55 protein-coding genes (1 of these 55 running past the window's edge) are annotated in these 57,671 nt (G+C 54.7%); 44 read left to right on the top strand and 11 right to left on the bottom strand.

Translation table 11 applies throughout. The features are described from left to right. The 7 genes from ACQ3G7_RS22930 to flgL form a co-directional block, all read left to right on the top strand. Positions 1–546, top strand: partial view of a flagellar basal body rod protein FlgF gene (locus tag ACQ3G7_RS22930; protein WP_263097146.1) — the 3' portion only. The gene continues 210 nt to the left of window position 1, outside the view; the window shows 546 of its 756 coding nt (coding positions 211–756); the start codon falls outside the window, past its left edge; its stop codon occupies positions 544–546. A gap of 15 nt (positions 547–561) precedes the next feature. Beyond that, positions 562–1,344, top strand: a complete 783-nt coding sequence (gene flgG / locus ACQ3G7_RS22925; protein WP_088236535.1) for a flagellar basal-body rod protein FlgG — start codon at positions 562–564, stop codon at positions 1,342–1,344. A gap of 60 nt (positions 1,345–1,404) precedes the next feature. Further along, a complete protein-coding gene (locus tag ACQ3G7_RS22920) occupies positions 1,405–2,103 on the top strand; it encodes a flagellar basal body L-ring protein FlgH (RefSeq protein WP_263097145.1) in 699 nt (232 codons plus the stop codon). Between the two features lie 12 nt (positions 2,104–2,115). Further along, the gene (locus ACQ3G7_RS22915; RefSeq protein WP_263097144.1) at positions 2,116–3,213 is read left to right on the top strand and encodes a flagellar basal body P-ring protein FlgI; all 1,098 of its coding nucleotides are present in this window, start codon (positions 2,116–2,118) and stop codon (positions 3,211–3,213) included. Further along, entirely contained in the window at positions 3,213–4,169 is a 957-nt protein-coding gene (gene flgJ, locus ACQ3G7_RS22910; RefSeq protein WP_430892399.1) for a flagellar assembly peptidoglycan hydrolase FlgJ, read from the top strand. The genes ACQ3G7_RS22915 and flgJ overlap by 1 nt, the downstream gene beginning before the upstream one ends. Before the next feature lie 75 nt (positions 4,170–4,244). Next, positions 4,245–5,888, top strand: a complete 1,644-nt coding sequence (gene flgK, locus ACQ3G7_RS22905) for a flagellar hook-associated protein FlgK (RefSeq protein ID WP_430892397.1) — start codon at positions 4,245–4,247, stop codon at positions 5,886–5,888. Between the two features lie 14 nt (positions 5,889–5,902). Further along, a complete protein-coding gene (gene flgL, locus ACQ3G7_RS22900; protein WP_263097140.1) occupies positions 5,903–6,874 on the top strand; it encodes a flagellar hook-associated protein FlgL in 972 nt (323 codons plus the stop codon). 82 nt (positions 6,875–6,956) lie between these two features. Here flgL and ACQ3G7_RS22895 read toward each other — a convergent pair whose 3' ends face one another. Next, positions 6,957–8,168: an MFS transporter gene (locus ACQ3G7_RS22895; RefSeq protein WP_430892394.1), complete on the bottom strand. Its 1,212-nt coding sequence runs from the start codon at positions 8,166–8,168 to the stop codon at positions 6,957–6,959. Positions 8,169–8,310: 142 nt separating this feature from the next. On the opposite strand from ACQ3G7_RS22895, the gene ACQ3G7_RS22890 reads away from it, so the two are divergent. Continuing rightward, on the top strand, positions 8,311–9,249 hold the full coding sequence (locus ACQ3G7_RS22890; protein WP_430892392.1) for a LysR family transcriptional regulator: 939 nt from the start codon (positions 8,311–8,313) through the stop codon (positions 9,247–9,249). 40 nt (positions 9,250–9,289) lie between these two features. Here the strand turns inward: ACQ3G7_RS22890 and rne are convergent, their stop codons facing one another. Next, positions 9,290–12,460: a ribonuclease E gene (gene rne / locus ACQ3G7_RS22885; protein ID WP_430892390.1), complete on the bottom strand. Its 3,171-nt coding sequence runs from the start codon at positions 12,458–12,460 to the stop codon at positions 9,290–9,292. 44 nt (positions 12,461–12,504) lie between these two features. Between rne and ACQ3G7_RS22880 the strand changes: the two genes are divergently transcribed. Further along, positions 12,505–12,924, top strand: coding sequence for a hypothetical protein (locus ACQ3G7_RS22880; RefSeq protein ID WP_263097136.1), 420 nt, complete (start codon positions 12,505–12,507; stop codon positions 12,922–12,924). A 108-nt stretch (positions 12,925–13,032) separates the two neighbouring features. Continuing rightward, a complete protein-coding gene (gene rluC, locus ACQ3G7_RS22875) occupies positions 13,033–13,986 on the top strand; it encodes a 23S rRNA pseudouridine(955/2504/2580) synthase RluC (RefSeq protein WP_430892388.1) in 954 nt (317 codons plus the stop codon). Between the two features lie 39 nt (positions 13,987–14,025). On the opposite strand, the gene ACQ3G7_RS22870 is transcribed toward rluC, so the two are convergent. Both ACQ3G7_RS22870 and ACQ3G7_RS22865 read right to left on the bottom strand, forming a co-directional pair. Next, positions 14,026–15,177 carry a dienelactone hydrolase family protein gene (locus ACQ3G7_RS22870; RefSeq protein WP_430892386.1) on the bottom strand — a complete coding sequence of 384 codons (1,152 nt, stop codon included), beginning with the start codon at positions 15,175–15,177 and terminating at the stop codon, positions 14,026–14,028. Positions 15,178–15,263: 86 nt separating this feature from the next. Continuing rightward, on the bottom strand, positions 15,264–15,848 hold the full coding sequence (locus tag ACQ3G7_RS22865; protein ID WP_430892384.1) for a Maf family protein: 585 nt from the start codon (positions 15,846–15,848) through the stop codon (positions 15,264–15,266). Positions 15,849–15,989: 141 nt separating this feature from the next. Between ACQ3G7_RS22865 and yceD the strand changes: the two genes are divergently transcribed. The 14 genes from yceD to ptsG all read left to right on the top strand — a co-directional run bounded on the left by yceD (position 15,990) and on the right by ptsG (position 28,362). After that, on the top strand, positions 15,990–16,511 hold the full coding sequence (gene yceD / locus ACQ3G7_RS22860; RefSeq protein ID WP_061494859.1) for a 23S rRNA accumulation protein YceD: 522 nt from the start codon (positions 15,990–15,992) through the stop codon (positions 16,509–16,511). 16 nt (positions 16,512–16,527) lie between these two features. Continuing rightward, positions 16,528–16,701 (top strand): 50S ribosomal protein L32, encoded by a 174-nt coding sequence (rpmF, locus tag ACQ3G7_RS22855; RefSeq protein ID WP_020457446.1) that lies wholly within the window; start codon positions 16,528–16,530, stop codon positions 16,699–16,701. Positions 16,702–16,780: 79 nt separating this feature from the next. Next, on the top strand, positions 16,781–17,869 hold the full coding sequence (gene plsX / locus ACQ3G7_RS22850) for a phosphate acyltransferase PlsX (RefSeq protein WP_430892381.1): 1,089 nt from the start codon (positions 16,781–16,783) through the stop codon (positions 17,867–17,869). 6 nt (positions 17,870–17,875) lie between these two features. Beyond that, positions 17,876–18,829, top strand: a complete 954-nt coding sequence (locus ACQ3G7_RS22845; RefSeq protein ID WP_263097130.1) for a beta-ketoacyl-ACP synthase III — start codon at positions 17,876–17,878, stop codon at positions 18,827–18,829. Between the two features lie 16 nt (positions 18,830–18,845). Beyond that, positions 18,846–19,775: an ACP S-malonyltransferase gene (gene fabD, locus ACQ3G7_RS22840; protein ID WP_430892379.1), complete on the top strand. Its 930-nt coding sequence runs from the start codon at positions 18,846–18,848 to the stop codon at positions 19,773–19,775. A 12-nt stretch (positions 19,776–19,787) separates the two neighbouring features. Continuing rightward, positions 19,788–20,522: a 3-oxoacyl-ACP reductase FabG gene (gene fabG, locus ACQ3G7_RS22835; RefSeq protein WP_061494863.1), complete on the top strand. Its 735-nt coding sequence runs from the start codon at positions 19,788–19,790 to the stop codon at positions 20,520–20,522. A 154-nt stretch (positions 20,523–20,676) separates the two neighbouring features. After that, positions 20,677–20,913, top strand: a complete 237-nt coding sequence (gene acpP / locus ACQ3G7_RS22830) for an acyl carrier protein (RefSeq protein WP_000103754.1) — start codon at positions 20,677–20,679, stop codon at positions 20,911–20,913. Positions 20,914–21,004: 91 nt separating this feature from the next. Then, a complete protein-coding gene (fabF, locus tag ACQ3G7_RS22825; protein ID WP_263097127.1) occupies positions 21,005–22,246 on the top strand; it encodes a beta-ketoacyl-ACP synthase II in 1,242 nt (413 codons plus the stop codon). Between the two features lie 111 nt (positions 22,247–22,357). Continuing rightward, positions 22,358–23,173 carry an aminodeoxychorismate lyase gene (pabC, locus tag ACQ3G7_RS22820; RefSeq protein ID WP_430892363.1) on the top strand — a complete coding sequence of 272 codons (816 nt, stop codon included), beginning with the start codon at positions 22,358–22,360 and terminating at the stop codon, positions 23,171–23,173. Further along, positions 23,170–24,192 carry a cell division protein YceG gene (gene yceG / locus ACQ3G7_RS22815; protein WP_430892361.1) on the top strand — a complete coding sequence of 341 codons (1,023 nt, stop codon included), beginning with the start codon at positions 23,170–23,172 and terminating at the stop codon, positions 24,190–24,192. Before pabC ends, yceG begins: the two co-directional genes overlap by 4 nt. Next, a complete protein-coding gene (gene tmk / locus ACQ3G7_RS22810) occupies positions 24,182–24,823 on the top strand; it encodes a dTMP kinase (protein WP_263097124.1) in 642 nt (213 codons plus the stop codon). Before yceG ends, tmk begins: the two co-directional genes overlap by 11 nt. After that, a complete protein-coding gene (gene holB / locus ACQ3G7_RS22805; RefSeq protein WP_430892359.1) occupies positions 24,820–25,824 on the top strand; it encodes a DNA polymerase III subunit delta' in 1,005 nt (334 codons plus the stop codon). Before tmk ends, holB begins: the two co-directional genes overlap by 4 nt. A 10-nt stretch (positions 25,825–25,834) precedes the next feature. Further along, the gene (locus ACQ3G7_RS22800; protein WP_430892357.1) at positions 25,835–26,629 is read left to right on the top strand and encodes a metal-dependent hydrolase; all 795 of its coding nucleotides are present in this window, start codon (positions 25,835–25,837) and stop codon (positions 26,627–26,629) included. 299 nt (positions 26,630–26,928) lie between these two features. Next, the gene (gene ptsG / locus ACQ3G7_RS22795) at positions 26,929–28,362 is read left to right on the top strand and encodes a PTS glucose transporter subunit IIBC (RefSeq protein ID WP_430892355.1); all 1,434 of its coding nucleotides are present in this window, start codon (positions 26,929–26,931) and stop codon (positions 28,360–28,362) included. A 115-nt stretch (positions 28,363–28,477) separates the two neighbouring features. Here the strand turns inward: ptsG and fhuE are convergent, their stop codons facing one another. Further along, positions 28,478–30,685 (bottom strand): ferric-rhodotorulic acid/ferric-coprogen receptor FhuE, encoded by a 2,208-nt coding sequence (fhuE, locus tag ACQ3G7_RS22790; RefSeq protein ID WP_430892353.1) that lies wholly within the window; start codon positions 30,683–30,685, stop codon positions 28,478–28,480. 339 nt (positions 30,686–31,024) lie between these two features. Between fhuE and hinT the strand changes: the two genes are divergently transcribed. The 8 genes from hinT to ACQ3G7_RS22750 all read left to right on the top strand — a co-directional run bounded on the left by hinT (position 31,025) and on the right by ACQ3G7_RS22750 (position 37,136). Further along, the gene (gene hinT, locus ACQ3G7_RS22785; RefSeq protein ID WP_061494873.1) at positions 31,025–31,384 is read left to right on the top strand and encodes a purine nucleoside phosphoramidase; all 360 of its coding nucleotides are present in this window, start codon (positions 31,025–31,027) and stop codon (positions 31,382–31,384) included. A 1-nt stretch (position 31,385) separates the two neighbouring features. Beyond that, positions 31,386–31,760: a YcfL family putative periplasmic lipoprotein gene (locus tag ACQ3G7_RS22780; protein ID WP_263097119.1), complete on the top strand. Its 375-nt coding sequence runs from the start codon at positions 31,386–31,388 to the stop codon at positions 31,758–31,760. Positions 31,761–31,770: 10 nt separating this feature from the next. Continuing rightward, positions 31,771–32,430, top strand: coding sequence for a penicillin-binding protein activator LpoB (gene lpoB / locus ACQ3G7_RS22775; RefSeq protein ID WP_430892350.1), 660 nt, complete (start codon positions 31,771–31,773; stop codon positions 32,428–32,430). After that, positions 32,411–33,226 (top strand): thiamine kinase, encoded by an 816-nt coding sequence (thiK, locus tag ACQ3G7_RS22770; RefSeq protein WP_430892348.1) that lies wholly within the window; start codon positions 32,411–32,413, stop codon positions 33,224–33,226. Before lpoB ends, thiK begins: the two co-directional genes overlap by 20 nt. Positions 33,227–33,237: 11 nt before the next feature. Beyond that, complete coding sequence (gene nagZ / locus ACQ3G7_RS22765; RefSeq protein ID WP_430892476.1) at positions 33,238–34,263, top strand: beta-N-acetylhexosaminidase; 1,026 nt, start codon at positions 33,238–33,240, stop codon at positions 34,261–34,263. 36 nt (positions 34,264–34,299) lie between these two features. Beyond that, positions 34,300–34,842 carry an alpha/beta hydrolase YcfP gene (gene ycfP / locus ACQ3G7_RS22760; RefSeq protein WP_430892346.1) on the top strand — a complete coding sequence of 181 codons (543 nt, stop codon included), beginning with the start codon at positions 34,300–34,302 and terminating at the stop codon, positions 34,840–34,842. A 255-nt stretch (positions 34,843–35,097) separates the two neighbouring features. Then, entirely contained in the window at positions 35,098–36,402 is a 1,305-nt protein-coding gene (locus ACQ3G7_RS22755) for an NAD(P)/FAD-dependent oxidoreductase (RefSeq protein WP_430892344.1), read from the top strand. Positions 36,403–36,596: 194 nt separating this feature from the next. Continuing rightward, positions 36,597–37,136, top strand: coding sequence for a glycine zipper 2TM domain-containing protein (locus ACQ3G7_RS22750; RefSeq protein ID WP_263097113.1), 540 nt, complete (start codon positions 36,597–36,599; stop codon positions 37,134–37,136). Positions 37,137–37,666: 530 nt separating this feature from the next. Here the strand turns inward: ACQ3G7_RS22750 and ACQ3G7_RS22745 are convergent. Then, entirely contained in the window at positions 37,667–38,302 is a 636-nt protein-coding gene (locus ACQ3G7_RS22745) for a TetR/AcrR family transcriptional regulator (protein WP_430892342.1), read from the bottom strand. Between the two features lie 243 nt (positions 38,303–38,545). Here ACQ3G7_RS22745 and bhsA point away from each other — a divergent pair, with 243 nt between their 5' ends. Beyond that, a complete protein-coding gene (gene bhsA, locus ACQ3G7_RS22740) occupies positions 38,546–38,803 on the top strand; it encodes a multiple stress resistance protein BhsA (RefSeq protein WP_430892340.1) in 258 nt (85 codons plus the stop codon). A 79-nt stretch (positions 38,804–38,882) separates the two neighbouring features. Here the strand turns inward: bhsA and ldtC are convergent, their stop codons facing one another. The 3 genes from ldtC to ACQ3G7_RS22725 form a co-directional block, all read right to left on the bottom strand. Next, positions 38,883–39,848 (bottom strand): L,D-transpeptidase LdtC, encoded by a 966-nt coding sequence (gene ldtC / locus ACQ3G7_RS22735; RefSeq protein ID WP_430892338.1) that lies wholly within the window; start codon positions 39,846–39,848, stop codon positions 38,883–38,885. 159 nt (positions 39,849–40,007) lie between these two features. Beyond that, positions 40,008–43,454, bottom strand: a complete 3,447-nt coding sequence (gene mfd / locus ACQ3G7_RS22730; protein WP_430892336.1) for a transcription-repair coupling factor — start codon at positions 43,452–43,454, stop codon at positions 40,008–40,010. Between the two features lie 112 nt (positions 43,455–43,566). Further along, on the bottom strand, positions 43,567–44,640 hold the full coding sequence (locus ACQ3G7_RS22725; protein WP_430892334.1) for an acyltransferase family protein: 1,074 nt from the start codon (positions 44,638–44,640) through the stop codon (positions 43,567–43,569). A gap of 289 nt (positions 44,641–44,929) precedes the next feature. Here ACQ3G7_RS22725 and lolC point away from each other — a divergent pair, with 289 nt between their 5' ends. The 5 genes from lolC to cobB are packed head-to-tail and all read left to right on the top strand — an operon-like array spanning position 44,930 to position 49,852. Further along, positions 44,930–46,129: a lipoprotein-releasing ABC transporter permease subunit LolC gene (gene lolC, locus ACQ3G7_RS22720; RefSeq protein ID WP_263097107.1), complete on the top strand. Its 1,200-nt coding sequence runs from the start codon at positions 44,930–44,932 to the stop codon at positions 46,127–46,129. Beyond that, entirely contained in the window at positions 46,122–46,823 is a 702-nt protein-coding gene (lolD, locus tag ACQ3G7_RS22715; protein ID WP_430892332.1) for a lipoprotein-releasing ABC transporter ATP-binding protein LolD, read from the top strand. The genes lolC and lolD overlap by 8 nt, the downstream gene beginning before the upstream one ends. After that, complete coding sequence (gene lolE, locus ACQ3G7_RS22710) at positions 46,823–48,067, top strand: lipoprotein-releasing ABC transporter permease subunit LolE (protein ID WP_430892330.1); 1,245 nt, start codon at positions 46,823–46,825, stop codon at positions 48,065–48,067. The genes lolD and lolE overlap by 1 nt, the downstream gene beginning before the upstream one ends. Positions 48,068–48,103: 36 nt before the next feature. Then, positions 48,104–49,021, top strand: a complete 918-nt coding sequence (gene nagK / locus ACQ3G7_RS22705) for an N-acetylglucosamine kinase (RefSeq protein WP_430892328.1) — start codon at positions 48,104–48,106, stop codon at positions 49,019–49,021. 9 nt (positions 49,022–49,030) lie between these two features. Beyond that, entirely contained in the window at positions 49,031–49,852 is an 822-nt protein-coding gene (cobB, locus tag ACQ3G7_RS22700; protein WP_263097103.1) for a Sir2 family NAD+-dependent deacetylase, read from the top strand. 39 nt (positions 49,853–49,891) lie between these two features. Here cobB and ACQ3G7_RS22695 read toward each other — a convergent pair whose 3' ends face one another. Further along, positions 49,892–50,854 (bottom strand): sugar-binding transcriptional regulator, encoded by a 963-nt coding sequence (locus ACQ3G7_RS22695; protein WP_430892326.1) that lies wholly within the window; start codon positions 50,852–50,854, stop codon positions 49,892–49,894. Between the two features lie 35 nt (positions 50,855–50,889). After that, positions 50,890–51,684, bottom strand: a complete 795-nt coding sequence (locus ACQ3G7_RS22690) for a triose-phosphate isomerase (RefSeq protein ID WP_430892324.1) — start codon at positions 51,682–51,684, stop codon at positions 50,890–50,892. 245 nt (positions 51,685–51,929) lie between these two features. On the opposite strand from ACQ3G7_RS22690, the gene pdxA reads away from it, so the two are divergent. The 6 genes from pdxA to tal all read left to right on the top strand — a co-directional run bounded on the left by pdxA (position 51,930) and on the right by tal (position 57,595). Next, the gene (gene pdxA, locus ACQ3G7_RS22685; protein WP_088236508.1) at positions 51,930–52,937 is read left to right on the top strand and encodes a 4-hydroxythreonine-4-phosphate dehydrogenase PdxA; all 1,008 of its coding nucleotides are present in this window, start codon (positions 51,930–51,932) and stop codon (positions 52,935–52,937) included. Between the two features lie 28 nt (positions 52,938–52,965). After that, on the top strand, positions 52,966–54,684 hold the full coding sequence (locus ACQ3G7_RS22680) for a four-carbon acid sugar kinase family protein (protein ID WP_430892322.1): 1,719 nt from the start codon (positions 52,966–52,968) through the stop codon (positions 54,682–54,684). An 86-nt stretch (positions 54,685–54,770) separates the two neighbouring features. Further along, positions 54,771–55,790, top strand: coding sequence for a 2-keto-3-deoxygluconate permease (locus ACQ3G7_RS22675; RefSeq protein ID WP_430892320.1), 1,020 nt, complete (start codon positions 54,771–54,773; stop codon positions 55,788–55,790). After that, positions 55,791–56,159, top strand: a complete 369-nt coding sequence (locus ACQ3G7_RS22670) for a PTS glucitol/sorbitol transporter subunit IIA (protein WP_430892318.1) — start codon at positions 55,791–55,793, stop codon at positions 56,157–56,159. Positions 56,160–56,174: 15 nt separating this feature from the next. Beyond that, complete coding sequence (rpiB, locus tag ACQ3G7_RS22665) at positions 56,175–56,633, top strand: ribose 5-phosphate isomerase B (protein WP_088236504.1); 459 nt, start codon at positions 56,175–56,177, stop codon at positions 56,631–56,633. 11 nt (positions 56,634–56,644) lie between these two features. After that, complete coding sequence (gene tal, locus ACQ3G7_RS22660; RefSeq protein WP_430892316.1) at positions 56,645–57,595, top strand: transaldolase; 951 nt, start codon at positions 56,645–56,647, stop codon at positions 57,593–57,595. Positions 57,596–57,671 lie beyond the last annotated feature (76 nt).

Raw genomic sequence — 57,671 nt, 5'->3', positions numbered from 1 at the left:
TTGGATTACACCTCGCGCCCGCTTGATGTGGCGTTACAGCAGGACGGTTGGCTGGCAGTACAGACGGCGAATGGTTCGGAAGGATATACCCGTAACGGTAATATCCAGGTCGGCCCGACCGGTCAGTTGACCATTCAGGGTCACCCGGTGATTGGTGAAGCGGGTCCGATTTCTGTACCGGAAGGCTCGCAGATCACGATTGCCGCCGACGGTACGATTTCTGCGCTCAATCCCGGCGATTCGGCGAATACCATTGCACCGGTAGGCAAGCTGAAGCTGGTTAAGGCGGAAGGCAAAGACGTGGTGCGTGGCGATGACGGCCTGTTCCGTGTGAGCCAGGCTGCGCAGGCCACGCGTGGCACGACGCTGCAAGCCGATGCCTCTATCCGTGTGATGTCGGGCGTACTCGAAGGCAGCAACGTTAAACCCGTTGAAGCAATGACCGACATGATTGCCAGCGCACGTCGCTTCGAAATGCAGATGAAGGTGATCGGCAGCGTTGATGAAAACGCGCAACGCGCCAATCAGTTGCTGTCACTGGGCTAATAAACAGGATTACCTATGATCAGTTCATTATGGATCGCGAAAACCGGCCTTGACGCCCAGCAAACCAATATGGACGTTATCGCCAACAACCTGGCGAACGTCAGTACTAACGGTTTTAAGCGTCAGCGTGCGGTATTTGAAGACTTGTTGTACCAAACCATGCGTCAGCCTGGTGCGCAGTCTTCTGAACAAACGACACTGCCTTCTGGCTTGCAGATCGGTACCGGTGTTCGTCCCGTTGCAACCGAGCGCCTGCATAGTCAGGGTGGCTTGTCACAGACTAACAACACCAAAGATGTCGCCATTAAAGGGCAGGGCTTCTTTGAAGTGCTGCTGCCGGATGGCACCTCCGCGTATACGCGCGACGGCTCCTTCCAGGTTGATCAAAATGGTCAGTTAGTGACGGCGGGTGGTTTTCAGGTGCAGCCTGCGATCACTATCCCTGCCAACACCCTGAGCATCACCATTGGTCGCGACGGCGTGGTCAGTGTGACGCAGCAGGGCGCGACAGCGCCGGTGCAGGTTGGCCAGTTAAACCTCACCACCTTTATGAATGACACCGGTCTGGAAAGCATCGGTGAGAACCTGTACACCGAGACTCAGTCGTCCGGGGCGCCAAACTCCACGACGCCGGGTCTTAATGGCGCAGGTTTGCTGTACCAGGGGTATGTGGAAACCTCAAACGTAAACGTTGCCGAAGAACTGGTGAATATGATCCAGGTTCAACGCGCTTACGAAATTAACAGTAAAGCAGTATCGACGACCGATCAGATGCTGCAAAAACTGACGCAACTCTAAGGCGTTATCCGGTGCGGTAGTTGCTGCCGCACCGGAACCCTGATTTCGAAGATGAATGCAATGCAAAAATACGCCGCGCGCCGCTACCCGATTATGGCTTTACTGGCAGTGACTCTGACCGGATGTGCCTGGGTTCCTTCAAAACCTTTGGTAGAAGGAGCGACTTCCGCTCAACCGATCCCGGGTCCGGTGCCTTTAGTGAATGGCTCGATTTATCAGACCGCGCAGCCAATAAACTATGGCTATCAACCCCTGTTTGAAGACCGCCGTCCGCGTAATGTGGGCGATATGCTGACGATTACGTTGCAAGAAAACGTGAGCGCCAGTAAGAGTTCGTCGGCTAATGCCAGCCGTGATGGCAAATCCAGTTTTGGTATCGATACGACGCCTCGCTACCTTGAAGGCCTTTTTGGCAACGCACGAGCTGACCTGAGCACCTCCGGCAGCAACACCTTTGAAGGTAAAGGCGGCGCGAATGCCAGCAACACATTTAGCGGCACGTTGACCGTCACGGTCGACCAGGTGCTGATCAATGGCAATTTACATGTTGTGGGTGAAAAACAGATCGCCATTAACCAGGGCACTGAATTCATCCGCTTCTCGGGTGTTGTGAACCCACGCACCATCAGCGGCAGCAACACGGTTCAGTCCACTCAGGTGGCTGATGCGCGCATCGAATATGTCGGCAATGGCTACATTAACGAAGCGCAGACGATGGGCTGGCTGCAGCGTTTCTTCCTTAACTTATCGCCGATGTAACCGGGGTGAATTATGTTTAGATATCTGGCTGGAATCGCGTTGGTGCTGGTGGCGACTGTCGCCCAGGCCGATCGCATCCGGGACCTCACCAGCGTACAGGGCGTACGAGAAAACTCCTTAATTGGCTACGGTCTTGTTGTGGGGCTTGATGGCACGGGCGACCAGACCACCCAGACGCCATTTACCACGCAGACATTAAATAACATGTTGTCGCAGATGGGGATCACCGTTCCCACCGGCACCAACATGCAGTTGAAAAACGTGGCGGCGGTCATGGTTACCGCACAATTCCCGGCCTTTGCCCGCCAGGGACAGACTATCGATGTGGTGGTCTCTTCCATGGGTAACGCAAAAAGCCTGCGCGGCGGTACGCTGCTGATGACCCCGTTGAAAGGGGTGGACAGCCAGGTGTATGCGTTGGCGCAGGGCAACATTCTTGTGGGTGGCGCAGGTGCCTCTGCGGGTGGTAGTAGTGTGCAGGTTAACCAGTTGAACGGCGGTCGCATTACCGGCGGGGCGGTGATTGAACGCGAACTGCCGACGCAGTTTGGTGCAGGTAACACCATCAACCTGCAACTGAACCAGGAAGACTTCACCATGGCGCAGCAGATTGCCGATACCATTAACCGCAGCCGTGGTTATGGTAGCGCGACTGCGCTGGATGCACGCACCGTGCAGATCCGCACGTCCAGCGGCAGCACTTCGCAGGTTCGTATGCTGGCTGATATCCAGAATATGGAAGTGGGCACCACACAGCAGGACGCGAAAGTGATCATCAACTCCCGTACCGGCTCCGTGGTGATGAACCGCGAAGTGGCGCTGGATAACTGTGCGGTTGCGCAGGGCAACCTCTCCGTGACGGTGAATCAGCAAGCTAACGTTAGCCAGCCGAATACGCCGTTTGGCGGCGGTCAAACCGTTGTCACGCCGCAAACGCAAATCGATTTGCGTCAGAGCGGTGGGTCGCTGCAAAGCGTGCGCTCCAGCGCCAACCTGAACAGTGTGGTGCGTGCGCTGAACGCGTTAGGCGCGTCGCCAATGGAATTGATGTCGATCCTGCAGTCCATGCAAAGCGCAGGTTGCCTGCGAGCGAAACTGGAGATCATCTAATGTTGACTGACAGCCGGTTGATGAGTAGCGCGGCCTGGGACGCGCAATCGCTGAATGAACTGAAATCGAAAGCCGGACAGGATCCGAAGGCCAACCTGCGACCGGTAGCGCGCCAGGTGGAAGGGATGTTTGTGCAAATGATGCTGAAAAGCATGCGTGAAGCCCTGCCCAAAGACGGTATTTTCAGTAGCGATTCAACACGGCTGTACACCAGCATGTATGACCAACAAATTGCCCAGCAGATGACCGCCGGCAAAGGTCTGGGGCTGGCGGATATGATGGTGAAACAGATGACCGGCGATCAGTCGCCGGTCGATCCCGCCGATCAGATGCAACAGGTGCCGATGAAATTCCCTCTGGAAACGGTGACCAGTTATCAGAACCAGGCGCTGACGCAATTAGTTCGTAAAGCCATGCCAAAAGCGCCTGATGACAGTGATGAACCGTTGACGGGCGACAGCAAAGACTTCCTTGCCCAGCTTTCACTTCCGGCGCGTCTGGCCAGCCAGCAGAGTGGCGTTCCGCACCACTTGATCCTCGCGCAGGCCGCTCTCGAATCCGGTTGGGGTCAGCGGCAGATCCCGCGTGAGAACGGTGAGCCAAGCTTTAATATTTTCGGTGTGAAAGCGACACCGAACTGGAAAGGGCCAACCACCGAGATCACCACCACGGAATATGAAAATGGCGAGGCAGTGAAAGTCAAAGCGAAATTCCGTGTGTACAGCTCGTATCTTGAAGCGTTGTCTGACTATGTAGGCATGTTGACGCGCAATAAACGCTATGCGGCGGTCACGAATGCAGCGACGGCGGAACAGGGCGCACAAGCGTTGCAAAACGCGGGTTATGCGACCGATCCCAACTACGCCCGTAAGCTGACGAGTATGATCCAACAGCTTAAGTCTATGGGTGAAAAAGTCAGCAAAGCCTATAACAGCGACATCGAAAATCTGTTCTGAAATATCTCAAGTTTCGCTCTGGGTTGCCGATAATCGTCAACAGGACTCATGTCTGAAAGTGTATAAGGAACCTCCATGTCCAGTTTGATTAATAGCGCCATGAGTGGGCTCGCTGCAGCCCAGGCAGCGCTTAATACCTCTAGCAACAACATCGCCAGCTATAACGTGGCTGGATATACCCGTCAGACGACGGTGCTTTCATCGGCGAACAGTACACTGGGTGCTGGCGGATGGGTTGGCAATGGTGTGTATGTCTCTGGTGTTCAGCGTGAGTATGATGCCTTTATTACCAACCAGCTGCGTGCTGCGCAAAACCAGAGCAGCGGACTGACGACGCGCTATGAGCAGATGTCAAAAATTGATGATGTGCTCTCCGGCACCACCAATACGCTTTCGACCAGTCTGCAAGGCTTTTTCTCCAGTCTGCAAACGCTGGTGAGCAACGCCGAGGATCCGGCAGCCCGCCAGGCTTTGCTGGGCAAAGGCGATGCGCTGGTTAACCAGTTTAAGGTCGCCGACCAGTATCTGCGCGACCAGGATAAACAGATTAACCTGTCTATCAGCTCAAGCGTTGACCAAATCAACAACTACACCAAACAGATCGCCTCGCTTAACGATCAGATTTCCCGTCTGACCGGTGTTGGTGCGGGTGCATCGCCGAATGATTTGCTCGATCAGCGTGATCAGTTGGTCAGTGAACTGAATAAGGTTGTCGGCGTAGAAGTTAGCGTGCAGGACGGTAACACCTATAACCTGACGATGGCTAACGGATACACTCTGGTGCAGGGCAGTAACTCTCGCCAACTGGCGGCAGTGGCTTCCAGCGCTGATGCATCCCGTACCACGGTTGCCTATGTTGACAATACCGCCGGGAATGTTGAGATTCCGGAAAAACTGATTACTACCGGTTCGCTGGGCGGTCTGTTGGCCTTCCGCTCACAGGATCTGGATCAGACTCGTAACACACTGGGGCAACTGGCATTGTCATTTGCTGATGCGTTTAACCAACAGCACACTCAGGGTTACGACTCCGACGGAGTACAGGGCACCAACTTCTTTACCATTGGTGCGCCGTCTGCCTTAAGCAATACCAAAAACACCGGCACCGCCGCATTGACGCCAACCGTCAGCGACAGCACGGCCGTTCAGGCGACGGACTACAAAGTGGTTTACGATGGCAGCAACTGGAATGTGACGCGTCTGTCCAACAATACCTCGTTCACCGTCACGCCGGACTCGACCGATGGTTCGTTGAATTTTGACGGTCTTAAAGTCAGCGTGAGTGGCACTGCCGCGGCGAACGACAGCTTTACTGTTAAGCCGGTGAGCAACGCGATTGTGAATATGAGCGTGGCAATTTCCGACGAGTCGAAAATTGCGATGGCGTCTGTTTCCGGTGACGGTGCGAGCGATAACCGCAATGGGCAGGCGTTACTGGATCTGCAAAGCGCCAAGAAAGTCGGCGGTAATAAAACCTTTAACGATGCCTATGCCACGCTGGTGAGCGATGTGGGTAACAAAACCTCGACGCTGAAAACCAGCAGTACGACGCAGACTAACGTGGTAACGCAACTGAGCAACCAGCAACAGTCGATCTCCGGGGTTAACCTCGATGAAGAGTACGGCAACCTGCAACGTTATCAGCAATATTATCTGGCAAACGCGCAGGTTCTTCAGACCGCAAGCACGCTCTTTAATGCGCTGCTGGAAATACGCTAAGTAAGGGGTGAGCAATGCGTATCAGTACTCAAATGATGTACGAACAAAATATGCGCGGAGTAACCAACGCGCAGAGTAAGTGGCTGGCGTACGGTGAGCAAATGTCCACCGGTCAGCGCGTTAACCGCCCGTCTGATGATCCGATTGCCGCCTCGCAGGCTGTGGTGATCTCTCAGGCGCAGGCGCAGAACACGCAGTATGCCACCGCACGTACGTTCGCCACGCAGAAAGTGTCGCTGGAAGAGAGCGTGCTGCAACAGGTGACCACGGCAATCCAGGGCGCGCAAAGCACTATCGTGAAAGCGGGCAGCGGCTCGCTGAGCGACGATGACCGCGCTTCTCTGGCGACAGAATTGCAGGGCTATCGCGATCAGTTGCTGAACCTCGCTAACAGCACTGACGGTAACGGTCGTTATATTTTCGCGGGCTACAAGACGGAGTCTGCTCCGTATGATTCGGCAACGGCGACCTACAGCGGAGGTACGCAAGCAATCAGCCAGCAAGTGGATGCGTCTCGCACCATGGTGATTGCACATACCGGCGATCAGGTCTTTAACCATATCAGCAGCAACGCCACGCCAGAGCCGACCGATCCGTCAACGGGTTTGCCGGGTACGTCCGAAACGGACCTGTTCAAAATGCTGGATACGGCGGTTGCCGCGCTGAAAACCCCGGTCGCGGGTGATGAAACGGCGAAAGCGGCAGCACAAGCAGTCGTGGATAAAACCAGTCGCGGTCTCGGTAACTCCCTGAACAACGTCTCTACCGTACGCGCTGAGCTCGGTACGCAGTTGAACGAACTGGAAAGCCTTGATTCGCTGGGCGACGACCGTGCGCTGGGTCTGAAGCAACAGTCGAGTGATTTGATCGATGTAGACTGGAACGAAGTGATTTCGTCTTACACCATGCAACAGGCTGCATTGCAGGCGTCTTACAAGGCGTTTAGTGATATGCAGGGGATGTCGCTGTTCCAGCTCAATAAGTAACGTTTTCATTTTGGGCATGTCTGGAAACTGGGGCATGTTCGCTATGCCCGCTCCATCACCCCGGAGCGGGCTTTTTTTTCGTTTATGCTTTTTGTTCAGTTTGCTGCATCTGGCGGGCATCGATGAGGCGGATAGCCAGTGCGATGAGCCCGGACAGCGTTGCCAACACGACCACACCCTGCCATGAGGCGACGGAGTAGAGTTTGCTGCCCAGTGCAGAACCTGCCGCCATGCCAATAAACACGCCAGTAAACAGCAGCGCATTCAGCCTACCACGCGCTTGCGGCTCGAGACCGTAAACCAGGTTCTGGTGAGCAACCAGGCTGGATTGCAGACCCAGATCAAAACCGACGGCAGACAACGCAATCAGGATCAGTTGGCCGTGCGGGGGCAGAACGGGCAGCAGGAACATCAGGGCAAAAGAAACCGTCACCAGACCCGCACCCAATTGTGTCACTTTCTCTGCGCCCACTTTGTCTGCAAGTCCGCCAGCCAGCGGTGCGGCCAGTGCGCCAGCCGCACCTGCGATACCGAAAGTACCGGCGACAGCGCTACCTAGTTGATATTTTTCCAGCAGCATCAGCGCAAGGGTTGACCAGAACGCGCTAAAAGCGACAGAAAGAAATCCCTGCGCCATGGCTGCACGACGCAGTGATGGATAGCGTTGCCACAGGTGCGCCATGGATTTCATCAGCGCCGGGTAACTCAGCGTTGAGTGCGTGGCGAAACGCGGCAACACGGACCACATCAGGATACCAATCAGCGCAATGCTAACGGCTGCCATCTGGTACATCACGCGCCAGCCAAATGCCGCGCCAACAAAACCACTGACGGTTCTGGAAAGCAGGATACCGAGCAGCAGACCCGTCATTACCGTACCAACCATTTTCCCCTGTTTCCCCGCAGGTGCGAGGATCGCGGCAGCAGGAACGATATCTTGCGCCATGGTGGCCGCCATGCCTAACAGCAGGCTGACAATCAGCAGAGAGGGAAGGTGGCTGGTCAGACTGCATGCCAGCAATAACAGCGCCAGTGCCGTGCTTTTGAACAGGATCAGACGGCGGCGATCATGGCGGTCGCCCAGCGGCAGCAGAAACAGGATCCCCAGTGCGTAACCTGCCTGGGTCAGCGTGGGGACCAGCCCCATACCGTTGATTGTAAGATGCAGGTCGCTGCCCATCAGCGGTAACAGCGGCTGCGAATAGTAGATTGCCGCAACGCTGAATCCTGCGCCGAGCGCGAGGGCGAAAATGACCCAGCCAACAGCATCTGTCGAAAGAGAATGACGGTTCATATGATGGTTCCCCAGAAACGGTGTGTTTTAACCTGTGCGTAGCTAAGCTACGGTGTGGGCACATTTTTGCTTATCCCCGTATAGCGCGGTAGTCAGCGGAGTGGTAAAACGGTTATACGCATAACGTATAAAAGTGATTGTTATGAAACGGCAAGAGCGTATAGATAGAGTGGATCTGATGCGGACGTTTATCCGTATCGTCGAGGCGGGATCGCTGTCGGCAGCAGCGCGCCAGCTGGACACCACACAAGCGACAGTGAGCCGACGTTTGCAGTCGCTGGAAAGCCTGCTTGGCGTAAAACTGCTGCTGCGCACCACCCATGCGATGAAGCTCACGGATGATGGAGAACGCTGCTATCAGCATGCGAAACGCGTGACGGACGCATGGGTCGCACTGGAGGATGAACTGAGTCAGTCGGACGATGAACCGGTGGGAATATTACGGGTACGTGCACCGCATGCGTTTGGTCAGGAACAATTGCTGGGGCCGTTAACGCAATTCCTGGAACGCCATCCACAGCTATCGGTAGAGTGGATGCTTAACGATAAAACGGTGGATTTCCTCAGTGCAAATATCGATTGCGCCATTCGCGTCGGGGCAGAAGTTGACCCGGCGACCGTGTCGGTGTTGCTGGCAGAAGTGCCTCGCAGTCTGGTGGCGGCGCCCGCAGTGCTTGCGCGTTTTCCCGCAATAGAAACGCCACAACAGCTCTCCGCATTGCCGTGGATAGCGCTGAATACTTTTTACCAGCACGAAATCCATCTTACACATCAGCTCAACGGCGAGACGGAGCAGGTGGCGATTTCGCCCCGGCTTTATACAGACAGTCTGTATGCGGCGCGTAACACCGCCATTGCAGGGCTGGGGGTGGCGGTGATCTCCAGTTGGGCGGTGGAAGAAGAAATTCGTGCCGGGAAGCTGGTGGCGCTGTTGCCAGAGTGGCAGGCAGCACCGTTGCCGGTGCATCTGGTTTATCCGTGGGCACGTTATTATCCCGCACGGTTACGCAAGTTTCTGCAACTGATGCGGGAAGTGATGCCGGGGCTGGGGGGTATGCGCCAGCCAGCGCATCGGGCATAAAAAAAGCCGACCCGGAGGTCGGCTTTTACTGTCGGTCGGGTTAGTCGACTGACGGCGGTTTTGTCGCCGGCGCGGTAGCGGAGTGCGTGGCGCTGTGACCGCCTGCCGATCCTTTACCTGCGAATCCGAAGTCCGGACGTACCCAATCGCTATGACGCGGTGCTTCCGGCACATAGGCTGGCGCAGGCGCTTTAGTCATTGGTGCAGTGGCGATCTTACGTACCACCGGCGCAGCAACTGGCGCTGTAGCAGCGGTAATGACCGGCGCTTCGATGACAGGCGTCGCGGTTTCTTCCGTTACGTCTTCGGCAGCGGCGGTTTCAGCTACAGGCTCGGCAACCACTGCGGGTTGTGCAGGCTGCACCTCCTCAACCACTGCTTCAGCCACGGTACGATCTTCCTCAGCAAGCAGTTGCGGCTGATCTTCAACCGGAGTTTCAATCACTTCCGGATGCGTGGTTTCAACGACAACAGGCTCAGGCGCTTCAACCGGCGTTTGCGGTTCAGCCATCACTGGTTCAGCGGTTTCAGCTTCGGCCGTTTCAACCGGTGCAGGCGCTTCTACCACTTCAGTCGGCTGGCTGGAGACCAGTTGCGCTTCGGCGATGGCCGGAGCGACATCCTGCTCAGCGGCGATATTCTGCTCCACTTCGCTATCCTGAACCTGCTGCTCGTCCTGCGGACGCGCAACCGGGTAGCTGATCCACACTTTACCGGAGGCCATTTCCGGCGATGCGCAGGCAACGGTCAAAGGCATAGCGGACTGCAGCGGGTAGCGCTCATCGCGGTAGCGGCGACGGCGTTGACCGCTGACGCGCAGGTGGCGCGGGGAACGACGTGAGCGGCGCGGCATCGCGTTTTCACGCGCGTCTCCGTTCTCATCCTGTTCCTGCGCGATGGCACTGTCTGCAACGGCAGGCAGATCGACTTTCGCCAGTTCAGTGCGTTGTGCCGGTGCATCCTGGACCGTTGCCTTTTCAACAACGGCTTCTGCATTCTGCTCGCCAATACGCACTTTCTGGTTCAGTTGACGCTGCTTACGGCGCGGCATCGTCTGTACACGCTCTTCCTGTTCCGTTTCCGGTGCAGTTTGTTCGTCGTGGTTCAGCTCTTTCACATCCTGCTGCGCCTGACGTTTGTCATCATTACGGCGGCGATTGCGTTCGCGGCGCGGTTGCTGCTCGTCGCGCGGTTTTGCTTTATCAGCGTCTTCTGCGGCAACTGGCTGGCGAACTTCGCGGGCTTCGGCATTCTGTGGTGATTTTTCACGGCGATTGCGGCGATTTTCTTCGCGACCTTCGCGGTTGTCACGGCCTTCACGCGCTTCATTGCCTTCACCGCGGGAATCACGGCGCTCATTACGATCGCGACGGTTGCCCTGACGGGATTTACGACGATCCTGCTGGCGTTCTTGTTTCTCGCCCTCGTTTTTCTTCTCTTCTTCTTTCACTTCGACCGATGCTGGCGCGGCTTCGCCGGCAAACAGGCCTTTCAGTGCGGAGAAGAAACGGCCCAGCAGACCCGGCGTGGCCGGTGCGGCAACGGAGGCTGGCTGTGTGGTGGCAACAGGCGTAGCCGCAGGCGCTTGCGGTACTGGCGGCACATCCGGCATGACAAAGGTGGCCAGTGCCGGTTGTTCCGGACGCTTACGTTCGGGCACTTCTTCCTCAGACGGCAACGCCATCGCTTCCTCATGCAATTTCGGCAGCAGGTAGCTCAGGGTTGGGGTCTCTTCACCTTTACGCACGCGCAGTACGGAGTAGTGCGGGGTTTCCATCTGATCGTTCGGAACGATCACGCAGCGTACGCCACCCTGACGGGCTTCGATCGCGCTGACGGCGGCGCGTTTTTCGTTCAACAGGTAAGAGGCAACCTGCACCGGAACGATAGCATGCACTTCCTGCGTGTTTTCTTTCAGCGCTTCTTCTTCAATCAAACGCAGAATAGACAGCGACAAGGATTCGTTGTCACGAATGGTGCCGGTACCGCTGCAGCGCGGGCAAACATGATGGCTGGACTCGCCAAGCGACGGACTCAGACGCTGGCGGGACATCTCCAGCAGACCGAAGCGGGAAATATGGCTGATTTGGATACGCGCACGGTCCTGACGCACCGCTTCACGCAGACGGTTTTCCACCGCGCGCTGGTGACGAACTGGCGTCATGTCGATGAAGTCGATAACAATCAGACCGCCAAGGTCGCGCAAGCGCAACTGACGGGCAATTTCATCCGCCGCTTCCAGGTTGGTGTTAAACGCCGTCTCTTCGATATCGCCGCCGCGGGTTGCGCGAGCGGAGTTGATGTCGATGGCGGTCAGCGCTTCGGTCGTATCAATAACAATAGAGCCGCCGGAAGGCAGGCGCACTTCACGCTGGAAGGCAGACTCGATCTGCGACTCAATCTGATAGTGGCTGAACAACGGGATTTCACCGGTGTACAGTTTGATTTTGCTGCTGAAATCCGGACGACCCAGCGCGGAGATATGCTGGCGAGCCAGCTCAAGCACTTTCGGGTTATCGATCAGGATTTCGCCGATGTCCTGGCGCAGGTAATCGCGGAAAGCGCGCACAATCACGTTGCTTTCCTGATGGATCAGGAACGGCGCCGGACGGCTTTCTGCGGCTTTCTGGATGGCTTCCCAGTGTTTCAGACGGAAGCTCAGATCCCACTGCAGCGCGTCGGCAGATTTGCCTACACCAGCGGTACGGACAATCAGACCCATGCCATCCGGCAGTTCCAGACTGGACAGCGCTTCTTTCAGCTCGGTGCGGTCGTCGCCTTCAATGCGACGGGAGATACCGCCCGCACGCGGGTTATTTGGCATCAATACCAGGTAGCTGCCAGCAAGGCTGATAAAGGTGGTAAGCGCCGCGCCTTTGTTGCCGCGCTCTTCTTTATCGATCTGAACAATGACTTCCTGACCTTCGCGCAGCACATCTTTGATGTTCGGACGGCCATGGGCGTTGTAGCTGGCAGGGAAGTATTCGCGGGCGATTTCTTTAAGAGGGAGAAAACCGTGGCGCTCAGCTCCGTAATCAACAAATGCAGCTTCAAGGCTCGGTTCAATGCGGGTGATTTTACCTTTGTAGATGTTCGCTTTTTTCTGTTCGTGGCCCGGGCTTTCGATATCCAGGTCGTACAGGCGCTGCCCATCAACAAGGGCGACACGCAACTCTTCCTGCTGAGTTGCGTTGATTAACATTCTTTTCATCGTAACTTACTCATTATTCTTACATTGACGACTAAGCTGCGGGCATGATGACGCCTTTCCGGGGGAGAACCGATGGCCTCGTGACTATTCACGTCGCCAACCTCACGGTTGTCGTTCGCTTAAGAGGCGCAGTGTGTCGGCTGCCTGTATTTCCTGTGGAAAAAACAGCGCAATTATCAGGGGAACAGCCTGGGAAAAACTCTCCAGAGAAGATTCCATCTACCGGTAAGGACTGCAACCCGCAGCCCGCTAACTGCCTGAAAGTTCAATACGTCTTACGCCATTGCTGCGTGTATGATCGGACAGGCAAAACTGGTCATTCCGCTCATTTACTTGTTTTAGCAAAATTCAACACGGAAAACGGCAACATTATTCCTTGCGAACCCTGTTATAGCAAGCTGACTTTTACCATTTATCACCCGGTTACTCACAGTTTTTTCACCTTTGACTATGGATCGGTTTAATAACCGCCGAATCAACTGTGTAAAACGGAGCAAGCCAGGCTCAAAGGTAAATATAAGCATATAAAAATGAGTGGCGCTAATCATCCAGGCTATTTAGAATCGCCACCCATGAAAACTGAGACACCATCCGTAAAATTTGTTGCCATTTCCGCTGACGAAGCGGGGCAACGCATCGATAATTTTTTGCGCACCCAACTAAAAGGTGTGCCGAAAAGCATGATCTATCGCATTTTGCGTAAAGGCGAAGTGCGGGTGAACAAAAAACGCATTAAACCGGAGTACAAACTGGAAACCGGTGATGAAGTGCGCATTCCGCCAGTACGCGTGGCGGAGAAAGAAGAAGAGGCCGTTTCGCCGCATCTGCAAAAAGTCGCCCAGTTAAGCGAAGTCATTCTCTACGAAGACGATCATATCCTGGTGCTAAACAAACCTTCCGGCACGGCAGTGCATGGCGGCAGTGGTTTGAGTTTTGGCGTGATTGAAGGGCTACGGGCGTTGCGTCCTGAGGCGCGGTTCCTTGAACTGGTGCACCGTCTCGATCGCGACACCTCGGGTGTGCTGCTGGTGGCAAAAAAACGCTCAGCGCTGCGTTCCCTTCATGAACAGCTGCGCGGCAAGGATATGCAAAAAGATTACCTGGCGCTGGTGCGCGGGCAATGGCAGTCCCATGTCAAAGTGGTGCAGGCACCGTTGCTGAAAAATATCCTGCAAAGCGGTGAGCGCATTGTGCGTGTGAACAGTGAAGGCAAGCCCTCGGAAACCCGCTTTAAAGTGGAAGAGCGCTATGCGTTCGCCACGCTGGTGCGCTGCAGTCCGGTGACGGGCAGGACGCACCAGATCCGTGTGCATACGCAACATGCAGGGCATCCTATTGCTTTTGACGATCGTTATGGCGACCGTGAATTTGACAAGCAACTGGCGTCAACGGGTTTGTCACGCCTGTTTCTGCATGCAGCCGCGCTGAAGTTTACCCACCCGCACACGGGCGAAACGCTGCGCATTGAAGCTCCGCTGGATAATGCACTCAAGCACTGCCTGCAAGTCCTGCGTAATGCCAAATGATATTTCCCCTCTCGTCCGGAGAGGGGAACACTGCTTCGGTTAAGGTTTCAGCCATTTATCCAGCCACGGAAAAACCTCATCCTGCTGTTCCTGGTAGAACACGTGCCCCAGTTCTGGCCAGGTTTTTGTGACCAGTTTGTCTGCGGCGTTTTGCGATGACCAGACCTTCTCCACTTTTGTGAACGCTTCCTGCACGGCTTCAGCCGGAAACAGTTTGTCTTTGCCGCCGCTATAAATCAGCATGGGTTTCGGCGCGGCGATGCTGGCGATATCGGGAATGTCCATATGCGCCGGCATGCCGGGATGCAACATGTAAAAGGCGGATTGCCCGCGCAGAACATTATTCCCTGGCTGCATCAGACCATTGTAGGTGCCAAACCATGAAATCACGGCCGTCGCGGCGACCTTATCGCTCAGCCCCGCCAGTTGCCATGCGCGGAAGCCGCCCATAGAAAATCCCACCACGCCGATACGCTGGTTGTCCACCTGTGGATGAGAGGCGATAAAATCCACCGTGCGCATATCTTCATAAGCCACTTCTCCACCCAGTGAGCGGCCAAGGTTAAAATAATTGCTTGCCAGCGCCTGTTGCTGCTCGTAAACCATTGGGCCGCGATCGCCCCAGCCGGGGCTGTCAATAGCAATCACTGCATAACCGCGCTTCGCCAGTTCATCGCCAATAAATTTACCGCTGAAGAATTTGTCTGCCCAGGCCTGCGCGCTGGTCAGTTTTTCTGCATCACCCCAGGGGCGGACCACCTTCTCTTTGCCAATATCAAATTTTGACCCGTGATCGTGAAGCAATACGATGGCAGGGTGGGGACCCGGCGTTTTGGGCATGAGTAGCAGTGCGGCGATGCGATTGTCATCAGTGATTGTTATCGCCAGCTTTTCGGCGGTATAGCTGCCACGATCCTCTCTGGTAATCATGTGGGGGGCAAAAGGTTTTGTGGCATTTGGGGTGAGTAGCGCGTTGCGAAATAACTGGCGGCTGTGGGCTTGCCATTGCGGGAAATTGTTATATTTCCCGGATAACCAGGAATCGGGGTAACGCATCTGCGTTTTCAGCGTCTGCCAGCCAGCAGGCAGATTACCCTCGACAACGCCTTGTGTTTGCCACTCTTCCTGTGCACTGGCGCTAACTGACGCCAGCAGAGTTAGCGCCAGCGCCAGGCTGCGGGAAATATTCATCACCTCTCCTTTTAATTAAAACATTGTTTCAATATTGGCGATGAATGTAACGGCTGATTAAAAAAGAATCTGTGATCGGTAAAGCATTAACTTAACAGTGGGTTACAGTGCTCACGTCGCAGCATCTGGCATAAGGCAATTAACGGCAGCCCCACCAGGGTATTTGGGTCCCGACCGTCGAGACGCTCAAACAACGCGATCCCCAGGCCTTCGCTCTTAAAGCTGCCAGCACAGTTTAGCGGGCGCTCTTTGCGCACATAATCGTCGATCTCCTGCTCACTCAAGTGGCGAAAGTGGACATCGAAAGGTTCACATTCAGTCTGTAAATGGCCGGTTGCAGAATTATACAGCGCAAGACCCGTATAAAAAGTGACGATATTTCCACTGGCTTTCATTAATTGCTGGCGCGCATTTTCTTCCGTGTGAGGTTTACCGGTAATTTCACCGTCAAGCACACAGACCTGATCCGAACCAATAATCAGATGCTGGGGCCAGGCGTGTGCCAATGATTGCGCTTTTTCCTGCGCCAGGCGCAGGACCAGGTGGCGCGGAGACTCGCCAGCACGGGGTGTTTCGTCAGTTTGCGGCGCGGCGCATTCAAACGATAACCCCAGTTTTTCCAGCAGGGCGCGACGATACGGAGAAGTTGATGCAAGGATGAGAGCAGACATATTTTTTTCACCAAATATGGCTTAACAATGACAGGCATTTTAAACTGTAGGCCGCAATGTGTGCGAATTATTGGCAAAAGGCAACCTCAGGCTGCCTTTTTCTTTGACTCTATGACGTTACAAAGTTAATATGCGCGCCCTATGCAAAAGGTAAAATTACCCCTGACTCTTGATCCGGTTCGTACGGCTCAAAAACGCCTTGATTACGAGGGTATCTATACCCCCGAGCAGGTTGAGCGTGTTGCCGGGTCTGTAGTCAGCGTGGACAGTGATGTGGAGTGCTCCATGTCGTTCGCTATCGATAATCAGCGTCTCGCCGTGTTAACCGGAGAGGCGAAGGTAACGGTATCGCTCGAATGCCAGCGCTGCGGGAAACCGTTCACCCATCATGTTCACACAACGTATTGTTTCAGTCCTGTGCGTTCAGATGAGCAGGCTGAAGCACTGCCGGAAGCGTATGAGCCGATTGAGGTTAACGAATTCGGCGAAATCGATCTGCTGGCCTTGGTTGAGGATGAAATCATTCTCTCTTTGCCTGTAGTTCCGGTGCATGATTCTGAACACTGTGAAGTGTCCGAGGCGGACATGGTCTTTGGTGAACTGCCTGATGAAGCGCAAAAACCAAATCCATTTGCCGTATTAGCCAGCTTAAAGCGTAAGTAATTAAGGAGTAAGGTCCATGGCCGTACAACAGAATAAACCAACCCGTTCCAAACGTGGCATGCGTCGTTCCCATGACGCGCTGACCGCAGTCACCAGCCTGTCTGTAGACAAAACTTCTGGTGAAACCCACCTGCGTCACCATGTTACCGCCGACGGTTTCTACCGCGGTCGCAAGGTTATCACTAAGTAATCACGCGCAAGCGTGATGAAGCTTAGTGAGGATTTCCCCGCGTAAGCGGGGATAAACCGAACCAGGCTGCGACGATACCTTGACACGTCTAACCCTGGCGTTAGATGTCATGGGAGGGGATTTTGGTCCTTCCGTGACAGTGCCTGCAGCTTTGCAGGCACTGAACTCTAATTCTCAACTCAATCTTCTTTTAGTCGGCGATCCCGACGCTATCACGCCATTACTTGCCAAAGCTGATTTCGAGCAGCGATCGCGTTTGCTTATCGTTCCTGCACAGTCAGTTATTGCCAGTGATGCGCGCGCCGCGCAGGCTATTCGTAACAGTCGCGGTAGTTCAATGCGCATTGCGCTTGAGCTGGTGAAAGCAGGGCGCGCCCAGGCCTGCGTGAGCGCAGGTAATACTGGCGCGTTGATGGGGCTGGCGAAAATGCTGCTCAAACCGATTGAAGGTATTGAGCGTCCGGCGTTGGTGACGGTATTGCCCCATCAGCAAAAGGGCAAAACAGTGGTGCTGGATCTCGGCGCTAATGTGGATTGTGACAGTACAATGTTGTCGCAATTTGCGGTAATGGGCGCAGTTATGGCGGAAGAGATCCTTGGGATTACAAATCCGCGCGTTGCGTTACTGAATATTGGTGAAGAAGAAACCAAAGGCCATGACAGTATCCGCGATGCGGCTGCATTATTACGCTCGGTTCCGGCAATGAACTACATTGGCTATCTGGAAGCGAATGAATTACTCACCGGCAAGACGGATGTGCTGGTTTGTGACGGTTTCACTGGAAATGTCACATTAAAAACCATGGAGGGTGTTGTCAGAATGTTCCTTTCGTTGCTGAAATCTCAGGGCGAGGGGCAAAAAAGGTCGTGGTGGCTGATTTTATTAAAGCGTTGGTTACAAAAAAGCCTGACAAGGCGATTCAGTCACCTCAACCCCGACCAGTATAATGGCGCCTGTCTGTTAGGATTGCGCGGCACGGTGATTAAGAGTCATGGTGCTGCCAATCAGCGAGCGTTTACCGTCGCGATTGAACAGGCAGTGCAGGCGGTGCAGCGGCAGGTTCCACAACGGATTGCCGCTCGCCTGGAATCTGTGTACGCCCATCCTGCTTCGTCCGCATCAAGCGACGAAAACCAGAGTGTGTGTATATTACCCGAGAGTGACTGAGCGTACATGTATACGAAGATTATTGGTACCGGCAGCTTTCTGCCCGAGCAGGTTCGAACAAACGCCGATTTAGAAACAATGGTGGAAACGTCTGACGAATGGATTGTCAGCCGTACAGGGATCCGTGAGCGTCGCATCGCCGCTGCAAACGAAACTGTTTCGACCATGGGCTTTGAGGCCGCTAAACGCGCGCTGGAAATGGCCGGCATCGATAAAGACCAGATCGGTTTGATTATTGTTGCGACGACATCCGCAACGCATGCATTCCCCAGCGCGGCTTGCCAGATTCAGAATATGCTGGAGATCAAAGGCTGCCCGGCGTTTGATGTCGCTGCAGCCTGCGCTGGTTTTACCTATGCGCTGAGCATTGCCGATCAATATGTTAAAACCGGTGCGGTGAAACATGCGCTGGTTATCGGTTCTGATGTGCTGGCGCGTACGTTGGATCCGGAAGATCGCGGCACAATTATTCTGTTTGGCGACGGCGCTGGCGCGGTCGTACTGGGTGCCTCTGAAGAGCCGGGTATCATCTCTACACATCTGCACGCGGACGGTAGTTATGGTGAACTGCTAACGTTACCGAATCTGGATCGCGTGACGCCGGAAAATTCCGTTTACCTGACAATGGCGGGTAATGAAGTCTTTAAAGTTGCGGTCACTGAACTGGCGCGTATTGTTGATGAAACATTAGCGGCCAATAATCTGGAGCGCAGCGAGCTTGACTGGCTGGTGCCGCATCAGGCTAACCTGCGAATTATCAGCGCGACAGCGAAAAAACTGGGTATGTCGATGGACAATGTTGTTGTGACGTTGGATCGTCACGGCAATACTTCTGCGGCTTCCGTTCCCAGCGCGCTTGATGAAGCGGTACGCGACGGGCGCATTAAACCGGGTCAGTTGATCCTGCTCGAAGCGTTCGGTGGTGGGTTCACCTGGGGCTCCGCGCTGGTTCGTTTCTGAGTATAAGGATAAAAACATGACGCAATTTGCATTTGTGTTCCCTGGGCAGGGTTCCCAAACGGTTGGTATGTTGGCTGATATGGCTGCAACTTACCCGGTGATTGAACAAACGTTTGCTGAAGCCTCTGCTGCGCTGGGCTATGATCTTTGGGCGCTGGTACAGCAAGGCCCAGCGGAAGAGCTGAATAAAACCTGGCAGACGCAACCGGCACTTTTGACGGCTTCCGTCGCGCTGTGGCGCGTATGGCAGCAGCAGGGTGGCAAAACACCTGCGTTGATGGCGGGACACAGCCTCGGTGAATATTCTGCGCTGGTGTGCGCAGGCGTGCTGGCTTTCGCTGACGCGGTTCGCCTGGTTGAGCTGCGTGGTAAGTTTATGCAGGAAGCCGTTCCGGAAGGAACGGGCGCAATGTCGGCAATCATCGGTCTCGACGATGCGTCGATTGCCAAAGCCTGTGAAGAATCCGCTGAAGGTCAGGTGGTGTCGCCGGTGAACTATAACTCACCGGGGCAGGTCGTCATTGCGGGGAATAAAGAAGCGGTTGAACGCGCTGGCGCAGCCTGTAAAGCTGCTGGCGCGAAACGTGCTCTGCCATTGCCGGTCAGCGTACCGTCTCACTGCGCGTTGATGAAACCCGCGGCAGAAAAACTGGCCGCTGAACTGAACAGCATTACATTTAACGCCCCGCAAATCGCGGTAGTGAATAATGTGGATGTGAAGTGCGAGACAACGCCAGACGCGATTCGTGACGCGCTGGTGCGTCAGCTTTATAGCCCGGTGCAGTGGACGAAGGGCGTTGAGTTTATGGCGGCGCAGGGCATTGAGCACCTGTATGAAGTTGGCCCGGGTAAAGTCCTCACTGGTCTGACAAAACGTATTGTTGACACCCTGACTGCCTCGGCCCTCAATGAGCCGAATGCGATGTCAGAGGCACTTGCGCAATAAAAGAGGAAAACCATGAGTTTTGAAGGAAAAGTCGCGCTGGTTACCGGTGCAAGCCGCGGTATTGGTCGTGCAATTGCTGAGACGCTTGTTGCGCGTGGCGCAAAAGTCATCGGTACTGCGACCAGCGAAAATGGTGCTAAGGCGATCAGCGATTATTTAGGTGCGAACGGCAAAGGTCTGTTGTTGAATGTGACCGATGCAGCATCTATCGAATCCGTTCTGGAAAATATCCGCGCGGAGTTTGGCGAGGTTGATATTCTGGTTAATAATGCCGGTATTACCCGTGATAACCTGCTGATGCGCATGAAAGATGACGAGTGGAACGATATCCTCGATACCAATCTTTCATCTGTTTTCCGTCTGTCAAAAGCGGTAATGCGCGCTATGATGAAAAAGCGTCATGGGCGTATTATCACTATCGGTTCTGTGGTCGGTACCATGGGAAATGCTGGTCAGGCCAACTATGCTGCGGCTAAAGCGGGTCTTATCGGTTTCAGTAAATCGCTGGCGCGTGAAGTCGCGTCCCGCGGTATTACGGTGAACGTTGTTGCTCCGGGCTTTATTGAAACGGACATGACGCGTGCGCTGTCTGATGATCAGCGTGCGGGTATCCTGGCGCAGGTTCCTGCGGGCCGTCTTGGCGGCGCTCAGGAAATCGCCAGCGCGGTTGCATTTTTAGCCTCTGACGAGGCAGGTTACATCACTGGTGAAACCCTGCACGTCAACGGCGGAATGTATATGGTTTAACCACGATGAAATTTATTTGCGTTATTAGGGGGAAAAGCCTCAGAATAGCGTAAAATCGTGGTAAGAACTGCCGGGATTTAGTTGCAAATTTTTCAACATTTTATACACTACGAAAACCATCGCGAAAGCGAGTTTTGATAGGAAATTTAAGAGTATGAGCACTATCGAAGAACGCGTTAAGAAAATTATCGGCGAACAGCTGGGCGTTAAGCAGGAAGAAGTTACCAACAATGCTTCCTTCGTTGAAGACCTGGGCGCTGATTCTCTTGACACCGTTGAGCTGGTAATGGCTCTGGAAGAAGAGTTTGATACTGAGATTCCGGACGAAGAAGCTGAGAAAATCACCACCGTTCAGGCTGCCATTGATTACATCAACGGCCACCAGGCGTAAGTGAACATCTCCAGGCGGTCACTCGACCGCCTGAGTTTTATCTAATGTAATCCCACGAATCTCTTTATTTATCCCTCCCTGGAGGACAAACGTGTCTAAGCGTCGTGTAGTTGTGACCGGACTGGGCATGTTGTCTCCTGTCGGCAATACCGTAGAGTCTACCTGGAAAGCTCTCCTTGCCGGTCAGAGTGGCATCAGCCTGATCGACCATTTCGATACTAGCGCCTATGCAACCAAATTTGCTGGCTTAGTAAAGGATTTTAACTGTGAAGACATCATCTCGCGCAAAGAACAGCGCAAGATGGATGATTTCATTCAATATGGAATTGTGGCTGGCGTGCAGGCCATGCATGATTCTGGCCTCGAAGTCACCGAAGAGAACGCATCCCGTATTGGCGCAGCGATTGGCTCCGGCATTGGCGGTCTCGGCCTGATCGAAGAAAACCACAGCTCTCTTGTCAACGGTGGACCGCGCAAAATCAGCCCGTTCTTCGTTCCGTCGACGATTGTGAACATGGTGGCAGGTCATCTGACTATCATGTTCGGCCTGCAAGGTCCGAGCATTTCAATTGCAACGGCGTGTACGTCCGGCGTGCATAACATCGGTCACGCGGCGCGTATCATTGCTTATGGCGATGCTGATGCAATGCTGGCAGGTGGTGCAGAGAAAGCCAGTACCCCGCTGGGCGTTGGTGGATTCGGCGCAGCGCGCGCACTCTCCAACCGTAATGACAACCCGCAGGCGGCAAGTCGTCCGTGGGATAAAGACCGTGATGGTTTTGTACTGGGCGATGGCGCCGGTATCATTATGCTTGAAGAGTACGAGCACGCGAAAAAACGCGGCGCGAAAATTTATGCAGAAATCATCGGGTTTGGCATGAGCAGTGATGCCTACCACATGACTTCTCCGCCGGAAAGCGGTGCGGGCGCTGCGCTGGCCATGGTCAATGCATTGCGCGATGCGGGCATTGAGCCGGGTCAGATTGGCTATGTGAACGCACACGGTACCTCCACCCCAGCCGGTGATAAAGCTGAGGCTCAGGCGGTGAAATCGGTATTTGGCGATGCAGCGAAACGTGTGATGGTGAGCTCCACCAAATCCATGACCGGCCACCTGTTAGGTGCCGCGGGCGCTGTTGAGTCTATCTACTCAATCCTCGCGCTGCGCGATCAGGCCATTCCACCAACCATCAACCTGGATAACCCGGATGAAGGTTGCGATCTGGACTTCGTGCCACACGAAGCGCGCCAGGTCAGCGGTATGGAGTACACCCTGTGTAACTCCTTTGGCTTCGGCGGTACTAATGGTTCGCTGATTTTCAAAAAAGTCTGATTATCTCAGCCATATTAAGGCCCGCTTGCCGGGCCTTTTCTATTCGGTTTTCTCCGCTTGTTCTCTGCTTTTCATCCTGCCAAACTGTCCGGCCACGCATAAGGAGCCTCCATGTTCTTGATTAATGGCATTGAGCAGCAAACGCTTGCCGCCACTGACCGGGCAACACAATTTGGCGACGGGTGTTTTACCACTGCACGTATTATTGACGGGCAGATCCAGTTTCTCGCCGCGCACCTGCAACGCTTACGGCAGGCATGCGAGCGTTTATTTATTCCGTTCGTCGACTGGCCAGTACTGGAGTGGGAGATGAACAGGCTGGCGAAAGAAAGAGACGATGGCGTTGTAAAAGTCATCATCAGCCGCGGCGCAGGCGGTCGTGGTTACAGCGCGGCGAACTGCATTACCCCTACGCGCATCCTTTCTGTTTCTGCTAAGCCGGCGCATTACGAACGCTGGCGGCAGAATGGCGTGACGCTGGCGCTTAGCCCGGTTCGCCTTGGGCGAAACCCTCTGCTGGCTGGTATCAAACATCTTAATCGGCTGGAGCAAGTACTGGTCCGCGCTCACCTGGAACAGACTGATGCTGATGAAGCGCTGGTACTGGACAGCGATGGCTGGCTCACTGAGTGCTGTGCGGCCAATCTTTTCTGGCGTCAGGGCAGGGATGTCTTTACTCCCCGCCTGGATCAGGCCGGTGTTGATGGCATTATGCGCCAATATTGTATGCGGCAACTGGCATCTTCAGGTTTTAACGTTGTCGAAGTGAATGCGCGGCAGGATATGTTGCGGCAAGCGGAAGAAGTGCTTATTTGCAACGCGCTGATGCCGGTAGTCCCGGTTCGGCAGTGGGGTGATCTCCACTGGACCGCGCGCGATGTGTACTACTTTTTATCCCCCCTGTGTGAGCAGATAAATCAGTCATGAAGAAAATGTTACGCGTTGTTCTCCTCCTGCTGGCGGTGATGGTTATCGCAGCGGGAGCGGGTGTGTGGAAGGTTCGCCAACTGGCTGACAGCAAGATCCTGATCAAGGACGAACTCATTTTTTCTCTGTCGGCCGGAACGGGTCGTCTGGCGCTGGGTGAGCAGTTGTATAACGAGAAGGTGATCAACCGCCCGCGGGTATTCCAGTGGTTGCTCAAGCTGGAGCCGGATCTCTCGCACTTTAAGGCCGGGACCTATCGTTTTACACCGGGTATGACCGTTCGTGAAATGTTGCAGTTGCTGGAAAGCGGTAAAGAGGCACAATTCCCGCTGCGTTTGGTCGAAGGCATGCGGTTGAGTGACTACCTTAAACAGCTGCGTGACGCGCCGTGGATCAAACACACACTGAAAGATGATGATTACGCCACCGTCGCGCAGGCCCTGAAGCTGGAACATCCGGAGTGGGTGGAAGGCTGGTTCTGGCCCGATACCTGGATGTACACCGCTAACACCACTGATGTGGCATTGCTGAAGCGCGCGCATCAAAAGATGGTGCGGGCCGTTGAGCAGGTCTGGGAAGGGCGTATGGAGGGGCTGCCCTACAAAGACCAGAACCAGTTGGTTACCATGGCCTCGATTATCGAAAAAGAGACTGCCGTGGCCAGTGAACGCGATCAGGTCGCATCGGTATTTATTAACCGCTTGCGCGTTGGCATGAAGCTACAGACCGATCCGACGGTGATCTACGGGATGGGGGCGCGTTATAATGGTAAGCTGTCGCGCGCCGACCTGGATACACCGACAGAATACAATACCTATGTGATAAGCGGCATGCCGCCGGGGCCTATTGCTATTCCGGCCGAAGCATCGTTGAAAGCGGCGGCGCATCCGGCGAAGACGCCGTATCTCTATTTTGTGGCCGACGGCAAAGGCGGGCACACGTTTAACACCAATCTCGCCAGCCATAACCGGTCAGTGCAGGAATATCTGAAAGTACTTAAGGAAAAAAATGGGCAGTAAATACATTGTCATTGAAGGGCTTGAAGGCGCCGGTAAAACCTCGGCACGTGATGTCATTGTGAACACGCTTAAAGAATCAGGCGTGGGCGAGATGGTTTTCACGCGTGAGCCAGGTGGGACGCTGTTGGCGGAAAAACTGCGTAGCCTGGTGCTGGATATTCGCTCTGTAGGTGACGAAGTCATTTGCGATAAAGCTGAAGTGCTGATGTTTTATGCTGCCCGGGTACAGTTAGTTGAAACAGTGATTAAACCAGCACTGGCGCAAGGTCAGTGGGTCATTGGCGATCGGCACGACCTTTCCACCCAGGCTTATCAGGGCGGTGGTCGCGGCATTGATCAGGCGATGCTGGCAACCCTGCGTGATGCGGTGCTGGGGGATTTTCGCCCGGACTTAACCCTCTATCTTGATGTGACGCCGGAAGTGGGGTTGAAACGCGCGCGTGCGCGTGGCGAGCTGGATCGCATTGAGCAGGAATCGCTGGATTTCTTTAACCGGACGCGAGCCCGTTACCTTGAGCTGGCGGCGCAGGATGACACCATTCGCACCATTGATGCGACCCAGCCGTTGGAGGATGTTATGCAAAATATTCGTCAGACCATTATTGCGTGGGTCCAGGAGCAGGGCGCATGAGATGGTATCCGTGGCTGCGGCCGGACTTTGAGCAACTGGTCGCCAGTTATCAGGCCGGACGTGGTCACCACGCGTTACTGATCCATGCATTGCCAGGCATGGGGGAAGACGCTTTGATCTATGCGATCAGCCGTCTTTTGTTATGCCAGACGCCACAAGGGCATAAAAGCTGCGGCCATTGCCGGGGTTGCCAGCTTATGCAGGCAGGCACGCATCCGGACTATTACACGCTGACGCCGGAAAAAGGCAAGACCGCACTGGGTATTGATGCGGTACGCGAGGTCAGCGAAAAATTGTATGAACACGCGCGGCTGGGCGGCGCAAAAGTGGTATGGATCCAGGATGCCGCGCTGCTGACGGATGCGGCCGCGAATGCGCTGCTTAAAACCCTGGAAGAGCCTCCGGCGCAGACATGGTTTTTCCTTGCCTGCCGTGAGCCCGCGCGATTGTTGGCGACTTTGCGTAGCCGCTGTCGTTTACATCACCTTGCGCCTCCTGCGGAAAACTATGCCAGCGCATGGCTTGGTCGTGAAGTGACGGCTTCGCCTGAAACGCTACTGACCGCACTTCGCCTGAGTGCAGGATCACCCGGGGCCGCGGAAGCATTATTGCAGGAAGAGCACTGGGCGCAACGGCTGGGGCTGTGCCAGGCTGTCGATACAGCGCTGCAAAGCGGTGACTGGCTGGCTGTGTTACCTGCGCTGAACCATGAGCGGGTTGCTGAGCGTCTGCAATGGATGTCAGCGCTGTTTCTGGATGCGCTGAAAGTCCAGCAAGGCGCGACCTTGCTCAGTAATGTGGACTCCTCTGCGCTGGTGCACGCTCTTGCTCGCCAGATGCGCGGCGAAACGTTGCACGCGCTCTTACACGCGTTGTTTACCTGCCGGGAGCAGTTGCTCAATGTACCCGGTGTGAACCGCGAACTTTTGCTGACCGATCTGTTGTTAACTCTGGAACGCTACCTGCAACCAGGTGCTGTGCTTCCCGTATCTCATCTTTAAGAGAGACATTATGTTTTTAGTCGACTCGCACTGCCATCTTGATGGTCTTGATTATCAGTCTTTGCATAAAGACGTGGATGACGTGCTGGCGAAAGCCGCCGCGCGTGATGTGAAATTTTGCCTTGCTGTTGCCACCACGCTGCCGGGATACCGCACTATGCGAGAGTTGGTAGGAGAACGGGACAACGTGGTGTTCTCCTGTGGCGTGCACCCGCTTAATCAGGACGAAAGCTATGAGGTCGAGACCTTACGCCAGCTGGCAGCCGAACCCGGTGTGGTAGCGATGGGGGAAACCGGCCTCGATTATTTTTATACCCCGGAAACCAAACCGCAACAGCAGGTCTCTTTCCGCAACCATATCCGCATTGGTCGTGAGCTGAATAAACCGGTTATTGTGCACACCCGTGATGCCCGCGCCGATACGCTGGCTATTCTGCAGGAAGAGAAGGTGACCGAGTGCGGCGGCGTTCTGCACTGTTTTACGGAAGATCGCGAAACGGCGAGTAAGTTGCTGGATATGGGCTTTTATATCTCGTTCTCCGGTATTGTTACTTTCCGCAATGCTGAACAGCTTCGCGACGCGGCGCGTTATGTACCGTTGGATCGACTGCTGGTGGAGACAGACTCTCCGTATCTTGCGCCAGTACCCCACCGTGGCAAGGAAAACCAGCCTGCCATGACCCGAGATGTAGCCGAATATATGGCGGTTTTGAAGGGTGTTTCCGTTGAGGAACTGGCCCAACAAACCACGCAAAACTTTGCCCGTCTGTTCCATATCGATCCCTCCCGCCTGCAATCCGCCTGAAATTTCAGCTTATTTTAGGGCTCGTAATTAATAAACGATCAGAGTAAAGTTCACCGCCATAAAAAAGGCGGTGATGGACGATTTTCATTCGAAGGCATGCGGCTTTTGTAAATTAACGTGAGTTTTGCAGCGCGCGCTGGCTGAAACGTGATAGCCATCAAACAAAGCCAAATCGATTTATTTTACTCTGTGTAATAAATAAGGGGCGCTTAGATGCCCTTCCCACGGCGCGGCTCTCCCCCCGCGCCAATGCGCAAAAGCGTAGAAAAAAGCACTAATACTCAGGAGCACTCTCAATTATGTTTAAGAATGCATTTGCTAACCTGCAGAAGGTCGGTAAATCGCTGATGCTGCCAGTATCCGTACTGCCTATCGCAGGTATCCTGCTGGGCGTCGGTTCTGCAAACTTCAGCTGGCTGCCAGAAGTGGTTTCCCATGTTATGGCCGAAGCGGGCGGTTCCGTTTTTGCCAACATGCCACTGATCTTCGCTATCGGTGTTGCACTGGGCTTCACCAATAACGACGGTGTTTCAGCTCTGGCTTCGGTTGTTGCTTACGGCATCATGGTGAAGACCATGGCTGTTGTTGCGCCGCTGGTTCTGCATTTACCTGCTGAAGAAATCGCCGCAAAACACCTGGCTGATACCGGTGTTCTCGGGGGGATCATCTCCGGTGCGATCGCAGCGTACATGTTCAACCGTTTCTACCGTATCAAGCTGCCTGAGTACCTGGGCTTCTTCGCCGGTAAGCGTTTCGTGCCGATCATTTCCGGTCTGGCCGCGATTTTCACCGGTGTGATCCTGTCCTTCATTTGGCCGCCGATCGGTACCGCTATCCAGACGTTCTCTCAGTGGGCTGCTTACCAGAACCCGGTTGTTGCGTTCGGTATCTACGGCTTTATTGAACGTTGCCTGGTGCCGTTTGGTCTGCACCACATCTGGAACGTACCTTTCCAGATGCAGATCGGTGAATTCACCAACGCAGCAGGTCAGGTTTTCCACGGCGATATCCCGCGTTACATGGCAGGCGACCCGACTGCGGGCAAACTGTCTGGCGGCTTCCTGTTCAAAATGTACGGTCTGCCGGCTGCCGCTATCGCTATCTGGCACTCTGCTAAACCGGAAAACCGCGCGAAAGTGGGCGGTATCATGATCTCCGCAGCGCTGACCTCGTTCCTGACCGGTATCACCGAGCCGATCGAGTTCTCTTTCATGTTCGTTGCACCGATCCTGTACGTCATCCACGCGATTCTGGCGGGTCTGGCATTCCCGATCTGTATCCTGCTGGGTATGCGTGACGGTACGTCGTTCTCTCACGGTCTGATTGACTTCATCGTACTGAGCGGCAACAGCAGCAAACTGTGGCTGTTCCCGGTTATCGGTGCAGGTTATGCGGTTGTTTACTACACCGTATTCCGTGTGCTGATTAAAGCGCTGGATCTGAAAACCCCTGGCCGTGAAGAAACCACTGAAGAGAGCAAAGCTGGCGCAACCAGCGAAATGGCTCCGGCTCTGGTTACGGCGTTTGGCGGTAAAGAAAACATCACCAACCTGGATGCGTGCATCACGCGTCTGCGTGTCAGCGTTGCTGACGTAGCGAAAGTGGATCAGGCTGGCCTGAAGAAACTGGGCGCTGCGGGTGTGGTTGTGGCTGGTTCCGGTGTGCAGGCGATTTTCGGTACGAAATCCGATAACCTGAAAACCGAGATGGATGAATACATCCGTAATAACTAAGTCATAGTCTGGGGAGACTGAGGGAGCCTGATGGCTCCCTTTTTTATGGGTTGTGATGATGCAAGAGCGTAAAAAAAAGGGAGCCATCAGGCTCCCTTCGCGTTTAACACGGTTATCAGAAACTGTAGTTCGCGCTGATAGAGAAGTTACGCGGCGCGCCATAAACCCCATAGGTGCCCAGATAATCGTAATACTCTTTATCGAACACATTGTTCAGGTTTGCCTGAATCGCGAAGTTTTTAGTGGCCTGGTAACGGGTAAACAGGTCAACCACGGTGTAGCCGCTCTGGGTGATACGCATATTGCCATTCGGGCCTTTAATATCCTGCCAGCTTTTGTTTTGCCAGCGCGCGCCGCCGCCAAAAGCAAGCTCAGGCAGCATCGGCAACTGGTAGCGGGTAAACAATTTCATCGTCGTACGCGCTTGCTCCGGGTTAACCGCAACCCCGTCGCCATCTTCCGCCATAAAGCGGCTGGCGCCGAAAGTCAGTTGCAGGTTGTCGGTCAGTGCGCCATTCAGTTCAAATTCAACCCCTTTGCTGACGGTGCCGTTCACGGATTTATACGCCGTCTGGCCGCCAGAGTTCGGGATGTACTCGCCCGTCGAGACAGCAACGTGATCCTGCTCGGTGCGGAATACGGCAAACGTTGCCGTCAGGCGCGTGTTAAACCAGTCGCCTTTCACCCCGGCTTCGTAGCTTTTACCTGTCGTCGGGTCGAGGAACTCGCTGTTGATATCGCGCTGGCTTGAAGGCTCAAAGATAGAGGTATAACTGCCGTACACAGACCAGGTGTCATCGATGTCATAAATCAGCCCCGCATACGGCGTCACATCATCGGACTTGCTGTTGCGGATTTCATCCGGTTTACGTTCCAGGTTGTATTTTGCGCTCCACTCGGTGTAACGCGCCCCCAGAATAAGGTGGAGGGGATCAGCCAGCGAGATACGGGTTGCAGCATAGACGGATTTCTGGCGGATCACATCCCGCTGATAGAGCGTCCAGTCTGACCAGGTTGGGTCAGCGAGCGTATTGCCGTTGTAACGATTAATATTACCAACGTCCATCAGACCGGAATTGTCATTAACCGGGTAAGAGTTGTCATAGTTATTACGCTGACGGCTGTAGCTGCCGCCAAACATCACTTCATGTTGACGACCGAAGAGATCGTAACCGCCGCGCACGAACGCATCTACGGAGTCCTGCTTACGCTCACCGCGGTTCCAACCGCCCCAGGCGCCTTGCCACTGCGAGGCATCGAAGAGACCGGTGTTTTTATCCGGATAGCCATCGATATACATCAATTTGCTGTCGAAATTGGTTTCCGCATGCATGGCGTTAACTTTCGCTTCCCAGCCGTTATCAAAACGCTGCGTCAGATTGGCGAAAATTTTCGTGGAGTCCACATTTGAGTAGGCCCAGTCAGCTGCTGTGTTGAAACCACGGCGGAAATGCGTACGGCTACCATCGCTGTACATCGACGGGACACCACCCCAGGTCGGGCTGTCTTCCTGGCTTTCCTGATAGTCATATCCCACAGACAGGGTGGTGGAATCGGTGAGGTCTGCATCCACAACACCGGTGATGAATTTTTTGCGGTAATGGTTACGCTCAATCCACGAATCTTTATCCTGGTAGCCGGTGATCATGCGACCACGCACATTACCGGACTCTGTCAACGGTGCTTGTAAGTCGAGAACGTAGCGTTGATTATCCCAACTACCGTACGTTGCGGTTGCGCTGCCTTTGAACTCTTTGCTGTCCGCATGCTTACGCACCATATTGACGTAGGCTGACGGGTTACCGGTGCCACTCATCAGACCAGCTGCGCCGCGCACCACTTCAATCTTGTCGTAAATGGCGGTATCGCCAGCGGTATCGCCAAAGTTCCAGCGGTTATCAAGGAAGGTTGGCATATCTTCATAGGCAAAGTTACTGACGAAGAAACCACGCGCAAAGAAATTTGTCCGGTGCGAGTCGATGCGCGAGGCGCTTACGCCAATGGTGTTATCCAGAACCTGCTCAATCGTGTTCAGTTGCTGGTCTTGCATACGCTGCTGACTTACCACGCTCACGGATTGCGGAATATCGCGCGGCACCAGCAACAGTTTGGTGCCGGTTGTCGTGGTTTTAACGCTGTAATCCTGATCCTGACTGTCGGCGGTGCTTAGCGCTGCGCCGTCTACGACCACGGTATCTTCAGATGCTTTATCAGCCGCAAAGGCAGCAGAAGGCGCCAACGCCAGGGCAATGCACGCGGCGAGCAGAGAAGGTGTGGCGGCTACCGGACGCGCTGCGTCCCTGGCGTGATGAGTGAAAGACATGAATAAACCTTAATGGTGTGTTAGAGGGAGTGCCCGGCAGCGATACGTTGTCGCGTCAGGCGGATTTTTTAATTTGCCTGGTATTAGTTGCGCATGAAAATGCAAATGCGAAATATACGCATTCACTCCATTGATGTAAACAGATGTAAGATTTATTACTGAAATGCTGTTTCACCGTAGTGGAACGGAAGGGTTGGCTATTCCTGCGTCAGAGGTGCCTGAAAGCGGAAAGAAAAACAGCGTTTTGGTTGAAACGACAAGAGAAACTCGATCATACTCTAGGGCAAGTAATTGACGACGGCTGCGGGCATCTTCCCGCGCTCAAAAAAGGAAAACGTCATGGCCGAAGAAACCATTTTCAGTAAAATTATCCGCCGCGAAATTCCGTCAGACATTGTGTATCAGGATGAGCTGGTCACCGCTTTTCGTGACATTTCCCCGCAAGCCCCCACGCATGTGCTCATTGTGCCGAATATCCTGATCCCTACCGTGAATGATGTGACCGAAGCGCATGAACAGACGCTTGGGCGTATGTTGACGGTGGCGGCGAAAATCGCCCGTGACGAAGGTATCGACGAAGACGGTTACCGTTTGATCATGAATTGTAATCGTCATGGCGGGCAGGAAGTTTATCATATTCATATGCACCTGCTTGGCGGACGGGCGCTTGGGCCGATGCTGGCTCATAAAGGCCTGTAACATGACCACAGGGCGTGTTGCCTTATTACTGGCGGCGTTGACGCTGGCGGGTTGCAGTTCGCGTCCGGCGATTCCGGTTGCCAGCAATCAAACGCTGGTGATGGAGTCCAGTATACTGGCGGCGGGCATTACCGCGCAGCCGCCGACATTAAGCACCGAAGAACTCCAGCCATCCGCGTCTTCGCGGCTATTTAATGAGAGGCAACAACCCGTTACTGTGCATTATCGTTTTTACTGGTATGACGCCAGAGGTCTGGAAATGCATCCCCTGGAAGCGCCGCGTAGCGTGACCATTCCGGCGAATTCCGGTGTGACGCTCTACGGGAGCGCCAACTATCTGGGCGCGCGCAATGTCAGACTTTATCTCTACCTGTAAGGGGTGACTCTTGATTAAAACACTTGGACGCTACGCACTACTGACCACTTTCGCCATGCTGTTGTCGGGCTGTATCATTCGCGGTGAGCAACAACCCGCGCCCGTCGATCAGGCCGGGGGAGGAGAGCAGCAACCCACGCAACCGCAGCCGCAACAGCCGGTACCGACGGTGCCTTCTGTCCCGACACTGCCGCAACAGCAGCCAGGCCCGATTGAGCATCAGGATCAGACCGCGCAGCCAACGCCGCGTGAACGTCACTATGACTGGAATGGCGCGGTGCAACCGATGGTGGGCAAAATGCTGCCCGCGAGCGGTGCAACAGCGGGAAGCGTACTGCTGGTGGATAGCGTAAATAACCGCACTAATGGATCCATCAACACCGGCGAAGCCACCGAGGTGGTGCGTAATGCGCTGGCCAACAACGGTAAATTTACATTGATCACCGCACAACAACTGGCCGTGGCGAAGCAACAATTGGGGCTTTCACCGCAGGACAGTCTGGGGACGCGCAGTAAAGCGATTGGCATCGCCCGCAATGTTGGCGCGCAATATGTGCTCTACTCCAACGCGACCGGCAATGCCAACGCACCGGGCCTGCAAATGCAATTAATGCTGGTGCAGACCGGCGAGATTATCTGGTCAGGTAAAGGTGCGGTTCAGCAACAATAAGCAAACGCGTGACGACATTCTGTCACGCTATTTTCCGCAATACGCTCCCGTCGCCAGCCAGAATACCGGACTCAGCGGCGGGAGTTGTCTTATCAGCGATGGCCAGCACATGCGAGTGCTGCGCCAGCGGCATCAGGGCACATCTTCACCTTTCCGGCGACAGTACCGGGTGTTTAAACATTTACCGTCGGCGATTGCGCCGCGTGCCTATCTCTACACTGGCGAGTGGATGGCGATCGACTATCTGCCCGGTGAAACAAAAGCGGCGTTGCCATCCAGCAGCGAACTCGCGATGTTACTGTATGATTTACACCGCCAGTCCTGTTTTGGCTGGCGTATAACGCTGCTACCACTGCTTGAAGGATACTGGCAACGCTGCGCGCCTGGCCGGCGAACGCCGTTTTGGTTACGGCGATTAAAACGGCTTCGTCAACAAGGCGAACCGATGCCGCTGCGACTGGCGCCGTTACATATGGATGTGCATGCGGGCAATCTGGTTCATGGTCCGCTAGGGGTAAGGCTGATCGACTGGGAGTATGCGGGCGATGGCGACATCGCTCTCGAACTGGCCGCCGTATGGATGGACAACGACGCACAGCGGCGAGCGCTGGTGGATGACTACGCACGGCGTGCGGTTATCGCACCGGCTCAGTTATGGCGGCAGGTAAGGCGCTGGCGACCCTGGGTTCTGATGCTGATGGCCGGCTGGTATGAGTGCCGCTGGCAGCAAACGGGTGAACAACAATTTATTACGCTGGCGAATGAAGTATGGCGTCAGTTGCAGACTGAAGGATAAGAGAGGTGAGTGTGGGTCCGGTCATGTTGGATGTGGAAGGGTACGAACTGGATGCGGAAGAGCGCGAAATTCTGGCGCATCCGCTGGTGGGCGGCTTGATCCTCTTTACCCGTAATTATCACGATCCGGCGCAATTACGTGAACTGGTACGCCAGATCCGCAGTGCGTCACACCATCGTCTGGTGGTGGCTGTCGACCAGGAAGGGGGGCGCGTACAGCGTTTCCGCGAAGGCTTTACCCGGCTGCCTGCTGCCCAGTCTTTTGCCGCATTACATGGGCTGGAAGAGGGCGGTCGTCTGGCGCAGGATGCGGGCTGGTTGATGGCCAGTGAAATGATTGCCATGGATATCGACATCAGTTTTGCCCCGGTGCTGGACGTCGGGCATATCAGTGCGGCAATTGGCGAACGTTCTTACCACGACGATCCGCTAAAGGCGCTGGCGATGGCAACACAGTTTATTGACGGTATGCACAGTGCGGGGATGAAAACCACGGGTAAACACTTCCCCGGACACGGTGCCGTGACGGCGGATTCTCATAAAGAAACCCCGCGCGATCCGCGCCCGCAAGCGGAGATCCGCGCCAAAGATATGTTGGTCTTCCGCCAGCTTATTGAGCAAAACAAGCTGGACGCGATTATGCCTGCGCATGTGATTTACACCGATATCGATCCACGTCCGGCCAGCGGTTCGCCCTACTGGCTGAAAACCGTATTGCGCGGTGAACTGGGGTTTGACGGCGTGATTTTCTCTGACGATCTGTCGATGGAAGGCGCTGCGATTATGGGCAGTTATGCAGAGCGTGGACAGGCATCGCTGGACGCCGGTTGCGATATGATCCTGGTCTGCAATAATCGTAAAGGCGCAGTGAGTGTGTTAGATAACCTGTCGCCGATCAATGCAGAGCGTGTTACACAATTGTATCATAAAGGTTCATATTCTCGTCAGGAGTTGATGAGCACGGCGCGCTGGAAGGCTGTCAGCCAGGAGCTGGAGCGGTTACACGAGCGCTGGCAGGAGCAGAAAGCGGCTCATTAACGCCTGCGGACGCGATGTCGAAGTGGTGAGGATACCATGATTATCTATTTACACGGTTTTGACTCAAACAGTCCCGGCAACCATGAAAAGGTGCTGCAGTTACAGTTTATCGATCCGGATGTGCGTCTGATTAGCTATAGCACGCGGCACCCGAAACACGATATGCAGCACCTGCTGAAAGAAGTGGATAAGATGTTGCAGTTGAATGTCGATGAGCGCCCGCTGATTTGCGGCGTAGGACTGGGTGGATACTGGGCGGAGCGCATTGGCTTTCTGTGTGATATTCGTCAGGTGATCCTCAACCCCAACCTGTTCCCCTATGAGAACATGGAGGGCAAAATCGATCGCCCGGAAGAGTATCAGGACATTGCCACGAAGTGTGTGTCCAATTTCCGTGAAAAAAATCGTGACCGCTGTCTGGTGATTTTGTCGCGTAACGATGAGGCGCTGGACAATCAGCGCGCGTCGGATGAGTTGCACCACTACTACGAGATTGTCTGGGATGAAGAACAATCTCACAAATTCAAGAACATCTCTCCACACCTTCAGCGTATCAAAGCGTTTAAAACCCTCGGTTAATCCCCCTCCGGCAGGTTATCGCCTGCCGGTATTTTGTCTCTTTCCCTTTCTGTGCCCGCATTCTTTGGCAATCCAACTACACTTGTTCATCTTTTAGGCATCAAAACTTGATGCATATCAATTTTGGTATGACCATTGAACCTTACGTGTTATTCTCATCGTCAATGTTGGTTTGCAAGCACGTAACTCTTTGTTAACTAAAAGCTATTTGTATAACTTTTAGTTAACAATTGGTTAATATTTTAGGGGGTCACTTTGACTACACCATTGAAAAAGATTGTAATTGTGGGTGGTGGTGCTGGCGGTCTGGAGCTGGCAACGCAGTTGGGTAAAAAACTCGGCCGCGGTAAAAAAGCCAAAATTACGCTGGTGGATCGTAACCACAGCCATTTATGGAAACCGTTACTGCATGAAGTCGCAACGGGTTCACTGGATGAAGGCGTTGATGCGCTGAGCTACCTGGCGCACGCGCGTAATCACCATTTCCAGTTCCAACTGGGTTCCGTGGTGGACATTAACCGTGAAAGCAAAACTCTGACGCTTGCGGAGTTACGTGATGATAAAGGCGAGTTGCTGGTGCCGGAGCGCAAGCTGGCCTATGACACGCTGATCATGGCGCTGGGCAGCACATCTAATGATTTCAACACGCCGGGCGTAAAAGAACACTGCATTTTCCTCGATAACCCGCATCAGGCGCGTCGTTTCCACCAGGAGATGCTGAACCTGTTCCTGAAATACTCCGCGAATCTTGGCGCTAACGGCAAAGTGAACATTGCGATTGTCGGTGGCGGCGCGACAGGGGTTGAGCTTTCTGCAGAGCTGCATAACGCGGTGAAACAGCTGCACAGCTATGGTTACAAAGGTCTGACCAATGACGCGCTGAACGTAACGCTGGTCGAGGCGGGAGAGCGTATTTTGCCTGCATTGCCGCCGCGGATTTCCGGCGCTGCGCATAGCGAACTGACCAAAATGGGCGTGCGCGTACTGACGCAGACCATGGTCACCAGCGCTGATGAAGGCGGTTTGCATACCAAAGATGGCGAATACATCAAAGCCGATCTGATGGTGTGGGCGGCAGGTATCAAAGCGCCTGACTTTATGAAAGAGATTGGCGGTCTGGAAACCAACCGTATCAATCAATTAGTGGTTGAGCCAACGCTGCAAACCACGCGTGATGCGGATATCTATGCCATCGGCGACTGCGCCTCCTGCGCCCGTCCTGAAGGCGGCTTTGTTCCTCCGCGCGCCCAGGCAGCCCACCAGATGGCCAGCCTCGCCCTGCATAACATTCTGGCGCAGATCAAAGGCAAACCGCTGAAATCTTACGTGTATAAGGATCACGGTTCACTGGTCTCTCTGTCGAACTTCTCGACCGTCGGCAGCCTGATGGGGAACCTGATGCGCGGTTCGATGATGATTGAAGGCCGTATTGCCCGCTTCGTGTACATTTCACTGTATCGTATGCACCAGATTGCACTCCACGGTTATTTCAAAACCGGCCTGATGATGCTGGTGGGCAGTATTAACCGGGTAATTCGCCCACGTTTGAAACTGCACTGATGTGTTTGGCTGCTCCGGCGAGATCATCGCCGGAGCAGTATTTCCTTCTGTCCTGGACCGTTATCGAGGTTCAGACAACTCTGAATATCCGGGTTTCTCCCCTATATATCCCATTTTTTCCTCTCTTTCCGATTGGCTTAACGACCGCTGAAGTTGCAAAATTGTTGCTAATAGCAAACGAGGGAGATAATCCTGTGAATAAATCAATGTTAGCGGGTATCGGGATTGGCGTGGCCGCTGCACTGGGCGTTGCCGCGGTTGCCAGTTTGAATGTATTTGACCGTGGTCCTCAGTATGCGCAGGTGGTTTCCGCCACGCCAATCAAAGAGAGCATTAAAACACCCCGTGAGGAGTGCCGTAACGTCACCATGACGCACCGCCGTCCGGTACAGGATGAGAACCGCATTACCGGTTCTGTTCTGGGCGCAGTGGCGGGTGGGGTGTTGGGTCACCAGTTTGGCGGCGGCCGGGGTAAAGATGTTGCTACCGTCGTCGGCGCGTTGGGCGGCGGCTACGCCGGTAACCAAATCCAGGGTGGGATGCAGGAAAGGGATACCTATACCACGACCCAGCAACGCTGTCAGACCGTGTATGACAAATCCGAGAAAATGATCGGTTACGACGTGACGTACAAGATTGGCGACCAGCAAGGAAAAATCCGCATGGATAAAGATCCGGGAACGCAAATTCCGCTGGATAACAATGGTCAGCTTATTTTGAATAACAAAGCGTAAAACAGAAGTACTCTGCATGTTGGCTCCTCAATTGCTCAGGCTGAGGAGCCTTTTTTCATGAAAAAAGCCTTGCATCGCAGCAAGGCTTTTTAACGGTCAAATGAAGTCGTGTTGGCGTATTACCAGCAGGCCGGTGATTAAAACAGAAATAAACGCAAACAGTACCGAACCACCACACAACACCCACAAACCACATAACAATGTTATTACTATTAACACTTTGATGAATGGTAATAGCAAAATCATGTTCATTTTCCTTATGCATGTGTTAAGTACAGTGAAATGCCCTATATCAACGGTAAAATTCAGTACAACAGGTAGAGCGAGAGTAAGGGAAAGTCGTAGCTTAGCGCGTCTTCATGACACTTATGATTTGTGTATCACCCATACTAATCATTAGCAGAGCAATAATCACAATTAATCATAGCAAAGCGGGGAAAAACACTGAAAGTTTTTACCTATTGTTAAGATAGGTTTTGTCTATCGTGAAAGTCAACCCGGCAAGCGACGTGCCGCCGGGTATAAACCTCTCAGAGTTTGATCAGATCCGGCCACAAACGCAGCGTAGTTCGGGTAATTTGCAGCAACTTTTCACAACTTGCGCCTTCGCGCGCGCTAATTGACATGCCCTGCAATATACAACCCAGAAACTGCGCCAGCGCCTGCGGATCCGCGTCTGCGGGGATTTCCCCACGTTGCTGGCGTTGCGTCAGGAACGTGAGCAGCGTTTCTTCCTGCTGCGCGTGCCGCGATTTGATGGTCTTCGCAATCGCCTGTGAAGAGGCCGCCAGCGTTGCGGAGGTGTTGATCATAAAACAGCCGGCTGGCGTATCCGTACTGGTGAAACATTTCGCCACGGCGGTGAAATAGTCCAGTAGCGCCTGCTCAATAGGTTTTTCCTCGCAGTGCAACGGAGCCTCGTGTTGCGTGGCGAAACGCGCGATATAACGGTCCAGTACCGCGCGGAACAACCCTTCTTTATTGGTGAACTCTGCATAAAGCGTCGGTGCTTTCGCGCCGGTCGCTTCTACGAGATCGGATAATGATGTGGCTTCGTAGCCATGCTGCCAGAACAGCGTCATGGCTTTGTCGAGCGCCGCTTCCCTGTCGAACACTTTCGGTCGGCCACGGCTTTTTTTGCTGCAACTGGTGATCTCAGTCGTCATAGTGCCGCTTACCTTTGTTGGTTTGCTGAGCAGTCATTATAAAAACATTCTGTCAGCCTGACCAGCGGCAAAACAGCACAAATTAATAAATCCTATGGTTATGAATTTTAAGCAATTAATATTTTAACTAACGATCGTTACAAAAAGATGTTGACGCGTGACGTAGATCACAACTACCATTTATCTATCGATCGTTAACTTATTCGTTGGCGACATCCATCATCTGCATACAGGTAAACAATCATGACAAACGTAAAAGCACTTTTCGCCGCCGCGGTACTCAGTTCACTCTCTTTTGCCAGCATGGCTGCGGTTGAAGTTCAGTCCGCACCGGCGGGTCAGCAGGAAGTTGCCACTGTTGGCGTTACTGCCAGCACGAATCTCTCTTCTGTTGAAGATAAACTGGCGCAGAAAGCTGAACAGATGGGTGCGAAATCCTTCCGCATCACTTCTGTGACCGGTTCCGATAACCTGCATGGTACTGCGGTTCTCTACAAATAAGGTCGCCCCTCACAGCCCTTATGCCACTGCCATAAAAAAGGCCCTGCACATGCAGGGCCTTTTTGCGTATCAGGTCAGGTTACAGCATCTGTACCGACGGGTCGGCCTGGCGGGTAACATCAACAGGCATGCCGGAGCGAATTTCCATTGCGTGGGTCATCACTTGCGCATCGCTGCGCGCATCATCCTGGAATGCCTGCATCGCTGCATTCAGCACAATTGGCAGCGTTTTCGGATCGTCATCAATGGATTTTGATAACGGTTGATGGACTTCCACCAGCCGTCTGCCGTCAGGCTCAACCGAGACTTTAATTGGGGTATTGATAATGTTCACTGGCGTGCCCGGAGAGACCGCCGCGTAGAGGGCGGAAATATCGCCATCGCGCAGGCGGATGCAACCGGAGCTGACCCGCATCCCGATACCGAAATCGGCATTGGTGCCATGCAGCAGATACACGCCGCCGAAGGCTGCCAGGCGAATGGCGTGATGCCCCATCGGGTTATCCGGCCCGGCAGGAACCACGGCAGGAAGATCGATGCCTTGCGCTTTATAGCGCGCCCGAATATTGGCGGTTGGCGTCCATGTGGGGTTCGCACGTTTATCCGAGACGGTTGTTACCATCGTGGGGGTCAGCGTATCGCCGCCCAGTTGACCAATACCGATCGGGTAGACAATGACTTCATTTTTACCGGGCGGATAGTAATACAGACGCAGTTCGGCCAGGTTAATCACAATTCCTTTACGTGGCGCGTCCGGCAGCAGGGTTTGCAGCGGGATCGTCAGTACGCTGCCCGCGCGTGGTACATAGGGATCCACGCCGGGGTTGGCCTGCAGCAGCGCCAGAAAACCGACGTTGTACTGCTTTGCGATGGCTTCCAGTGAGCCGCCATCGTTTTGCACTACGTGAAAACGGTTCTCGCCAACGACGCGGCTCCCGGCAGGCGGCAATGGCCAGCTATTTGCCCGTGCGGGCAGAGAAAGGGCGACCGTCGCAGCAACGGCGAAGAGCGTTACCCAGTGAGCAAAACGGGAATTTTTGATCATGACCATAATCCATGTAAATCATAAGGTTATTGTTATGTAGAAAACTAATGGGATTATGGTGCGCCAGCGTGTCGGGAAGTCCTGGCGTAGTGCAAAATATTTGTAAATGTTGCGTTTTAAACACAAACCGGGCCTGATGGCCCGGTTGCGTAATGATTGTCAGGCAACGGCGTTTTCGGCTAACTGCTGCATAAAGTTACGCACCCAGTTCATGCGGGTTTTGCGTTCACCCAGATCCTGCATGAATTTCAGCCGCGTTGGGCCATCAAGGCGGAAGTGTTGCGGCTGCTTCTGCAATAAACCAATCAGCCAGGTCGGGTTGACGTGATTTTTTTCGTTGAACTCAATCACACCGCCTTTTTCGTTACCCTCCAGCTTACGGATGCCAAGCTTCTGCGCCTGCTGGCGCAGCAGGGCGATGTCCAGCAATGTCCGCGCTGCATCCGGCAGCAGGCCAAAGCGGTCAATCAGCTCGACTTTGATCTCTTCCAGCGCATTGTCGTCTTTTGCACTGGCAATACGTTTATAGAAGGACAAACGTGTGTTCACATCCGGGATAAAGTCATCCGGCAGCAGCGAAGGCATGCGCAATTCCACCTCCGTTTGCTGGTTGGTGAGATCTTCCAGCGAGGGTTCGCGCCCCGCCTTTAATGCATCAACGGCGTTTTCCAGCAGCTCCATATAGAGCGAGAAACCAATGGTTTCCATCTGACCGCTCTGATCCTCACCCAGCAGTTCTCCGGCGCCACGGATCTCCAGGTCGTGGGTCGCCAGCGCAAAACCAGCACCCAAATCTTCCAGCGAAGCGATGGCTTCCAGGCGTTTTTGCGCGTCTGTCGTCATCGCTTTCGGATGCGGAGTTAACAACCAGGCATAGGCCTGATGATGCGAACGCCCCACACGACCGCGTAACTGATGTAACTGCGCCAGCCCGAAGTGGTCAGCCCGCTCAATAATGATGGTGTTGGCGGTCGGAATATCGATCCCGGTTTCAATAATGGTGGTGCACACCAGTACGTTAAAACGCTGATGGTGGAAGTCATTCATCACCCGTTCCAGTTCGCGTTCACGCATCTGCCCGTGGCCGATAGCAATACGCGCTTCCGGTACCAGTTCCGCCAGCCTGTCTGCCGCTTTCTGGATATTTTCCACGTCGTTATACAGATAATAGACCTGGCCGCCGCGCAGTACTTCACGTAGGATCGCCTCGCGCACCACTAGGCTGTCGTACTCGCGTACAAAGGTTTTCACCGCCAGCCGGCGCGCCGGTGGGGTGGCGATAATCGACAGATCGCGCATCCCGCTCATTGCCATATTGAGCGTACGTGGGATTGGCGTTGCCGTCAGGGTCAGGATGTCGACATCGGCACGCATCGCTTTGATGCGCTCTTTATGACGCACGCCAAAGCGGTGCTCCTCATCGACGATCAACAAGCCGAGATCTTTCAGTTTGACGTCGCTTTGCAGCAGTTTGTGCGTGCCAATCAGGATATCTATTTTGCCTTCAGCGGCCTGTTCCAGCACCTGCGCCTGCTCTTTGGCGCTGCGGAAACGGGAAAGCATCTCAATGCGTACCGGCCAGTTAGCGAAACGGTCGCGGAAATTATCAAAATGCTGCTGAGCGAGCAGGGTGGTTGGCACCAGTACGGCCACCTGTTTATTGTTTTCCACCGCGAGAAATGCTGCGCGCATTGCCACTTCGGTTTTACCGAAGCCCACATCACCGCACACCAGACGGTCCATCGCCAGCGGCTGGCACATATCGCTGAGCACCGCGTTGATGGCCTGCGCCTGATCCGGCGTGGTTTCAAACGGGAAACCATCGCAGAATAGCTGATACTGTTCGCGATCGTGTTTAAAGGCAAACCCCGCCTTAGCCGCGCGCTGGGCGTAGATGTCCAGCAGCTCTGCCGCCACGTCACGCACTTTTTCCGCCGCTTTTTGCCGCGCCCGCGACCAGGCATCGCTGCCCAGTTTATGCAGCGGCGCGTTCTCTTCCGCACCACCGGCGTAACGGCTGATCAGATGCAGCGACGACACCGGAACATACAGTTTGGCGTCGTTGGCGTAGGTCAGCATCAGGTACTCATTTTTGATGCCGCCCGTTTCCAGTGTGGTCATGCCGGCATAGCGCCCGACGCCATGCTCCAGGTGCACCACCGGCTGACCATCGTGCAGCTCGGCGAGGTTGCGGATCAGCGTGTCCGGGTTGATGGTGCGACGCGTGTCCTGACGGCGGCGGGCAACGCGCTCGCCCAGCAGATCGCTTTCGCAAATCAGCGCCCGGTTGCGCAGCGTATCGATAAAGCCATGTTCGGCTGCGCCAATCATCAGCCAGCTACCCGCGCTGGTGGCTTCGTCAAGACGCAGGATCCGTTTGGGCGCAACCTTAATACGCGCCAGCAGTTCAATTAATGCTTCGCGGCGGCCTTCACTTTCCACCGAGAACACCACCGGGCCGCTAAAGGACTCAAGGAATTTGCGCAGGTTGTCCAGCGGGGACTTTTGCTGCGCCTGCACAGAGAGATCCGGCAACGTCTGGTAACCCAGGTTAACGTGCGCGGCTTTCTTCGCCAGCTGTTCACTTTTAAGCTGGATACGCGGCCACTTATTCAGCTCGCTGAATAACGCATCGACGCGCAACCACAGGGCATCCGGCGGCAGTAGCGGGCGCATCGGGTCGACACCGCGGCTCTCGAAGCGCGCTTGCGTCTCTTGCTGAAAACGCTCGGCGCTGGCTTCCAGTGAACCGGTATTCACCAGCAATGTGTTGGCCGGGAAGTAGCTGAACAGCGGCTGCAATGGCTCACTGAAAAACAGGGGCTGCCAGTATTCTATCCCCGCGGGCAGGGTGCCCTTACTGACCTGCTGATAGATATGTTCAGCATCGCGTTTGACGTCAAACTTGTCGCGCCACTGGCTGCGGAACAGCTCAATCGCGGTTTTGTCTGTCGGGAATTCATGCGCTGGCAATAAGTTAATCGCTTCAACTTCTTCCAGCGTACGCTGTGTATCGGTGTCGAAAAGACGCAAACTGTCGATTTCATCATCGAAAAAGTCGAGGCGGAACGGTTGCTCGCTGCCCATCGGGAAGAGATCCAGCAATGCGCCGCGGGTGGCGTACTCGCCGTGTTCCATCACCTGGTCAACGTGGCGGTAACCCGCGCTTTCAAGCTGAGTGCGCAACTGGTCGCGTGACAGACGCTGGCCTTTTTGCATCACCAGCGCGTGGCCGTGCAGGTAGCTGTGCGGGCAAACGCGCTGCATTAACGTATTAACCGGTACAATCAGCACGCCGCGCTGCATGGCGGGCAGTTGATACAGGGTCGACAGGCGCGAAGAGATAATTTCCTGGTGCGGTGAGAAACTGTCGTACGGCAACGTTTCCCAGTCCGCGAGGTTCATCACCAGATTGTCGGTAAATTGCCCAATCTCATCCTGCAAACGCAATGCGTTTTGCATATCGGGTGCGATTAACACCACCGGGCCCGCATGGCGTTCAATGATTTCCGCCACTTCGGTGGCGCAGGCTGCACCGGTGAGTTCGCCAAACTGGCGCTGATCGCCTGCTTTTGTCGGCAGAGAATAACGGTATTGTTCAGGCATAGAAGGTGTCGGAGTTCCTTATGGATATACCCCCATATGGGGGCATATCACTGATACGCAATCCCTTTATTATCTGCGATTGCATTGTTTTAGCCAAGGCGAACGCGTGGGTTTAGCGTGTGGCAATGGCCGGGCGAAGCTTCGCCGGTGGGGTGAAAAAAACATCAGCAAACAGTGCGGTGGAGATTTTCCGCACCAGCAGTCCAGCCAGCGTACAAATCAGTAATGTGACGAAAGGGTAGATCAGCAATAGCGCCAGTTCCATCGTTGGCGGCCAGACACCGGCATTCAACGGTTTGATTAACGCCAGGCTGAAGCCTTCAATCAGAATGCGGTGGGTGGTGTAAATCGCAATGGTGTTCGAGCCAACCACATTCAGCAGGCTGTTTTCACTCGGCGGGAAGCGCTGCTCCAGCTCCCGGAACAGGCGCATGATGCCGACAATCGACAGCAAACAAAGCGGCAATGGCATGTTAAACATCCACAATCCAAACGCCACCACCAGCGCGACTGCGAACAACAGTGCGTAACGACGTATCGCCACGGTTTTCACCCACTCCATGACCGCGTTGCCATACCAGGCACCGAGGGTATAGAAGATCATATTGCGCACCACGCTGTTCATCCCCCACCAGGGTAGCGGCAGATAATTAATGGTGAGGCTGGCGAGGATCATCAACGTGAGTAGGGGGATTTTCCAGTTGCTTAACAACTTACAAAGCGTGAAATAGACGATTAATGCGTACAGATACCACAGACTGGTGCTGGCGGTGAGCATCCCCTGTAAGAACTCTCTCCAGTTGTCGGCGTACGCGGCATTCGACGCGTTACTGAGGTCGCGATCCGGCGCCAGCCAGTCATTAATATGGCTAAGTCCGACCCATTGCAGCACGCCCCAGAGCGCCAGTACATACACAATGCTCCAGATCCGTTTGTCGATGGTCTCTTTCCATGGAACCTCGTCGATATAGCGACGGATCAGGTAACCCGAGATAAAGAAGAACACCGGCATGCGAAATGGCGCGAGGTAGAGGTTGAAATAGATCCAACATTTCGCCAGCGTTTCGGACCAGGGGTGCTGAAAGAGGTCAAGATGCGGGTAAAAAGTAATGACTGAGTGGTATATTACCACCAGGCAAATACATAACCCTTTGATTTGATTAATCCATAATGTTTTCTGTTTCATTCGTTTTCTTGCCTGTTTTGCCTTAATTTCGGCTATTTATCCTGGGCAGGGGGGGAGGGGATGTAATGGGGAAGTGTCTGTATTTATTGATTTTCGGATTAAGGCGAGGGACGTTGGTCGCGCGCCAGGCAAACAATGGCTGTTTTGCAGGAAACTGCGAGCCATTATTAATTTGATTTTCCGGCTTTTTTTCGAAACTTCGTGACGAAATCTTACGGTTTCACTCATTTACGCTCTGCGCTTTCGCTTATATACTTCTCAATCTGCTATCAGCAATCAGACGGATTTCATGTACCAGCCTGTCACACTCTTCATAGGTCTGCGCTATATGCGTGGGCGCGCAGCAGACCGCTTCGGTCGCTTTGTCTCCTGGCTGTCAACCATTGGCATCACCCTTGGCGTTATGGCGCTGGTGACGGTGTTATCAGTAATGAATGGCTTTGAGCGTGAGCTGCAAAACAACATCCTGGGGCTAATGCCACAGGCGATCCTCTCTACGCAAAACGGCTCTCTTGATCCGCAACAGCATCCCGCAAACCAGTTGAAACTGCAGGGCGTCACCCGTACTGCGCCGTTGACCACTGGCGATGTGGTGATCCAAAGCGCACGCAGCGTGGCGGTCGGCGTGATGATGGGCATTGACCCGACGCAAAACGATCCGCTGACGCCTTACCTGGTCAACGTGAAACAGAGCGACCTGCAAGCGGGCAAATACAACATCATTCTCGGCGAACAACTTGCGGGCCAGTTAGGCGTTAACCGCGGCGATCAAATCCGCGTGATGGTGCCTTCCGCCAGCCAGTTCACGCCGATGGGGCGTCTGCCAAGCCAGCGTCTGTTCACGGTCATCGGGACGTTCGCCGCAAACAGCGAAGTGGATGAGTACCAGATGCTGGTCAACATCGAGGATGCATCACGTCTGATGCGTTACCCGGCGGGTAACATTACCGGCTGGCGGTTGTGGCTTAACGAACCGCTGAAAGTGGATGTGCTCAGCCAGCAGTCGCTGCCAGAAGGGACGAAGTGGCAGGACTGGCGCGATCGCAAAGGCGAGCTGTTCCAGGCCGTGCGCATGGAAAAAAACATGATGGGGCTGCTGCTCAGCCTGATTGTTGCGGTCGCGGCGTTTAACATTATTACTTCTCTTGGCCTGATGGTGATGGAAAAACAGGGTGAGGTGGCGATTTTACAAACGCAGGGCCTGACGCCGCGCCAGATCATGGCGGTATTTATGGTGCAAGGGGCCAGCGCCGGCATCATCGGCGCGCTACTCGGCGCGGTGCTGGGCGCACTGCTGGCCAGCCAGTTGAATAACTTGATGCCGATTATCGGCGCACTGCTGGATGGCGCTGCACTGCCCGTAGCGATTGAGCCACTGCAGGTTGTTACGATTGCGCTGGTGGCGATGGCCATTGCGCTGCTCTCTACGCTTTATCCTTCCTGGCGCGCTGCCGCCACTCAACCCGCTGAGGCTTTACGTTATGAATAAGATCCTGTTGCAATGCGACAACCTGTGCAAACGCTATCAGGAAGGCAGTGTGCAAACCGACGTGCTGCACAATGTCAGTTTCAGCATGGCGGAAGGGGAACTGATGGCGATTGTCGGTAGTTCCGGTTCGGGTAAAAGTACGCTGCTGCACCTGCTCGGCGGGCTGGATACGCCGACCTCCGGCGATGTGATTTTCCGCGATCAGCCGATGAGCAAACTCTCTTCCACCGCCAAGGCGGATCTGCGTAACCGCGAGCTGGGCTTTATCTACCAGTTCCACCATCTGCTGCCGGATTTTACTGCGCTGGAAAACGTGGCGATGCCGCTGCTGATTGGTAAAAAGAAACCGGCCGAGATCGACAGTCGCGCGCGTGAAATGCTGCGTGCAGTGGGTCTGGAGCACCGCGCTACTCACCGCCCGTCGGAGCTTTCCGGCGGCGAACGCCAGCGTGTGGCGATAGCCCGTGCGCTGGTCAATAACCCGCGTCTGGTGCTGGCGGATGAACCGACCGGTAACCTGGATGCCCGCAATGCCGACAGTATCTTCCAGTTGCTTGGCGAGCTGAACCGTTCGCAGGGTACGGCGTTTCTGGTGGTGACGCATGATTTACAGCTGGCGAAGCGCATGAACCGTCAACTGGAAATGCGCGATGGTCGCTTGAGCACTGAAGTCTCCCTGATGGGGGCCGAGTAATGGCTTCGCCTCTGTCGTTATTGGTTGCCTTACGTTTCAGCCGCGGACGCCGTCGCGGTGGGATGGTTTCGTTGATTTCGGTGATCTCCACTGTCGGTATCGCGCTGGGCGTGGCGGTGCTGATCGTCGGTCTGAGCGCGATGAACGGTTTTGAACGCGAACTGAATAACCGCATTCTGGCGGTTGTGCCGCACGGTGAGATCGAGCCGGTGAACCAGCCGTGGAACGACTGGAATACCGCGCTGGAAAAAGTGAAAAAAGTGCCGGGCATTGCGGCGGCGGCACCCTATATCAACTTTACGGGGCTGGTGGAAAGCGGCGCTAACCTGCGCGCGATTCAGGTCAAGGGCGTTGATCCGCAGCAGGAAACCGACCTCAGCGCGTTACCGAAATATATCCAGGGCGACGCCTGGCGCAATTTTAAAGCCGGTGAGCAGCAAATCATTCTGGGGAAAGGCGTGGCTGATGCGCTGAAAGTGCAGCAGGGCGACTGGGTCTCCATCATGATCCCGAACTCTGACGACGCGCATAAGCTGTTGCAGCCCAAACGCGTGCGCCTGCACGTCACCGGCATTCTGCAACTCAGCGGTCAGCTTGATCACGGTTTCGCGATGATCCCGATGGTGGATGCGCAGCAATATCTGGAGATGGGCGGCAGCGTTACCGGCATCGACATTAAAGTCAACGATGTCTTCAACGCCAATAAGCTGGTGCGCGACGCGGGCGAAGTCACCAACAGCTATGTTTATATCAAAAGCTGGATCGGCAAATATGGCTATATGTACCGCGACATCCAGATGATCCGCGCCATTATGTATCTGGCGATGGTACTGGTGATTGGCGTGGCCTGTTTTAATATTGTCTCCACGCTGGTAATGGCGGTGAAAGACAAGAGCGGCGATATTGCGGTGCTGCGTACGCTCGGGGCGAAAGATGGTCTTATTCGCGCCGTTTTCGTCTGGTACGGTTTGCTGGCCGGGTTGCTGGGCAGCCTTTGCGGTGTGGTGATTGGCGTGGTGGTTTCACTACAATTAACACCGATTATCAATGTGATAGAGAAAATTATCGGTCATCAGTTCTTGTCGGGCGATATCTACTTTATCGACTTCCTGCCGTCGGAACTTCATCCGCTGGATGTGGTGTACGTTCTGGCGACAGCGTTGGTATTAAGCCTGCTGGCGAGCTGGTATCCGGCGCGCCGGGCGAGCAATATTGATCCGGCGAGAGTGCTGAGCGGGCAGTAATCCCGGTGTGAGCAGGGCCACAACGAAGGAGTGGCGATGAATTACGGATTTGATATTGGCGGCAGTAAAATCGCGTTAGGCGTCTTTGACGCCAACCGACGCTTACAGTGGGAAACCCGTGTCGCCACGCCCCATGACAGTTATACGTCTTTTCTGCGCGCCATTGCTGAGCTGGTTGCGGAAGCGGATGCGCGTTTCGGCGTGAAAGGCACGGTCGGCATCGGTATTCCCGGCATGCCGGAAACCGCCGACGGTACGCTGTATGCCGCCAATCTTCCCGCCGCCAGCGGTCAGCCGCTGCGTACCGATCTCAGCGCGTTACTGGAGCGCGAGGTCCGGCTGGATAACGATGCCAACTGTTTCACTCTCTCTGAAGCCTGGGATGATGAATTCCGGCGCTATCCGCTGGTGATGGGGCTGATCCTTGGCACGGGTGTGGGCGGCGGACTGGTGGTGAATGGCAAAACCGTGACCGGGCATCGTTTTATCACTGGCGAGTTTGGTCATATCCGTTTGCCCGTCGATGCGCTGGGGCTGATGGGGTTTGATTTTCCGCTTACCCGCTGCGGCTGCGGCAAAATCGGCTGTATTGAGAACTACCTTTCCGGCCGTGGTTTTGCATGGCTGTACAAACACTTCTACCATCAGTCATTGTCCGCGCCGGAGATCATCACCCGCTGGCAGCAGGGCGAGGCGAAAGCGCTGGCCCATGTCGAACGGTATGTCGACTTGCTGGCGGTGTGTCTGGGCAATATTCTGACCATTATCGATCCGGACCTGCTGGTGATCGGCGGTGGTTTATCGAATTTCAGCGCGCTGACGCAATTGCTGCCGGAGCGTATCCGCCCGCATCTGCTGCCAGCGGGCGAGGTGCCGCGTATTGAATGCGCACGCTACGGCGACGCAGGCGGTATGCGCGGCGCGGCGTTTCTTCATCTTACTGACCCGTCCTGAGAGGATGCCATGCAATCGCGACGTTCACATCGTCTCAGCCGTTTTCGCCGTAACAAACGCCGCTTGCGTGAGCGGTTACGCCAGCGCATTTTTTTCCGTGACACAATGGTGCCTGAAGTGATGGAAAAACCGAGAGTCGTCGTATTGACCGGGGCGGGTATCTCCGCCGAGTCCGGGATCCGCACCTTCCGTGCGGCAGATGGGTTGTGGGAAGAACATCATGTCGAAGATGTGGCGACGCCGGAAGGCTTTGCCCGTAACCCGCAACTGGTGCAAACCTTTTATAACGATCGCCGCCGCCAGCTCCAGCAGCCGGAAATTGTGCCCAACGCCGCGCATCTGGCGCTGGCCGAACTGGAGCAGGCATTGGGGGATCGCTTTTTACTGATCACGCAAAATATCGACAACCTGCATGAGCGCGCCGGAAATAAACACATCATCCATATGCACGGCGAGCTGTTGAAAGTGCGCTGTTCCCAGAGCGGGCAGGTGCTGAAGTGGACCGATGATGTTACCCGTGACGACAAATGCCACTGTTGCCAGTTCCCCGCGCCGCTGCGCCCGCACGTAGTGTGGTTTGGCGAGATGCCGCTGGGCATGGATGAGATCTACAGCGCGCTGGCAATGGCAGATGTCTTTATTGCTATCGGCACGTCCGGCCATGTCTATCCTGCCGCCGGGTTTGTTCACGAAGCAAAACTGCATGGCGCGCACACCGTTGAGCTGAACCTCGAACCGAGCCAGGTGGGCAGCGAGTTCGAAGAGAAACATTACGGGCTGGCAAGCGTGGTGGTGCCGGAGTACGTCGAAAAACTGCTGAAAAAGCTGTAATGCGAAAACCGCTCCTCTCCGGCGGGAGAGGAGGGCGGTTTACAGCGCTTTTTGCAGATTGATCACCGTGCGGGCGTTGGAGGCACTGGTGGCCAGCACATCGATCACCCCGGTGCGCAGCGCGCCGAGAATAGCCGTTGCTTTGGTGCTTTCCGATGCAATCGCGATAACGCAAGGAATCGTGCGTAGCTGCTCCAGACTCAGGCCAATCACCCGATCGTTCATCACCGTGTCGACCGGGGTTCCCTGAATGTTGAAAAAGCTGTAACCGGCCAGGTCACCCACCACGCCCTGTTCCTGACGGGCGGTAATGATCTCCTGCGGCGTAAACCACCCCAGTTGCACCATAAAGCTGTTTTCGTTCATATCCCCGAGACCAATCAGCGCAATGTCTGCCTTGCTCGCCTGCTCGAGGGTGGCTTTGATCAGGCGGTTCTGGATAAACGCCTCGCGCAATGCCGGGGTTTCCACATAGGCCGGCGCATACAGCGTTTCACTAAACCCGTTGAATTTACGCGCCAGATTACGGCTGATATGGTCGGCGTCGATAAGCTGACCATCGCGCTTGGTACCGCCGATACCGCAAATAAAGCGGCAGGAACGCTCCGGGAAAATACCCACGTGATTGGCCACTGCCGCCACATTACGCCCCTGGCCGACGGTGACGGTCATGTCGTTTTTCAGAATGGTGGCAAGATAGTTGCTGACCAGTGCCGCCACTTGCTGGCGCTGCTCATCCTCATCATGATGATCAAGGGCGATTAACGCCCGTTTGATACCAAAATTTTGAATGAACTGTTGTTCAATCTGCGAACTAAAGACCGGGTGATATTTAACGTTGATTTCAACGATCCCCTTGTGGCGGGCTTTTTTCAGCAGCCTGCCGACTTTAATACGCGAGATGCCAAACCGCTGGGCAATTTCTTCCTGGGTCTGTTCCTGCTCGTAATACGCGACGGCTATTTCCGTCAGAAGTTCGTAATCAGAGTCTTGTTCAGCCATCGCATTGTTTTTCCATTGCCGATATCTCCTTAATACTACTGCGCTTTGGCGATAAAATCCTGCACTACGCGTTGCACAATTGCGCAATACCCGGCGGCATCCCATGCGGCCCGGCCAATAAACAAACCGTCAATATTGGGCTGCGCCGCCAGTTCCGCGCAATTTTGCAGATTGACGCTGCCGCCATACAGTAACGGGATCTTATGCCCATGCTCTTCGCCGTACAGCGCACAGAGCGCCGTGCGCAGCGCCTGGTGGATCTCCGCAGCCTGTTCTGGCGTGGCCGGAACGCCCTGTTCGCCAATCGCCCAGATCGGTTCATAGGCGATGAGCGTTTGCTGCGCTTGCGTGGCGCTCAGGCCATACAGCGCGATTTTCATCTGCCGCGTCACGGTTTCAATGGAGACACCCCAGCGTTTCTCATCGGCGCTGTCACCAATGCAAACCAGCGGACGCAGGCCGTGGCGCAGCGCAGTATGGACTTTGGCGTTGATGGCGGCATCGGTTTCATTGAACGCGCCGCGTCGTTCAGAGTGCCCCATCTCCACCAGCGTGGCGCCGGTTTCAGCAATCATGCTGGCGGAGATCTCGCCGGTCCACGCACCGGCTTCTTGCTGATGCATATTTTGCGCACCGGTCAGGCACGGCAACGTATGCATGCGAAAGAAGTCACTTACCGGTTGGATAGCGGTAAACGGGGGAATGAAGAAGGGCTGAATGGACGGGTGCATCACCGGTGGTAAATGGGTGGCGAGCGCCTCGCAGTAGGCCATCGCTTCCGACAACGGTTTATTCATTTTCCAGCTTGTGCCAATCATCAGGCTTTTCATCTTTAACTCCATTTCCTTGCTAATCAAAGACCTGTGCAATGTGTTATGCATCGGTTTGCTTAATTTGAACATTTATTCATTGCATGAACATATGTTAGATCACATTTTTGCGATCAAAAATGGGTCACGAAATTTTATGTGATCTCCATCACTCATCGTGGGAAAAACATCGGTTAACGTTATGTTCATATGATTTACAAGTGAACATATGAACGAGTAGCGTTCCATTACCGAGAGGTCCGACGATGTCTGTAGATAAAAAACCCGTTGTAGCTGTCACCATTGGCGATCCCGCCGGGATTGGTCCGGAAATCACCGTAGCGACGTTGATGGACAAAAGTGTGTATGACGAGTGCAAGCCATTCCTGATTGGCTCCATCCCTATCATTCAGCGGGCGATGAAAATCCAGGGGTGCAATTTCCCGATCAATAAAATCACCCATCCGGATCAGGCGAAATACAGCTGGGGTACGCTGGATGTGCTGGAAACTGGCGACTATGACTGCGACAGCATTGTCTGGGGTAAAGTCCAGCAACTGGCGGGAAAAATGTCGCTGGATTATGTTATGAAATCCATCGAACTGGGGATGGCGGGGCTGATTGATGTCGTCTCCACAGCGCCCATCCACAAAGAAGCCATCAAACTGGCAGGCTGTAAGTTGCCTGGCCACACGGAAATTTACCAGGTCGAAACGCGTTCCGATTACGGTTTGACGATGTTCCATGTGCATAACCTGCGCGTGTTCTTTGTCAGCCGCCACATGGCGCTGAAAGATGCCTGTGACTACGCCAACAAAGAGCGCGTACTGGCCTGTGTACAGCAGATCAACCACGAGTTCACGGCGCTCAACATTAAGAACCCGCGCATTGCGGTCGCGGCGCTTAACCCACACGGTTCCGACAACGGTCTGTTTGGTCATGAAGAAGCCGATAATCTGATCCCGGCGGTGAAAGCCGCGCAGGCGGAAGGGATCAACGCCATTGGTCCGGTCCCGGCGGACTCCGTTTTCCATCTCGGCAAACTCGGCAACTACGACGCCATCCTGTCGCTGTATCACGACCAGGGGCATATCGCCTGTAAAACCCTCGATTTTGAACGTTCGATCACCATTACCTTCGGCCTGCCGTTTATGCGCAGCTCGGTCGATCACGGTACGGCGTTCGACATTGCCGGTACCGGCAAAGCAGGCACGGTGAGCATGCTGGAGTCTACGGTGGTCGCCGCGCGCTACTGGAAAATGAAGCAGCACTAACACGCTGAGCATGACCTGGGGACAGAGAATGGAAAACTATCTGTTAATTAGCAAAGGCAGTAAAGGCTGGGGCGGGCCGCTGAAAATTTCGCTCGCCCAGCCGAAAAAAATCGCCTATATCACCGGGGGCATTCGCCCCCCTGTCGTTGACCGGCTGTGCGAACTCACGGGCTGGCCGTCGGTGGATGTCTTCAAACATGGCGAACCGGCGGAAAATGAGATCGGCGTGATGGTGATCGACTGCGGCGGCACGCTGCGCTGCGGGCTGTATCCGAAACGCGGTATTCCGACCATTAACCTGCACCACACCGGCAAGAGCGGCCCGCTGGCTGAGTATATCCACGAAGAGATCTATGTCTCCGGCGTGACGCCAGCGTGCATTGAACGGGTCTACCCGGCGGGAGAGGGGGGAAAACTGGGGATCGTCGCCGACGATTTGACCGGTGCAACCACCGTCGGTGTGCTGCTGGCGCGCAGTGGGCTGAAAACGGCGGCATTTTTCGACACCGAGTCGTTCGCCCGCAACGAAGTGGATTACCCGGCGATGGTGGTCAGCAGCGACAGCCGTCCGTTACCGAAAGCCGAAGCCCAGCAGCGCGTCAGCGCCGCGGTACAACAGCTTAAATCGCGCGGCGCGCACTACTTTACCAAACGCATCGATACCACGTTGCGCGGCGGTATTGGCTATGAGATTGACGCCATGCTGGCGCTGTTGCCGCAGGAAACGGTGGCCGTTGTGGTCCCCGCCATGCCGCAGTCCCGGCGCATTCTGGTCGGCGGATATTCGGTGATTGATTCGGTAGCGCTCTCCTGTACCGATGTGGCGCGCGATGTCCGCACACCAGTGACCGAGTCCTGGGTGCCGGGGTTACTGGCTAATCAAACGCAGCACCATGTCGGCCATATTGCTCTGGCGCAGGTGATGCAGGGAGATGCACAAATCCAGCAGCAATTGCAGGCACGGCAGCAGGAAGGCGTGCGTGTGATCGTGGTGGATGCCATTACGCTGGATGACGTGGATGCGATTGCCCGCGCCGTGGTCACGCTGAACTGGAATGTGCTGGCTGTCGACCCGGGGCCGTTTACTGAGCGGCTGGCGGTGCATCGCGGGTTAATGCGCGAAGACAAACGACTGACGCAGCCGTCGCTGCCCCGCAGTGCGCAGCGCGGTTCGGTGGTGATTGTGGCCGGAAGCGCAACACCTGTGACGAAAAAGCAGCTCGGGCACTTAATTGCGCACGACGATCGCGTATGCCATATCCCGGTAGACGCGGAACTGCTTGTCGATCGGCAAAACGCCGCCGAAATTGAAATCAGCCGCATTGTGCGCCAGGCGCACCAGTGCGTCACCACGCATAAAAATGCCTTGTTCGTTTTTGAGTCAGCGTTAACGGGCAGGTTGCTGGATCTGCGGGAAGAGGAGCAACGTTTCAATCTTGACCACGGTCAGGCGGCGGAAAACATCAATAAGGGTCTTGGTAGCATCGTCAAAGAGATCCTCAATTGTGCGCCGGAGGAGATCAAAGGCATCTATATGACCGGCGGCGATACGATGGTTAATGTCCTGAAAGAATTGGGCGCTACCGGCATTGAGATGATCGACTATGTTATTCCACAAACCGATATGGTGCGTATTATCGGCGGGGAGTATGCGGGGCTGGTTTGCGTGGGCAAAGGTGGTTTAACCGGACCGGAAGATATTATCAGCACCATTGTTGAACATATTTATAAAGAATCACTGCAATAACAAATATAACAATATGCGACGCGAACAACGTTCGGGCAGTGCGTCGTGAATATTCACTCTTGTATCCTGTATGCGAGTTACACCCTATGAATATTAATATTTTTGACAAAATGAATAAGGTGCCAGGTGGGCTGATTATTATCCCCCTGGTGGCGGCTATTTTGCTGAATACATTTACCCCTCAGGTATTAAGCATCGGAGGCCCGACTACGGCGTTATTTAAAGTGGGTTCCAGCGCCATGATGGGCATATTTCTGCTGATATGCGGAACGTCGATTAATATTCGCCAGGCCGGGCTACCCTTGTACAAAGGGGCGGTGTTGCTGCTGCTTAAATGTGTGGCCGGGGCGCTGGCGGTCTGGCTGGTCGGATCGATGTTTGGCCCGGTCGGATTTCTCGGCATCTCTACGCTGGCGTTTGTCGCCTGCCTGACCAGTTCGAACAGCTCTCTCTATATTGCGCTGTGCAGTAATTACGGCGATGCCAGCGACGCCGGGGCGATTTCGGTGTTCTGCGTGAAAGATGGCCCCTTCGTCACCATGATGGTGCTTGGCGTTAGCGGGCTGGCCAATATTCCTTTTGCCGCACTGTTGTCGATGTTGATCCCGCTGTTAATCGGCATGCTGTGGGGCAACCTTGATGAGCGATTCAAACAGCTTTGCGCCTCTGCCCAGCCGCTGATCATCATTATTATGTCGTTTGCCATCGGCGCGAACTCCAGCATCAACACGGTGTTTACCGCCGGGTTATCGGGTATTGTGCTCGGCCTTATCTCTGCCTGTACCGGCATTATTTTCTACTTCCTTTATAACCTGTTCCTGAAGAAGAAAACGGCGCTTGGCGCCGCGCTGGGCACCACGGCGGCCAGCTCGGCATTAACCCCGGCGATGGTGGCACAGGCGGACCCGTCGTTGGCGGTCTATGTGGATGCGGCGACGGCGCAACTGGCGACCGCCAGTATCATCACCATGCTGACCGCTCCGGTGCTGGTGGCCTGGTTTGATAAGCGATTGAAAGCGCGCGCGCCAGCGGTGGAGGTGATCAAACCCGCTGAAGAGAAGTCATTGCCGCTCTCGTCGCAGGTCAGTAGTAAAGGAAATAAATAAATGTCATTGCCGTTGTACCAACTGGAGGTCACGCAGGTCGGTGATTTTGTCGCAGAGTATTTACAGCAACATAAATTAATTCTCTTTGCGGAACCGGTGCCGACGGATATTGCTGAATATTGTGCAATACACCGGCCGGGTAAATTTAACGCAGTATTATTACCCGGCCAGAAAGTTACCCTTAATTCTGTTATTTATCGTATTACTGCCGTTGGCAGTGTGGCAACGGCAAATTTAAAACAGCTTGGACATATTACCCTTAATTTTGATGGCGAGATTGACGCCGAATTACCCGGCACGGTCCACCTCTGTGGGCCGACGCCAGAGATGATTCTCCCCGGGGACCAGATTTGTATTTACCGTGAATAATTTGAGGACACTGTTATGAAAACAATCGCCATTGGTGCGGATGATGCGGCCTATGCGTTTCGCGATGCTATCGTCAATTATCTGGCAGAGCAGGGTATCACTGTCGTTGATTACAGCAGCGATAAACGAACCGACGCGAATTATTATCCTGACGTTGCCCATGAAGTGGCGATGGCCATTAAACAGGGAGAGCACGATCGCGGCATTTTAATTTGCGGCACCGGCATTGGTATGAGCATTGTGGCGAATAAAGTGCCGGGCGTGCGCGCGGCGCAATGCCACGACACCTTCTCCGCCGAGCGTGCGCGTAAAAGCAATAATGCGCAAATCATCACCCTGGGCGCGCGGGTGATTGGTGCCGAGCTGGGGAAAAAAATCATCCAGGCGTGGCTGGAGTCGGAGTACGAAGGGGGCGGTTCTGCGGCAAAAGTGGAGCGCATTGACTATTACCAGAATCAGCATGCCAGAGATTAACGGAGCCTGTGATGAACCAATTAAGCGCGTTAAAAGAGATGACCGTCGTTGTTGCCGATACCGGCGATATTGATTCGATTAAAAAATTTGCCCCGCAGGATGCCACTACCAACCCGTCACTGGTGCTGAAAGCCGCGCAGCTGCCGCAGTATCAGGCGCTGATTGCCGATGCGGTGGGCAAAGCACGCCGTCAGGGCGGCAGTGCCGAAACGCAGTTGATCAATGCCTGTGATCAAGTCGCTGTGGATATCGGCACGGAAGTGCTGCGCCATGTGCCGGGGCGTATTTCCACCGAAGTGGACGCCCGTTTTGCCTGGGATCGCGGGATGTGTGTCACCCGCGCACGTAAACTGATTCAGTTGTACCAGGAAAACGGGATCGCGCCATCGCGCATCCTGATCAAGCTGGCGGCAACCTGGGAGGGGATCCGCGCGGCTGAAGAGCTGGAGCAAAGCGGCATTAACTGCAACCTGACGCTGCTGTTCTCTTTCGCCCAGGCACGGGCTTGCGCAGAAGCCGGGGTGTTCCTGATTTCACCGTTTGTGGGACGTATTTACGACTGGTATCAGAAAAACGCCCCGCAATCTCCGTACAGCGCAGAGAACGACGCCGGGGTGAAATCGGTACGCGACATCTACCAGTACTATAAAGCCCACGGCTACGACACTGTGGTGATGGGCGCCAGTTTCCGGCGGATAGAACAGATTCAGGCATTAGCGGGCTGCGACCGTCTGACCATCTCTCCGGCACTGCTGGATGCGCTGGCGGTGTGTGATGCGCCGCTGACCCGGCAGCTTCATCCGGGTTGCGTCAGCGAAACCCGCCCCAGCCCAATGACCCAGTCTGAGTTTCTCTGGCAGCATCATCAGGATGCGATGGCGGTTGAAAAACTGGCCGAAGGGATCCGCTTGTTTACGGCTGACCAGTTGAAGCTGGAAGAGATGATCCGCCAGATGCTCTGAACCGCCGCAAGGAAAAAAGATGAACACAGCAAACCTACAACGGCGCATTTGCGCCAATGCCCTGCGCGCGCTTTCG

The sequence above is a fragment of the Kosakonia sp. N21 genome (assembly GCF_050587465.1).
Classification (GTDB): Bacteria; Pseudomonadota; Gammaproteobacteria; order Enterobacterales; family Enterobacteriaceae.
The sequence above is the reverse complement of the archived record's forward strand: the minus strand, read 5'-3'. Positions and strand labels throughout refer to the sequence as shown.

Bases quoted from the DNA above. Each gene is read 5' to 3' on its own strand.
- ACQ3G7_RS22865 (WP_430892384.1), bottom strand. From the start codon at position 15,848: ATGTCTGCTCTCATCCTTGCATCAACTTCTCCGTATCGTCGCGCCCTG.
- ACQ3G7_RS22695 (WP_430892326.1), bottom strand. From the start codon at position 50,854: ATGGCTGAACAAGACTCTGATTACGAACTTCTGACGGAAATAGCCGTC.
- holB (WP_430892359.1), top strand. From the start codon at position 24,820: ATGAGATGGTATCCGTGGCTGCGGCCGGACTTTGAGCAACTGGTCGCC.
- yceG (WP_430892361.1), top strand. From the start codon at position 23,170: ATGAAGAAAATGTTACGCGTTGTTCTCCTCCTGCTGGCGGTGATGGTT.
- ACQ3G7_RS22725 (WP_430892334.1), bottom strand. From the start codon at position 44,640: ATGAAACAGAAAACATTATGGATTAATCAAATCAAAGGGTTATGTATT.
- pdxA (WP_088236508.1), top strand. From the start codon at position 51,930: ATGTCTGTAGATAAAAAACCCGTTGTAGCTGTCACCATTGGCGATCCC.
- flgJ (WP_430892399.1), top strand. From the start codon at position 3,213: ATGTTGACTGACAGCCGGTTGATGAGTAGCGCGGCCTGGGACGCGCAA.
- fabG (WP_061494863.1), top strand. From the start codon at position 19,788: ATGAGTTTTGAAGGAAAAGTCGCGCTGGTTACCGGTGCAAGCCGCGGT.
- lolC (WP_263097107.1), top strand. From the start codon at position 44,930: ATGTACCAGCCTGTCACACTCTTCATAGGTCTGCGCTATATGCGTGGG.
- ldtC (WP_430892338.1), bottom strand. From the start codon at position 39,848: ATGATCAAAAATTCCCGTTTTGCTCACTGGGTAACGCTCTTCGCCGTT.
- ACQ3G7_RS22915 (WP_263097144.1), top strand. From the start codon at position 2,116: ATGTTTAGATATCTGGCTGGAATCGCGTTGGTGCTGGTGGCGACTGTC.
- cobB (WP_263097103.1), top strand. From the start codon at position 49,031: ATGCAATCGCGACGTTCACATCGTCTCAGCCGTTTTCGCCGTAACAAA.
- flgG (WP_088236535.1), top strand. From the start codon at position 562: ATGATCAGTTCATTATGGATCGCGAAAACCGGCCTTGACGCCCAGCAA.
- lolE (WP_430892330.1), top strand. From the start codon at position 46,823: ATGGCTTCGCCTCTGTCGTTATTGGTTGCCTTACGTTTCAGCCGCGGA.
- yceD (WP_061494859.1), top strand. From the start codon at position 15,990: ATGCAAAAGGTAAAATTACCCCTGACTCTTGATCCGGTTCGTACGGCT.
- ACQ3G7_RS22920 (WP_263097145.1), top strand. From the start codon at position 1,405: ATGCAAAAATACGCCGCGCGCCGCTACCCGATTATGGCTTTACTGGCA.
- lolD (WP_430892332.1), top strand. From the start codon at position 46,122: ATGAATAAGATCCTGTTGCAATGCGACAACCTGTGCAAACGCTATCAG.
- ACQ3G7_RS22845 (WP_263097130.1), top strand. From the start codon at position 17,876: ATGTATACGAAGATTATTGGTACCGGCAGCTTTCTGCCCGAGCAGGTT.
- bhsA (WP_430892340.1), top strand. From the start codon at position 38,546: ATGACAAACGTAAAAGCACTTTTCGCCGCCGCGGTACTCAGTTCACTC.
- ACQ3G7_RS22675 (WP_430892320.1), top strand. From the start codon at position 54,771: ATGAATATTAATATTTTTGACAAAATGAATAAGGTGCCAGGTGGGCTG.
- flgL (WP_263097140.1), top strand. From the start codon at position 5,903: ATGCGTATCAGTACTCAAATGATGTACGAACAAAATATGCGCGGAGTA.
- ACQ3G7_RS22745 (WP_430892342.1), bottom strand. From the start codon at position 38,302: ATGACGACTGAGATCACCAGTTGCAGCAAAAAAAGCCGTGGCCGACCG.
- ACQ3G7_RS22780 (WP_263097119.1), top strand. From the start codon at position 31,386: ATGACCACAGGGCGTGTTGCCTTATTACTGGCGGCGTTGACGCTGGCG.
- ACQ3G7_RS22800 (WP_430892357.1), top strand. From the start codon at position 25,835: ATGTTTTTAGTCGACTCGCACTGCCATCTTGATGGTCTTGATTATCAG.
- rpiB (WP_088236504.1), top strand. From the start codon at position 56,175: ATGAAAACAATCGCCATTGGTGCGGATGATGCGGCCTATGCGTTTCGC.
- fabD (WP_430892379.1), top strand. From the start codon at position 18,846: ATGACGCAATTTGCATTTGTGTTCCCTGGGCAGGGTTCCCAAACGGTT.
- pabC (WP_430892363.1), top strand. From the start codon at position 22,358: ATGTTCTTGATTAATGGCATTGAGCAGCAAACGCTTGCCGCCACTGAC.
- tal (WP_430892316.1), top strand. From the start codon at position 56,645: ATGAACCAATTAAGCGCGTTAAAAGAGATGACCGTCGTTGTTGCCGAT.
- ACQ3G7_RS22670 (WP_430892318.1), top strand. From the start codon at position 55,791: ATGTCATTGCCGTTGTACCAACTGGAGGTCACGCAGGTCGGTGATTTT.
- ACQ3G7_RS22895 (WP_430892394.1), bottom strand. From the start codon at position 8,168: ATGAACCGTCATTCTCTTTCGACAGATGCTGTTGGCTGGGTCATTTTC.
- ACQ3G7_RS22690 (WP_430892324.1), bottom strand. From the start codon at position 51,684: ATGAAAAGCCTGATGATTGGCACAAGCTGGAAAATGAATAAACCGTTG.
- rluC (WP_430892388.1), top strand. From the start codon at position 13,033: ATGAAAACTGAGACACCATCCGTAAAATTTGTTGCCATTTCCGCTGAC.
- rne (WP_430892390.1), bottom strand. From the start codon at position 12,460: ATGAAAAGAATGTTAATCAACGCAACTCAGCAGGAAGAGTTGCGTGTC.
- rpmF (WP_020457446.1), top strand. From the start codon at position 16,528: ATGGCCGTACAACAGAATAAACCAACCCGTTCCAAACGTGGCATGCGT.
- hinT (WP_061494873.1), top strand. From the start codon at position 31,025: ATGGCCGAAGAAACCATTTTCAGTAAAATTATCCGCCGCGAAATTCCG.
- flgK (WP_430892397.1), top strand. From the start codon at position 4,245: ATGTCCAGTTTGATTAATAGCGCCATGAGTGGGCTCGCTGCAGCCCAG.
- mfd (WP_430892336.1), bottom strand. From the start codon at position 43,454: ATGCCTGAACAATACCGTTATTCTCTGCCGACAAAAGCAGGCGATCAG.
- ACQ3G7_RS22870 (WP_430892386.1), bottom strand. From the start codon at position 15,177: ATGAATATTTCCCGCAGCCTGGCGCTGGCGCTAACTCTGCTGGCGTCA.
- acpP (WP_000103754.1), top strand. From the start codon at position 20,677: ATGAGCACTATCGAAGAACGCGTTAAGAAAATTATCGGCGAACAGCTG.
- fhuE (WP_430892353.1), bottom strand. From the start codon at position 30,685: ATGTCTTTCACTCATCACGCCAGGGACGCAGCGCGTCCGGTAGCCGCC.
- tmk (WP_263097124.1), top strand. From the start codon at position 24,182: ATGGGCAGTAAATACATTGTCATTGAAGGGCTTGAAGGCGCCGGTAAA.
- ACQ3G7_RS22890 (WP_430892392.1), top strand. From the start codon at position 8,311: ATGAAACGGCAAGAGCGTATAGATAGAGTGGATCTGATGCGGACGTTT.
- ptsG (WP_430892355.1), top strand. From the start codon at position 26,929: ATGTTTAAGAATGCATTTGCTAACCTGCAGAAGGTCGGTAAATCGCTG.
- ycfP (WP_430892346.1), top strand. From the start codon at position 34,300: ATGATTATCTATTTACACGGTTTTGACTCAAACAGTCCCGGCAACCAT.
- ACQ3G7_RS22880 (WP_263097136.1), top strand. From the start codon at position 12,505: ATGATGACGCCTTTCCGGGGGAGAACCGATGGCCTCGTGACTATTCAC.
- ACQ3G7_RS22680 (WP_430892322.1), top strand. From the start codon at position 52,966: ATGGAAAACTATCTGTTAATTAGCAAAGGCAGTAAAGGCTGGGGCGGG.
- nagK (WP_430892328.1), top strand. From the start codon at position 48,104: ATGAATTACGGATTTGATATTGGCGGCAGTAAAATCGCGTTAGGCGTC.